The organism is Nitrosomonas sp., assembly GCF_021731985.1.
Taxonomy (GTDB): domain Bacteria; phylum Pseudomonadota; class Gammaproteobacteria; order Burkholderiales; family Nitrosomonadaceae; genus Nitrosomonas.
Genome location: NZ_JAKFWH010000062.1, coordinates 1 through 57,671, shown reverse-complemented (window position 1 = coordinate 57,671; position 57,671 = coordinate 1). Strand labels below are relative to the sequence as shown.

Here is a 57,671-nt window from a genome sequence, read left to right as displayed (position 1 = left end):
AACCGCATGAGAATTCAACTTGACTTTATCCAACTCTGATCACCCTAATACAAGCCAACTCTCCTATCGCGATGCCGGTGTAGACATCGATGCAGGGGATCGGTTGGTTGAAAATATTAAACCGTTTGCCAAACGTACATTACGACCTGAGGTACTCACCGGGATTGGTGGTTTTGGCGCGTTGTTTGAAATTTCCAAAAAATATCAAAATCCCGTTCTGGTTTCCGGTACGGATGGTGTGGGTACTAAGCTTAAATTGGCTTTTCAACTTAATCAGCACGACAGCATTGGCATTGATCTGGTGGCGATGAGTGTTAATGATATATTGGTGCAAGGTGCGGAGCCTTTATTTTTTCTGGATTACTTCGCTTGCGGCAAATTAAATGTGGAAACCGCGACTGCGGTGATCAGTGGCGTTGCTAAAGGATGTGAACTGGCAGGTTGTGCATTGATCGGCGGCGAGACGGCTGAAATGCCGGGCATGTATCCGCACGATGAATATGATCTTGCCGGATTTGCTGTCGGTATTGTTGAGAAAGACCGGATTATCAGCGGCGCTACGATACAAGAAGGCGATATTGTGCTGGGTCTCGCCTCGAGTGGTGCGCATTCCAATGGGTATTCGTTGATTCGCAAGATTGTTGAAAATAACCGCGTCGATTTATCTACTGACTTCCATGGCAAAACGCTCGCTGACACTATTATGATGCCGACGCGCATTTACGTAAAACCGTTGCTTGAGTTAATCAAGCAACTCCCTGTTAAAGGCCTGGCGCACATTACCGGCGGCGGACTAGTCGAAAATGTGCCGCGTATTCTCCCGAATCAGTTCATGGCCGTTTTGCAGAAAGATACCTGGGAAATGCCGCCACTATTCCATTGGCTACAACAACAAGGGAATGTTGCGGATCATGAGATGGCGCGTGTATTTAATTGCGGCATTGGCATGGTGATCGTAGCGGCGCCGGATCATGCGGAAAACGCACTGCGGAGTTTGCGTGCCTCCGGCGAAACCGTCTGGCAAATCGGTGAAATTAAACCGCGCACAAACAATCAGGCAGCGACCGTTTTAGTCTAAATGGCCAGTCTTCCAACGGCATCATGAAATCACTGGTCATTCTTATCTCCGGTCGCGGCAGTAATATGCAGGCGCTGCTGGAAGCCGGATTTCAGGCAGATCGCATCACGGTAATCAGTAACAATCCCAACGCAACAGGGTTGGAAATTGCCAGGAAATATAGCGCTGAAACCATCGTTATTGATCATCGTACTTTTCCAGACCGCCAGACATTCGATACGGCATTGGCAGAAAAAATTGACGCTTGCCAACCCAAATTGATTGCACTGGCCGGCTTCATGCGTATACTAAGCGATCGCTTTGTACAACGTTATCAAGGCCGGTTAATGAATATTCATCCTTCATTATTACCTGCATTTCCAGGTTTGGGAACGCATGCAAGAGCACTACAAGAAGGGATCAAAATACATGGCTGTACCGTACATTTTGTCACTGTGCAGTTAGATCACGGTCCGATCGTAATTCAGGCTGCCATCCCTGTTTTACCTGAAGATACTGAGGAAACGCTGGCAGCCCGGGTTTTACAGCAGGAACATCGTATTTACCCTCAAGCCGTACGCTGGTTTATGGAAGATCAGATCCGGTTGAATGAGAATCGCGTTGAAGTGATAGATTCCAGTGTTCGTGAAATAGCGCTTTATTCGCCAGGATTACCCGAATGAAATTTCTACCATCGATTGTTCTGCTGTGGATGCTCAGCTTCTCAGTATTTGCTACGGATATACCGTCGCGCATTGAAATCAGTTACGCCGTTACAACGGATATCGGTCAGGGAGAAATTAATGAAGTGATGGAAATCAAACATGTCAATGGTACACATAGTTACACGATTAACAGCGAAGCGCAAGCTACTGGTGTTTTTAAAATCATAGAACCCAATAGTATCGTACGCCATAGCGAAGGAACCATTACTAAACAGGGACTACGACCCACTCGCGCTTATGAGAAGCGTGGGAAAAAAGATCCCAGTGTGGCTGTTTTTAATTGGGGAAAACATGTCATAACACTGCAACATAAAGGGCAAGAGGAACAGAAAAGATTACCCGAAGGTACTTTGGATCGCCTCAGCTTATCGTACAACTTTATGTTTGCGTCACTCCCTAAGCAGTATGTGGAGAAGCATGTCACCGATGGGCATAGCCTGCAATTAGCGCACTATGCGGTGTCTAAGGAAGTTCTCCACACGCCCATCGGCGAAATAGACACGATCGTATTAACCCGGCAAGAAAATAAAAATGCCAAAGTGAAAAGAAAACTATGGCTTGCAATAAACAATCACATGTTGCCTGTTCGCATCGTATCCGTAGAAGAAAATGGCCGTGAAATCGATAAAATAGTTACCGGAATTAACATTAGCTATAAAGCTGATCATTAGGGAAACTCTGAATAACCCTCATATGTCATTCCGAACAAAGTGAGGAATCTTTGGCAATCAATACCATAGATTTCTCGCTACGCTCAAAATGACAGTTATTCAGAGTTTCCTTAAGCAGATCGGTTAAAAAAATACGCATCATAGACAAACTTAATCAACGTTTCTTCCAGTTGATCAAACATACATCAGGAAATCAATGCAATTAACGCCCTTTCAGCTAGACGCAGTAGTAGTCGCTCTACGAACTGTACTTCCTTTGGAATATCCCGCCGACGGAATTCTACGGCACTTCTTCCGGGAAAACCCGCTGCTGGGTGGACAAGATCGCGCTTTCATTGCAGAAACAGTCTTTGGCATATTACGCCACCGTTTTTTTCTTGAAAGCCTGACAGAACGCATCACGCCTCGCTCACTGGTTTTAGCCTATCTAGTAAAATTTAATGGCATGAATTTGCGTGAATTGACATCGTTTATCAGCGAATCTGAAACAAAATGGTTAACAGAAATCAAAGCCATCAAATTAGATACGCTACCACTGGCGATTCAAGCAGAGTTTCCCGAATGGCTGGTAGAGAAATTAAAGCAATTCATGTCGGATGCTGACATTCTCAACTTGGGATTTTCCTTACAAAAATCCGCACCGCTTGATCTACGGGTCAATACCATTCTTGCAAAACGTAATCAAGTGTTCGAAACGCTTAGCCAGGAAGGAATTGAAGCACAGGAAACACCTTATTCTCCATGCGGAATCCGGCTTACCGGAAAACCTGCGATCAATCGCCATGAACTCTTTTTATCCGGAAAAATAGAAGTGCAGGATGAAGGTAGTCAATTACTCGGATACTTGCTCGCACCCAAGCGAGGGGAGATGGTTGTCGACTTCTGCGCGGGAGCGGGTGGCAAATCGCTGCTACTGGGCGCCTTGATGAATTCAAAAGGACGTCTTTATGCTTTTGATATCTCTGAAAAAAGATTGAGTAATCTGAAACCACGCTTCAAGCGTTCGGGTTTGTCCAATCTGCATGCACAACGCATCGCGAATGAGAACGACATCAAAGTTAAACGGCTGGCTGGAAAAATAGATCGGGTACTGGTGGATGCGCCGTGCAGTGGTCTCGGAACATTGCGCCGCAATCCGGATTTAAAATGGCGTCAATCCCCGCAAAGTATTGAGGAGCTTAAAACAAAACAAGCCGCTATTCTTTCCGCTGCCGCCAGCTTGCTCAAACCAGGGGGGCGGCTGGTGTATGCAACATGCAGTTTCTTGCCGGAAGAGAATCAACAAGTAGTGCACGATTTTCTAAACACACACCCACAATTCAGCTTGTTAAATTGCGCCGAGCTACTGGCACAACAAAAGATACCGCTGGATACCGGTGAATTCTTGCAGCTCTCCCCGCAGCTGCATCAGACTGACGGTTTCTTTGCTGCGGCCTTAACGCGCATTGAAGTGATAAAACCGGAATAAAGAATTAAGCAACGATTTCTTTATTTTTACTGGTTGAATGCAACAAAACCGGCAGGATTATCAGCACACAAACCAGTGTTAGAAACAAACCAACCGTCAGAAGTAAACCCATACTAGCGGTACCCTGATGCGTCGAAAACACCAGGCTACCAAACCCCACCAGCGTTGTGAGTGCGCTATAAAAAATGGCACGCGCTGTACTGGTATGCAATAAATTTTCATAAACCACGCCGGTGCTACGGCTCCTGTGGACCATATGCAAGCTGCTATCGATACCAATACCCAGTAATAGCGGCAAAGCAATAATATTGGCAAAATTGAACGGCAGCCCTAGCAGAACCGTGCAGGCACCTGTGAATAGAGCCGCTAATAAGAGTGGTATTAATACCAGCACTGTCGCTGAAACACTTCTGAGCATCATCCACAGTGTAATTATGACGCCCAGCAACGCCAGCGAGAAAGCATGTATAAATGCATCCACTACCGCTTCACCCGCTTCAAGACTGATTACCGGCACACCGGTCGCAGTGGGAGCTATCTTTTGCACGGCATGCACAAATCTGCGCAATGCGTCATTGTCATTAATATTTTCAGACGGATACACCGCGATGCGATATACATCATCACTCGTATGCCAGTGTGCGCTCACTGATTCCGGTAATGCTTCTTGCGTAAACGGCTGCGCTGCCAATGCCAATTGCAGCCGCTTAATAGAACCGGGCAGCAAACTGAGTAGATCATAATTAACCGCACGTAATAATTGCTCCCCTCCTTGGTCATTTTGTATCGTACGCTTATCCAGATCAGCCAATAGATTCGACAGTGATGCACGCAACGCGCGGGCAGAAGCTTCAGAAGGATGTCCCGGTTTCTCACTGATAAACCGGTCTAATGCAGTATTCAATTTTTCCAGCGCCATTCGCTCCTCTGGAACAGTATGGTGGTCTGAAATCAAAAATGCTGTGGAGGAAAAAGAAATGGGGCCAAGCGTCATCGCCATCTCTTCAATCAACAGACTTTTTGCTTCCTGTTCTTGAGGCACCAGATCAAGCATACTGATCACTTTTTCTACTTCTGGTAGGGCTCTCAAGCGTTGAACGATTTGTCCTGCTTCCTGGGCATTACTAACTAAAATATTAATATGCCAAGGTGAGTCTTCCGTGTTTTTCAATAATTCCTGGAGGGTCTGAACTGATTCCGCATGCGGGTTATTCAGATTCAACAAATTATAATCGAACTTGATGTGCGGCAAAGCCATGACAGAAGCCAGAATTGCGATGATTGTTACGCTGTATACCAATTTACGCGCGTGTCTGGGTAGATCCAGAACCTTATTGATTGATTGAATCGAAGTTGCTGACTTTTTGACTGGGGTGGGAAAATACCTTTGCAAGGCAGGAATCATCGTCATGGTAACCAGGAAACTGATCAGCATACCTGTTCCTGATATCAGACCCAATTCTGCAACGCCCTCATAAGCCGTTGGCATAAAGGCATAAAACCCAATCGCAGTGGTTATTGCACAAATCAGCAGTGCCTGCCCCATATCGCCACCAGCTTTATATAATGCTTCTGAAACAGACTGCTCGGGCTTCCTGAGTTCTTCGTGTCGCAACAAAAAGTGAATAGCGTAATCAACACCAAGACCAATATATAGAACAGCAAATGCGATAGAAATCAGGTTCAAATGCCCCACGGCAGCGGTGGCAAATGCTGCAGTCAGCAATAAACCGAGAACCAGACTCACAATCACGGTAACTATTGCTCCGGCAGAACGAAATGCAATGAGCAATACCATAGCCACCATCACTAGCGCTAATATCCCAGCATCCTGGGCGCCGTGCATTGCGCTGAGGAGTTCATCGTGAGCAAGTGCGACTTCACCAGTAATTCGCAATTTCTCAACAGCATTCGGAGTAAATCCCATATCCTGTGCAGCAATACGAATTGCGTTGATCGGCTCTTCAGCAGCAAATATTTGAGAATAATCGAGCTTGGGCTGTACTATGATCAATTCCTGATATGTTTCTTTCTGTGCTTCACCACCCAATAATGCTTGCCAGGATAGCGCACGAGATTGACCGGCAAGCCGTGCATCCAGTGTTGCACTGACACCATTAAATACAGGTTCCAGTTCTAATTGACGACCCGCATGCAACTCATCGACAGCTTCCGTGAGAACAGAAGAAAATGTATAGAGCGTGGGACTTTCGGCTATGCGCGCAATCAGCGGTTGTGCTGCGGCCAAATAATCGGTAATGCGGCCTAATTCCGACAGGCTCTTGAAAAAGAGGCCATTCTGCTCAAAAAAAGGTTCCCCGGTTAGATAGTACGTATTGGAAAATTGCGTACTATCTTTTTGCAGATAGTTAGTGAAGCGTTTAGCTGCCTGATGCGCTTGCTCAGGTGTCGGCGCATCCAGTACCAGCAAGAAAGTATCTTCATATTGGGAAAACGATTTTTTATAACGGATATGATTGGCGCGGAACGGAACATCCTCGGAGAGCATATCCGTCGTATCGGTGTGAACGCCAAGATTATTGACTGTATAAACAGTGCTCAGCGTAGTCAATAACAATACGAGTAGAATAATCCAGATAGCATTCTTATAGGAGAACTCGGCCCAACGTGCAAAAATCCGGTAACTACTACTGTGTGAACTTTCCACGTATAAGAAAACCTTCAGAAAAAAATGAAATCATCGAATGATTAATTCTGCTGAGTCAGAACAATTTTTTCCTTAATCATATCAATCAATGCCTGGAAACCATCCCGTTGCAAAATAGCGCGATACTCTCCACGTTTTATTGCGAGATCACTCACACCATCAAACAGGATATTGGCAATACGCCAACGCTCGTCTGTTTGGTGTAATACATAATCAAAATTTACTGTACCGCCATCCGATTTAGTTAACCGGCTACGCACCAATACTTGTTCGCGCGGCAAAGCACGCTGCTCTACAATCTGGAACTGCTCTCCCTCATACTGATTAAACCGCCCAGCATAGGTAGCAATACTGAGCTTGCGAAATGTCTCAGCGATCAAATCTTGTTGTTCTTTGTCCAACTGCGACCAGTATGTTGCACCCAATATTGTTTTGATAATCAGATTAAGATCATGAGACTCATCAATAATCGGTTCCAGGAATTTGAATCGCCCTTCGTAACCCAATTTATCACCCTCGCGCATAACCTGCAGCAAGGAAGATTGTAATTTTTCTATAACCTGCTCTGGGTTCTCAGGTTCTGAATTGGGTGTACTCAACGCAACAGAAATTGGTAACAGCATCACCAATATCAGGCACCACCCAATCAGTTTAATTGTTCGTATTACTTTCATAGCGCCGGTCTTTCCAACAAGCGCGTTCCCCACGCCAGTACCGCAGTGCTGATGTCCAAGTCATGCCAAGGTACAACGTACCAATTACGGGCAGTGCTAGACTCCAAAGTGGAGAACGCTGATAATAAATTAAAGTTGGCATATAGGTAATAAACATAACCATCCATGCTAGCGTACTTACTATATATGCTTCCTGAGCAGGTAACAGCAGAAATGCTAGTGGTGCTGCCAAAAACATGGAAGTCATAATCAATGTGCAGCTGACAAGTAAAATAAATGAGTATCTTAATTGGGTAAAAGCAGTACGAGCCACCATTTCCCAAATCGGCTTTAAGTCTTGATAACCACGATGACTACGAGCCGCACGACTCAGTCCAATAAAAGTACGCAAACCTGAACGTTTGATGTGCGTTGCCAAAGTACAATCGTCAATCAGCGCATTGTGCAAATTGGCAAAAGCGCCAACTGAACGCAATGCTTGTGTTTTTACTAGAATACACCCGCCTGCAGCCGCAGCAACCCGTGATACCGGCTTATTTGCTAGCCCAAAAGGATACAACAACTTAAAGAAGAATATAAAAGCAGGCATCAGTAAACGTTCTATGAAATTTTTCATAGGGGGTTCAGCCATCAATGATACCAGCGCAAGATTTTCATTGCGCGCTTTTTGCCGTAATTCAATAACAATCCCGGGATCCAACTCAATATCGGCATCCAGCAATAATGTATAGGGCGTTCTAACCTCACGCAATCCCTGTTCAAGCGCCCATAATTTTCCGCTCCAACCCGCAGGTGGCGCTGTGCCGGATAGCACCAGCGCACCACAACGCTTAGCTTGTTCAGCAGTGTCATCCATCGATTGATCATCGATCACAATAATATGCACATCCTCGCTCTGTGCTCTCACGCCATCGAGCGTATGCCGGATATACGGACCCTCATTACGGGCTGGAATTAATACGGTAATATCACTCAGTGTTCCATGGGAATCTATAACGCCTTGCGTTTCAATTTTCTCACGGACACTCCAGGGGCGCCACGGTAACAATATTAATGAGCACCAGCATACAGCACCAAATACCGACAAATACAATACCAATTCCACCATTATTCTTACTTGTGGCAGATTTTATAAACCAACATCGATACCTGATATCCGTTTATTTGTTAATCAATGTCACCGGTATATCGGAAAGTTTCTTGGGTATTTTATTTTCTTCGTTTGTCCATTTTGGTGTGGATTCAGCTACCATAGGGCCTGTCGTTCTTGGCCCTCTCAGTGATGCAACCAGTGCTTTCCATGGACGCTGAAGCGTGTCTTCAACAGCTGTAGCTTCATAGCCGCAATGCGCCATACATTGGGCACATTTTGGATTATTTACAGTACCGTATTTTTCCCACGGCGTATCATCAAGCAGTTCCTTGAAAGTCTTTGCATAGCCTTCATCCGACAGCAAGTAACAAGGTTTCTGCCATCCAAACACATTGCGTGTCGGGTTACCCCATGGCGTACATTTATAATTCTGGTTTCCTGCCAGGTAATCCAAATAAAGTGCCGAGTGATTCAGTCTCCATTTTCGCTTCAGCTTTTTGCCTAATTCAAAAATACCACGAAACAATACCTTTGTATCCTGGCTTTTTATAAAAACATCTTGTTGAGGCGCTTTCTCATAGCTGAATCCTGGCGCGATCGTTGCTGCTTCAACACCCAATTCCATCGCATAATCCAGGAATTCAGCCACATCCTGAGGCGTTTCACCTTGAAACAGCGTACAGTTTACTGTGACCCTGAATCCCTTCTCTAATGCCAGCTTTATCGCCTCAACCGCGCGATCAAAAACACCATCCTGACAAACTGAAGCATCATGCCGTTCTTTCATCCCATCCAAATGGATCGAAAATGTTAAATAAGGTGATGGCGTATAGTCATCTATCTTTTTCTTTAACAATAGTGCATTTGTACATAAGTAAACATATTTCTTCCGTTTGATTATGCCTGCAACAATTTGGGGCATTTCTTTGTGTATCAATGGCTCACCACCTGGAATTGAAACCATCGGCGCGCCACATTCATCCACTGCCTGCATACATTCTTCGTAAGAAAGCCGCTGATCAAGAACATCTTCTGGGTGAGCAATTTTTCCACATCCAGCACAAGCCAGATTACAGCGAAACAATGGCTCCAACATCAATACCAGTGGATATTTCTTAACCCCTTTTAATTTTTGCTTGATTAGATAACTGCCAACCGCAATCTGTTGACGCAAAGGAACTCCCATGAAAAAACCTCCAAAAATACTTCAAAAACAAGTTAAGGACGAATATTACTTAGCATAATAAAAAATAAAACAAAGTTCGTTAAAATTAATTAACTAAAATTTAATCTGGGAAACATTACTAAGTACGCAATCAGTCGGTTCTGTTACGCAAGGCTCATCTTATGCTGAGGAATTTAAACGCTATGGTAAAGATTCGCAACAAATGGATACGATACGTTCAGATCTATAAATCTATAATTACCTGAAGAAGCTTTAATTCCAATTCTTATAATTAACTATAGAACAGGACTCTTCCTATGGCAAATATTTTTATATCAGCTAAAGAAATTGAACAATCAACATCAGTATCGCAAATCAAGTAAATACCCTACTCATTAGAGATTTCGTATGTATCAATAAAAATACACCAAGAGCCGAAGACCCCTGGTGCATTAAAAAATAAAGCTGTTCTTTATTCTTTAGAAGTCAACACCTAATGCACGGAGTGTTTTCTTGGTAATTTTACCTGCTGGAATGCCATTTTGTTTCTGGAAGCTTTCGATTGCACTCACTGTTTTAGCGCCACTGACACCATCAACCGGACCAGGATTAAACCCAGCATTTACCAGAGCCTGTTGAACTTTACGCATTATCGCAGGCGTTACTGTTACAACATCGTTCCCATCATCAATTTCTGATGCTGGTGCTGGTGCTGCCGCTGAGCCAGATCCAAGACTCTCAATACTTTTTACTTCCTCAAGGCTAGTTACTGGCTCAGCAGGCGGCGCAGCTGGTGTTGGTGTGGCAGCTGGCGCAACTGGCGCTGGTGTGGCGGCAGCAGGTGCAGCTGGTGCGGCAGCAGGTGCAGCGGCGCCATCCTTAGGAGGAAGTGGTTTTTTCTCAAAAATCGGTTTACACCCGAATAACAGCCCCACCGATAATAACAGAACGGCACAAGCTTTTAATGTTCTGATTCTACTAGATTTCATTGCTACCCTCCTAAATAAAAGATGAATTTGTAAGCAGTCGTCAATATGCACAAAGCACACTTTAACGACAAATTTAATTAACTCCATTGTCCTTACTCAATTAGCCCTCAAAACTATAGAAATACTTTTAATTTTATTTATAGTGTCATGGACTAACTTATAATGTTGCGATGTGAACTATCACATTTTTCCGACCATAACGCAATCTGAATAAGTTAATTAATGATAGGTTTAACGCCACATAAAGAAGATTTACGCTTAATTGGCGGTGGCCACAGCCATATCGCCGTTATCAAAAAATTGGGAATGCACCCGATCCCTGGTCTCAGAGCCACGCTCATCAGCAATAATACACTCACATCTTATTCAGGTATGTTGCCTGGACTAATTGCTGGGCATTATACCTTTGAAGATTGTCACATTGATTTACGGAAACTGTGTCAATGGGCTGGCGTGCAGTTTGTTTGCAGCGAAGTTCAGCGCATTGATCCAATCGCAAGGCAAATATACTGCCATCAATACCCATCCTTGCGATACGATTTATTGTCTATCAATGTTGGTTCCCAACCCGCACTCAATGAAATTAAAAACGCCACGGTACATGGCCACCCCATTAAACCGATCAAACAATTTCTGCAGAATTGGCACCAATGGCTCGAATCAGCTCAAGCATCCCGTCAACCAAAGCGAATCGTCGTAATCGGGGGCGGGGCTGCCGGTGTAGAAATACTGCTGGCTATGCACTATAAGCTCTGCAATACAACTTCTATTCATGCAGGCTTTACTTTGATTTGCGCTGATCAACATATCCTCAGTTCGCACAATAAACGCGTGCAAGCATTTTTTAAACATCACTTGCAAATGCTAGGTATTAGCATTATCTGCGGAAAGCATGTCGTTTCCGTTACCGAACACCAATTGATGTTAAATGATAATACAACGCTGAATTACGATTTTTCTGCATGGGCTATACATGCTGGTGCGCAACCTTGGTTAGCAGAAAGCGGGCTTAAGTGCGACGGCCGGGGCTTCATTCAGATTGATCAGTACCTTCGCAGTATTTCGCATCCGGATATATTTGCTGCTGGCGATAGCGCCGCTTTCATGCCTGCACCATTACCCAAGGCCGGCGTTTATGCTGTCCGCCAAGGCCCGATCCTGGCAAAAAATATCGTCGCTCAGCTCGAAAATCGACAGCTTTTGCCTTTTAAACCGCAACGGCGCTTTTTAAGTTTATTAACGACAGGAGAATGCTACGCTGTCGCTTCTCGGGGTGCATTATTTGCGCGTGGAAAGTGGGTTTGGGTTTGGAAGAATCACATTGATCGCACATTCATGGCACGCTTCAATCCGCAACCGATGGTTAACACCGGTAACTCGAGCGATGCCAACGAGTCTATGCGATGCGGCGGTTGTGGCGCAAAAGTTAGCAGCAATATATTACGGAATGTTTTGTCTCAGCTGGATATTCAACCTCATCCGGATGTCACCAGTGGGCCAGGGGATGATGCCGCGATTATTAACCTGCCAGCTAATACTAAATGGCTACAGTCTGTTGATTTCTTTAGAAGCTTTATCGATGACCCGTATTTGATGGGCCGTATCGCTGCAATTCATAGCTTAGGAGATATTTATGCAATGGGTGGAATACCCCATTCTGCATTGGTGACTGCAGTTATCCCTTATAGCAGCGAACCCATTATGCAGGAAACATTATTGCATTTAATGCGAGGTGTATTAAAAACCTTGAACGATGAAAATACTGCGCTGATTGGCGGACACAGCGGCGAAGGACCCGAAATGGCTATCGGGCTAACTGTTAACGGAATACTCCCATCAAGCAAAGCCCTGACAAAATCTGGACTAACACCCGGTGATAGTTTAATTCTTACCAAGCCTATCGGCAGCGGTATTTTACTCGCAGCTAACATGGCTGCACGCTGCCAAGGGTTATGGCTCGATCAGGCATTGGCCTATATGTTGCAAAGTAATCGAGCCGCGGCAACCATCTTACGTTCATATACAGCGCACAGCTGTACTGATGTAACCGGATTTGGTCTACTCGGACACTTGCAGGAGATGCTACTAGCCTCTCGATGCAGCGCCTCCCTATCAATGAATGCCATTCCAGTCATGGAAGGCGCGCAACAGTGTAGTCTGCAAGGCATTCAAAGCACACTCTATGCCGCGAATAAACAAGCCAGCCAATGCCAATACTATGCTGGACAACACCCAAGCTATACTCTACTTTTCGATCCACAAACTGCGGGGGGATTACTAGCCGGAATACCCGCCGAGCGTATTGATGACTGTCTTCATGCGCTTTCTGCAGCTGGCTATACCTCAGCACATATTGGTAGTGCTACGCCATATAATACCAACTCGCTTATTACATTAACAGACCGGTAATTGGCTTTACACAAAATGTGCGTCGATTAATCCAATAAAAATTCGATATTAGCTATCGGTGTCAAAATTTTTGGTTTGTCTTGCACCTCGTCGTTGAAAGATGGCAAGATTGTTTCAAAAAATGGTGTTATTGAATTCGTCGATCCGCTGGTATTAGTGAACCCCCGGTTGCGGATCACTTTCTTCAAGCTGAATGAAGATGCTCGCGGATTAAACTCAAATATGAGTGTATTAGTGAAAGCAAAGATAATGCTTGTATTAAATGATGAAAATGGATTCCTTCTGGCACTTAAATCCGTATACAAGGAGCTGACAACAATCATCAGCTCCTGCCCGTTAAAATAGGCGGTTGCATTAATGGATTCGAGAGGCTGCGGCAAACCATCTACTGACGGAATTCCTGAATATCCGATCGCAGTCGCATTATCGATGCACACATCACGATTATTATTAATAAAGCGAGGAATACCGCCAGTTAAGCTTAAACGATAGAGACCATCCCCGGCATCTTGTATGACTTCAAATTTGCTCTGTACCGGTGTACCTTTGGGCGTTGGGTCATTGGTATCTATAGCGTTTAGGCATTCAAACCCGTTGTATACAATACTTATTCCAAAAACATTACTTTGTAATAAGAAAGAAAATAATGTTAATACCAATGCCTGCATTATTTTCATTGTGGCACCTCATTTTAGGCAATTAAATCAGATTCGGCTAAATATAAAGTAAAAAACTGAATTTCTTATTAGAAATATTCTTTATTGATGAACTCTCTGTACTCGCAAACAAAAAATACAAATGTAGATACTCATTTTACGTACTATGAATTTACGGATCCGATCATATCGTGTTGTATAGCTTAGAAAAAGTATCGCCAACATATTTGATTTGTTCTGGAGTATGCGCGGCATTTACACTGCATCGCACAAGCGATTTACCTTCCGGTGCAGCGGGCGGTAGAATCAAATTCACATAAATATTATGTTCGAGCAAGCTCTGCCAAAGCTGGAGTGCCTGTTGCGGCGTATCAAGAATAGCGGCAATTACCGGACCTGGATCGGGTCCTAGCAGATAGCCAGTCTCCTTGAGCTGTGAATAAAGTTGAGTACAATTGTTCCACAATTGCATGCGTAAATCACTTCCTTTACTTAGCAGAACCAATGCCGCGCGCGTTGAGGCGATCGTTGCGGGGGACGGCGATGCTGTAAAAATATAGGGATGACTTATATAGCGTAATTGCTCAAGCTGTGGATGATTACTCACACAAAATCCACCGATACTACAAAGACTTTTGCTAAAAGTTCCGGTAATAAAATCGACTTCTTTTAACAAACCTGTTTTTTCTACGAGACCCTGACCAGTCTCACCCAATACGCCCAATGAATGTGCTTCATCAAGGAGCAAAATACAATTATAAGCATTCTTTAATTTAACAATCTCAGCTAACGGTGCTTGATCACCAAGCATGCTATAGATTCCCTCAGCAATAATTAATGTTGTCTCAACACGATCACCCAGTCGCCGCAATCGTTTTTCCATGTCAACCATATCATTATGCTTAAAGCGAATGATATCTGCACCACTGAGGATGCAGCCATCATAGATACTCGCATGGGAATCTCCATCAATCAATACAGTATCTCCAGGACCTACTAGACCTGAAATAGTACCTAAATTAGCTTGATAACCCGTAGTAAAGACAATGCCAAAGCCACATTGATAAAATTCAGCGAATTCTCTTTCCAAGGCACGGTGACCAAAATAACTGCCATTTGCCATCCGAGAACCTGTGGTACCCGTACCTTCTTTGTCAATTGCTTCATGCGCTGCACGAATACATTCCGGCGCAAAGGTTAAGCCTAAATAATTGTTAGTGCCAAGTAGCAGCACACGTCGATCTCCAATTCTAGCTTCCGTCGCCGAATAAATTTCTTCAATCGGAATACCAAAAGCACCCACGCCATTTGGCAAAAGCGATTTTCTTGCAGCTGCTGCTGCATCTAATTTTTCAAGTAAATTCATTATGAAGCAGATTTTATTTTATGTACTAAGTCAGCCAATTCTCGTACGGTGTGAATATCTGTCAGTGCATTAATAGGAATTGAAACATCAAAAGTGTCTTCAATTTCCATAATCAGGTTAAGTAGTTTAATAGAATCAATCGATAGCTGACTAATCATGTTCGTTTCAGGAGTAATCTGAGCATCAGAATTGGTTAAACCACTTAGTCGATCACAGAGTAATTGCATGATCTCATCGTAATTACTTTCAGTCATAGGTTAATTCAGAATAGTTAAATTTTGAAGCTAGATTACTTCAGATAAAACGTCTTGTAAACGGATACTCGGTTGCCACGCTGGAAGTGCGTGGATTAATGGCGCATTATCACATACCCAGTCGCTATGTTGTAACTCATTAACTTTTCCTGGAGTCAGCATGGGGGAATAGTGAAGCAACCGCGCAAGCCATAGATTTGATATTGCGATACCCTGGATAAGCAAATCCGGTATAGGAATGCAATGTACAGGACGCTTCCACACCTGCTGCGCTAGGACTGCCAAACTTTGATAGCTGTACCCGCCTGACGTCCCATCATCAAGCTCAAATACTCCATTAACCGATAGACTGGAAGCTAACCAAATCTGAATAGCTGCAACCAGATCATATACATGTATTAATCCAAATCGATTATGAATTTTTCCGACGACGGGAAGCAAACCGCGGTACATCGCTTGAAAGAGGGGTTTTAGTTCTTTGTCTCCCGGACCATAAACAGCCGTAGGTCTGAGGATAGTCCATTGTAATTGTTCTGAATATTCAATTACCTGAATCTCAGACAAATACTTACTTCGAGTATACCATGATAATCCAGGTTGCCTTGCTGCCAAGGACGATATTAACAAGAAACGAGGAGACTGTTTTTGCCTAGCAATGGCACATAAAATATTTTTTGTACCTTCGACATTCGTATGAGCGAACTCTTGAAAAGAGCTTCCTCTTACTGTTGCAGCACAATGAATAACAAACGCTACATCATTAACCAAATGATGTAGCGCAGTTAAATTATCTAAATCACCTTGAATCCATTGAATAGACTCACTATCGGATGAGCGATGTAACCGTGTGAGCGCACGAACTGTCCATCCATCTTGAACCAGCTTCTGCACCAGCACATTGCCAATGAACCCAGTAGCACCTGTTACGGCTACTATTTTTGGCATGTGCCCTTATCTGTCACCTGATTCGACAAAAGACAATTGGCCTGCCAGATTTGTTCTCTGGATATAACCTTGCCTTGCTGCGAAACGTGAGAGCTTCCCAGATGAAGTCCGCGGTAAGGTATGCGGTGGAACCAATTCCACAACACAATTAACCCCAAATGCCATATAAACAAGCTGCTGCAATCTGGTTGTCAATGACTGGCGTTCTGTCACGGAGGTGAGCCTACATTCAATGACTAGGACAATCGTTGTTGTCCCATCTTCATCATTCACCCCAAATGCAGAAGCCTCACGTGACCTAACTTCCGGTTGCTGTTCAGCTAACTCTTCTATGTCTTGGGCACGGATATTGCGACCGTTAACAATAATGACATCTGTACGTCGTCCGGTTATAAACAAATCACCTTCAAACAGGAATCCAATATCTCCAGTATCCAGCCAATTACCGGATTTAAGCGCTTTGTTAGTCTCTTCTGGAGAGTTATAGTAGCCCTTCATCACGCTATCGCCATGTACTAAAACACTTCCAACCATCATCTCCGACAATTGCTGGCCATCCTCATCGACTATCTTCACAGTATGTCCAGGCAACGGACGCCCACAATTTACAAATTCATTTTGTTTACGGCCATCCGCTTGCAATCGAACAGCCATTCGCTTATCGATCAGCGTCTTACTATCTACTTGTATACTTTTGCAACCTTTACCAATTTTTGAAAAGGTGACGGCAAGTGTTGATTCCGCAAGACCATAGCAAGGCAGAAAAGCATTCTCATCGAAACCTGCCGATGCAAATTTTTCTGCAAAATTTCTCAAAGTTTCTGGCCGGATCATTTCTGCACCAATACCAGCAGCACGCCAGCAACTAAGATCCAGTTCTTTGAGGTCAGATTCCCTTACACGTAACGTACAGAGCTTAAGACCAAAAGGCTGGCTGAATGCAACGGTACAACGGTTACGGCTTATTAACCGCAACCATTGTAAGGGTCGAATTGCAAAATCCCGTGTCGCCAAATAATCAACAGAGATTTGTGTAACCATTGGTGCCAGAACTAACCCAACCAATCCCATATCATGATAAAAGGGTAGCCAAGAAGCGGAACGATCGTCAGGTTTGATTTCCAATCCATTACATACAATACCTTGTAAATTGCACATCAAGGCTCGTTCAGTAATAACCACCCCTCTCGGTGTACGCGTACTACCTGAGGTAAATTGCAGATACGCAGTTTCATCGGGATAATTAGGTTGTAGTTCAACATTTATCGCAGGTAGCTCGCTTAATTTTTCTGGTGTTCCTACCCACTGTATACAGGTTGTTTCTTCTGCGGCCTCTTCCAGAAAATTAATATAGTCAATATTTGCCAGCGCAATACTTGCTTGACTGCTTTCAAGCATACCTCTTAATTGCTGAACATATATTGCATGGCTACCGAGATTAACCGGAATTGGCATTGCAAAAGGCACTAAACCAGCATAGCGACATGCAAAAAACAACTCGACAAACTCTGGAGAGGTATCAGCAATGATTGCTACCCGACTACCACGGGGCAAACCAAAACCAAATAAACGTTGCGCAAAGATACGAGCATTCTGCCTAAGCGCACTATATGGCAGAATCGAACGTAAGTTACCCTTCGCGTCATAAAAGTTATACCCCGTTATCCCCTCCGCTGCATATTCTAAAGCGCTGGTTAGGGTATCAAAACCCGCTAACTGCTGAGTTAGTGTATTGAGTGTCGGTGTCGGTGTTAATTGTAATTCGCTTGAAGGTTGAAAATCAAACGCTTGCGTTAGCGGAGCGTTCAACTTGGTTATTGTCGAACTCAAGATCTTCCCCTCGAAGTAATAGTACTTGTCATCTTGCTCGCATAAGCAAGAAATCCTGGTTGAGCGTGCCAACGCTGATTATTAATCTCTAATAATGCACTTTTTGCTGGCTGGAAAATTTTCATTCAAACGCTTACCGCTGACATTGCTTAATAAATATAAGTGTGTCATATTTGACCACTCCGCAGCTTATATAAGGCGCTTTTTCCTGTCAAGGCAATATTAAATCAGTGTTGCAACAAAACAACAATTGCTCTAATTAATGACTTTTAGCTTACCCTTATAAGCTCCGAATTGTAACGGATAACACCTTTTTAGGGTATTTTTGTTCTAATTTTGCTTATTATAGAATCGTTTAACTTGTGACCGATCATTCGGATTTGCAAAATCGCGGCAAATAACATTTGAGGATTCATGACACCTAATATATTGGCATATGTGTTATCTCAATGAGCAGATAAGTATAGAAAGCAATGTCAGATTACTTAGTCAGCGCCGATCAATTTCATAATTTATTTATGCACGATATTCCATTCCTGGATGTTCGTTCTGAAGATGAATTTGCCAAAGGTAGTTTACCAAATTCATTCAACCTCCCCATTCTGAATAACCATGAGCGTCATTTAGTTGGAATTTGCTATAAACAAAAAGGGCAACAAGCCGCCATTCAATTAGGTCACAAATTGGTGTGTGGTGAACTTAAGCGAAGTCGCATTCAGCATTGGCGTAATGTTGTAGCTAACAATCCCGGTACACATATTTTCTGCTGGCGTGGTGGAATGCGGTCACATCTAGCACGCCAATGGATCAATGAAACGGGCATTGCTGCGCCGTTAATTGTAGGCGGTTATAAGGCGCTCAGGCGATACCTCATGCAGACAATTGATGAGACAGCCATAAATCTTTCCATGATCCGAATAGGTGGAAAAACAGGCGTAGCGAAAACGCTTTTGATTAATGAAATTACATCTAGTATCGATTTAGAAAAGCATGCCATGCATCGCGGCTCGAGTTTTGGAGATACAGTTAATCAACAGCCCACTCAATCGAATTTTGAGCACACATTAGCTATTGATTTGTTGCGTATGACTTATGCTCAGCTCAATAAAAATACACTTTTTGTTGAAGATGAAAGTAGAAACATTGGGACCATCGCGATCCCGGAGACATTCTTTCAAACTATGCGACGCTCACCCTTAGCCCTTGTAGAAATGCCACTAGAATCTCGCATTCAACGGATTTTACAAGAATATATTACGGATATGCTGACAGCTTTTCGGATGAAATATACTGAACTTGGCTTTGAATATTTCAGCGCCTATCTTTACAACAGTCTTTTTCGGATTCAGAAACGCCTGGGGTTGGAACGCTATAAATACACGCACGATCTCATGACAAAAGCTTTGAAAACTCAGTCGAATACAGGAAATATTTATTGTCACGAAGCTTGGATAACCCATTTACTTACTGAATATTATGATCCGATGTATGCGTATCAAATAATGAAAAACAATGAATCGGTAATTTATAGAGGGAATTACCAAGAAGTGCTTGAATGGGCAAGTAATTTCAACGAACCAATGCGCTAAACACTTCAATCGTTGATCTATCAGATGGTAGACCTACCACTTTCGTTTTCTACAACCAATTTCTCTGATTGTTAAGTCTTAGCGCTTGAAGCAACCCTGTTACGAGAATGTTCTGCGGCAGCAATTTCTGCTCGTATCCTCACAGTTGCCGCGGCGGTAGCTTCTTTATCAGCTTGGGAGCGCGCAAATAGTGCTTCCTTAGCCATAACTTCAACAGCCTCCCGGGCTACTGCAGTTTCCAGTGCTTTGGATTCCAACGCTATGCGCTCCTGCATGGCGACAAGTGCAGCCGATTCAGTTCTAGCTTTTTCCAATGCGATTCTGGTAGCAGTTTTTTCTGCTTCAAGTTGCGCTTTGGCTTTATTGGTAGCGATAATTTTTGCTTGTGCTCTAGTAATTGCCAATCCTGTGATTTTTTGTTCAATCTCGAGGCGCTCAACAACCGCTTGTTTTGCATCGGCAATCGCTTTGGCACGAATCTCTGCATCTTCCAGCAAGCGTTGCTCCAAATCCGCTTGAGCATTTGTTTCTAGTACGGCAAGAGTATCTACTTGGGCTTTTGCCTCTGCTGCAGCTCTCAACCTTATTTCAGCCTCCGCCTTGCTCTTCGCTGCTTTCCTTGCGGCTTTCTCAGTTTCTGCACGCACTTCCGCTTCTTTAATAGCTTCTTCATCTGCCTTAATACGTTTCTGGTACTCTTTGCTCGCGTTAACCTCCGCTTTCTTCTTCTCACTTGCAACCGTTTTGGCTTCTTTTTCAGCGCGCAAGGCTGCCTCTGCAGCAACCAACGCTTCAGTTTCTATCCGCATTCGCTGATCGGCTTCTTCCAGCAACTCAGACTCTGCAACGAGACGTGCCTTGATTGCATCAGCGGCTGCACTTTCTTTAGCAAGAATGGATTCCGCCATTTCAGCTGCGACTCTCTCCGCATCTGTTTTATCGCGTGCTGCGATAGCCGCCTGGGTATCTAATTCAGCTCTTTTTCTCGCCTGCTCTGCTGCGACCGCTTCAGCTTCGGCCTTTTCTATCGCTGCTTGCACCGCAGCAGCTTCGGCTTTTAGTCTATCCTCTTCCATTTCTTTTGCCCGTCTCTCTGCATCCAGACGTTCAGTAGTATGGGCCAGAGTTTGCGCTTCTATTTGCGAGCGAACTTGCATTTCCTCAATGATTTGCTTTTCAGCTTCTTCTTGAGCTTTAGCCAATGCTATGGTTTTTTGCGTCTCCTGAATTTTTGCATTGGCGAGCATTGCTGCATGTGTCTCTGCCTCTATCGCGGCCAGTGCACACAAACGCGCTTCATCGGCTACCTTGGCTCGATGCATCGCAGCTTCGGCAGCTTCATTTTCTTTCAATGTGGTCGCATGCGCCTTGTCCAAAGCGGCAGCTTCTTGTTCAACGCGCTTCTGCATTTTCTCAACAATCGAAGCTTCTGCTTTGATTTTGGCTTCCAATAGCGCATTTAAGGATTTCTCAGCTTTAATCTTCTCTTCTGCAAGCTGCCTGGCTTTTATTTCAAATTCCCGCCGGGCATTGGCCTCTCTGATTGCCAAAGCCTCAGTTTTAGCTCGAGTTCTGGCTTGATCAGTAGCAAGCGCTTCAGCCTGGATTCTTGTTTCTGCCGCAATTCTGGCATTAGCCTCGGCCCGGATTCTCGCTTCAGCAGTTACTTTCGCGATGTTTTCTGCTTCAATCCGCTTATGTGCCTCCTTGATTGCCCGGTCTTCCACGCTTAACCGTTCACGATAAGCCGTATCCAAAAGTTGTTTAATTTCATCACTCGATGCAAACTGCTGGGCGGAATTCGATGCATTGTTTAATTGTGACTCGTCGGCAGGCATAACAGTTTCTTCGTCATGCTGCACCTCCGGCGATGAAGAAAATTTGCGTAGTGAACTGAGTAAACGTGACTTAAATGTCATAAGTTATTAACCAAACCAGCAATTATTTGAACTGCCCATGTTAATAAATAGTTTCTGATAAATGGACGATCACTTTAACAGCTCCAGACAGAAATCTTCTGTTGAAAAAGAAGGGCAATATTGTCTGTTTATGTATTGTGAATGAGGAAGTCTGTCTACTTATGCATCGAGGGGGAATTTGCTCTTGCTATAACCGATAAATCAGCTACGGCATATCGATTTGATTGATATTAAGAATTCCCATCATTAGATTTAAAGCATCATGCACTAGATATCCCAGAATCGGTGCATAAAAAGGCATGCTGAACGCCAGAACGAAGAGGCCAATAGAGAGTGTCAGCGGAAAGCCGACCGCGAAAATATTTAATTGCGGCGCAACACGTGTCAGAATACCCAGAGCGAGGTTAGTAATCAGCAACGCCGTGAGAACGGGAAGTGACAATTGAAGACCCGATTTAAAAATCTCTCCGCCCCAATTTGCAAGTGTAGTAAATGTTACGTTTGTAATTCCATCTAAACCAACAGGTAGTGTGCTAAAGCTCTTTGAAATCAAAGCAATCATCATCAAATGACCGTCCATTGCAAGAAATGCCAAACTGGCAATCACACCCAAAAATCTGCCTATGATATCTATCTGGCCAGAGTTCTGCGGATCAAAGAAAATTGCAAAGCCAAGACCCATTTGCAGACCAATCAGCTCACCCGCCGTTTCCACCGCAACAAATACAATGCGCATTACAAATCCAATAGCGACGCCAATCAAAACCTGTTGTAGCAAGATGATTAAACCAATACCGGAAGCCGGATCCACCTGCGGTAATGATTTCTCGACTACCGGCATTACCAAGATAGTAATCATGACTGCAAACCCCAGCTTCACTCTGACAGGAATACTTGGGTTTCCTAATATAGGCGCGGTTGCCACCATCGCGAGGATTCTGCTGAGCGGCCAAAGGAATGTCGCCAGTAATATATTTAATTCTGCAGTGGTTATACTGATCATTATGCTAAATCATCCGTTTGACGATGAACCCCAGTACTGACCAAATCACCGATCGAAATTCACGTATACAGCACCACAAACCATTCGCTTGCCGGCATTAACCGACCGCGAGCCAAGGAATGCTGGTAAAGAGCCGTTGCATATAGTCAGTCATGATCGCGATCATCCAAGGTCCGGCTAGCACCATCACCAGAAACATCACCAATAATTTAGGAATAAATGACAGAGTCATCTCATTGATTTGTGTCGCTGCTTGGAAGATACTCACTAATAAACCAGTTGCCAAAGCAGAAAGCAACAAGGGTGCAGAGAGCATAAATGTCATTTCAAGCGCTTGCCTGCCGATAGTCATTGCACTCTCAGGAGTCATAATTTGTTTCCTTTCAGGTATAGAAGCTTTGCGTCAATGAACCGATGATGAGATGCCAGCCATCGACCAATACAAAAAGCATTAATTTAAATGGAAGCGAAATAATCATCGGCGACAGCATCATCATACCCATGGCCATTAGTACGCTTGATACAACCAGGTCAATGATCAAGAATGGAATGAATACGACAAAGCCAATTTGGAAAGCAGTTTTTAGTTCGCTCGTGATATAAGCTGGAACAAGTATTTTCAGCGGTACTTTATCGCGGCTTTCGAGTTCTTCACTGTTCGAGATCTGTACAAAAAGTGCTAGGTCTGTTTCCCGTGTCTGGTGCAGCATAAACGATTTCAGCGGCACACTTGCTTTCTCAGCCGCCTCCACAATACTTATTTTATCTTCAGAAAAAGGCAAATACGCTTCCGCATAGACCCGATCGATGACCGGTGACATGATAAAAAAGGTTAGGAATAACGCCAACCCGAGCAATACCTGGTTAGGCGGAGAAGATTGCGTGCCCAATGCCAACCTCAGCAACGACAAGACAATGATGATACGTGTGAAACTTGACATCATTAATACCAGCGCAGGTAAAAATGTCAGTGAAGTCAATAATAAAAGTGTCTGTAAGCTCAGCGTATACGTTGCGCTTCCATCGGCATTAGGGGAACTGGTAAAGGCCGGAAAACCAGATTTTTGCGCAAATGCAGGCACCGCGATAAAACCTACAAAAATAAACGCCATCTGAAACAGATTACGTTTTGTAATTCTGCTCAGGCAGCAACAAAAATTTACCCTGAGCCGATGACAAATCAATATGCATTGAAAACATGAATGAATGAATGATACAAAGCTGTTATACATTTTCTTTTTTTATGCTCTGATTAAGCTGCGTAGCGAATGTTTCAACAGGCGGATTATCCGGTGTCGTACTGGCTGTGTCTGTTAAAGGCTTATTCATGGTATGTAGCTTATTGACACGACCGGGCGCCACGCCAAGCACCAGCCACGTGTTATCAATCTCGACAACAATCACCCGTTCTCTCTGACCAACTCCAGTCGCAGCGACGACCTTAACGACACCCGCAGCAGCAGTTGATATCAGCGAGAAACGTTTGAGTAACCAAGTAATACTTCCTATGATCGCCAGCACTAGTAATAATCCACCCATCATCTGCAACGTATTTTCAGTTGATATCACGGAAGGAGGTGGCACATAGTTTGACTTCCCTGTTTCAGCCCAAACAGTAAACGGAAATATCAGTATCAAAAGTATCAGATATCGGCTTGGCATATCAGCTCTAACGATTAAGTTTACGAATACGTTCACTGGGTGTAATGATGTCGGTCAACCTGATACCAAACTTATCATTTACGACCACCACTTCCCCTTGCGCAATCAGGCAGCCATTGACCAGAACATCCATGGGTTCCCCGGCCATGCCATCAAGCTCGACGACGGAACCCTGGGCGAGCTGCAGCAAGTTCTTGATAGCAATCTTGGTGCGACCCATCTCAACCGTCATCTGCACGGGGATGTCGAGAATCATGTCGATATCATGGCGGGTATTATTCGCTGCGCCATTTTTTCCGAGTTCCTGGAAAACCGATGTTGTTGCAGCCTGCGAACCAATTATCGTATTGTTATTTTTCTCTGCCGCATGTGATGTAGCGCTATCTGATTGACTTGAGACGGATGCTTCTTGCTCTGCCATCGCAGCAGCCCAGTCATCAACTTCCGTTTCTTTTTCTGCAGAGTCATTTTGAGAAACCGCCGCCTGTTCCGCCATAGCTGCGGCCCAGTCATCCGTCTCAGTTTGATCGTTTTCTGTAGGCTCTGACATTTTAAATCTCCAATAAATTATTCAGATTCCGATGGGGAAATCATTGCATTCACTCTGAGTGCATACTGTCCATTCATAATGCCATAGTTACAATCCATAACGGGTATACCGTCAACATTTACGGTAATGGTTTTAGGAATTTCCAGAGGAATGATATCTCCCGCTTGCATACTCAGAATCTGTTCAAATGTCACTTTCGTATGCCCTATATTAGCAACCAGTTCCACTTCAGCAATTTGCACTTGTTGTGACATTAATTTGATCCAACGTTTGTCAACTTCCAGGTGATCCCCTTGCAATGCGCTATATAAAGTATCTCGAATGGGCTCAATCATTGAATAGGGAATGCAGACATGTAACTCGCCGCCTTGGTTACCCATATCAATATCAAAAGTAACCGTAACGACCACTTCATTGGGTGTAGCAATCGTGGCAAATTGAGGATTCATTTCAGATCTGACATACTCAAATTTAACCGGGTATACTGACTTCCAGGATTTTTCATATTCTTCAAATACCACATCAAGCAAACGCCGAATAATACGTTGCTCAGTCTGGGTAAAATCCCTTCCCTCAACTCTCGTATGGTATCTGCCGTCGCCGCCAAACAAATTATCCACAATCAGGAAAATCAGATTGGGATCAAAAACGAGCAATGCTGTCCCTCGCAGGGGTCTCATTTGAACCAAGTTGAGATTGGTCGGCACCACCAGATTACGGACGAACTCACTAAACTTAATAACTTTGACAGGGCCAACTGCAATATCCACCGTACGGCGCATGAAATTAAATAAACCGATACGCAGTAAACGTGCAAATCGTTCATTGATGATCTCATACGTGGGCATCCGTCCACGGACAATGCGCTCCTGCGTAGCAATGTTATAGGGTCGAACGCCCCCTTTCTCTTCTTCCTTCTGCACTTCATCACTTTCGCCAGTGGCGCCTTTGAGAAGTGCATCAACTTCATCTTGCGAGAGAAAATCTTCAGCCATCTGTCGTTTACTGGATCACAAATGATGTGAATAATACTTCCAGTACATCCTCTTGCAGTTCTGATGCATCCAATGATTGCTTGATTTCATCCACAATCTGTTGACTTAACTGTTGTTTCCCCACAATGCCTGTGATATCTGCCGATTTCTTACTGGAAAGTAACATGAGGATACGATTGCGAATAGCCGGCATTTGCTTTTTAATCTCCGCTACGACAGGGGTTTCTTTGGTTTTCACGGTTAACCCAACCTGCAAATATTGACTATTTTCTTCCGGTTGAAGATTGACTGTAAAAATATCAAGATCCACAAATGTGGTTGGTTTTTCCTTAGGTTTTACAGGCTCGGAATCTTCGTCACCTGACATTTTCATAAAATACCAAGTGCCACCGCCACCTGCACCGATAGCGATGACTGCTATCAAGATGATAATGATCAGCCCTTTCTTGCCTTTTTTGCCTTCTGTAGCTGCCGGCGCTTCAATAGATTTTGACATTTTGATCAACTCCTTATTTGATGGAATCAATTATCTTCGACGAGGCAATAATCTGATATCACAAATAACAATGAAATAATGTCACTATTTCAAGATACGGAGATTAATCAAGAATCCGGCAGGTATGTTTGCTGATTTCGGATTGAAAGAATATTCGTATGATCTAGCCGGTCTGTTTAATTTCAGCTCAAATCAAAAATAAAGAAAAAACAAAACCCTAATGGTTTATACGGCTCTCTAGAGAAGCTATTATCTGCCACACGACCAGATCGGGTAGCGTGACAGATTATGCATAGGCGATTGGTTCACAAAAAATCGAACAGGCCTGATTTTATGAATCATTAGGCATAGGTATTGACCATGCCGAGATGCCGGCTTGGCACGACAGTTGTTTCAATTTGACCCACAGTCTCTGGTCTTGCATCTGCCATATTGTTGGTATCTTTTGCGGAATGATAGGCTTGCTGTTGTCTATTGTCTTGCTGAAATGAATCAGAACCGACCATTACATTACCCAATGTGATACCGTTCTCAGCCATCATCTCTCTTAATCTGGGCAATGCTTGTTCAATCGCTTCACGTACCGCCAAATGAGGAGACGAAAACTGCGCTGTCGCCTGATCCTGCGTAATACTCAGCGTTACTTCAACAGGACCAAGATGCGCCGGGTTCAAACGAATTTCAGCCACTTGGTGTTGCTGAGAAGACAACCAGACAACTTTTTGCGCAAATTCCCCACCCCACTTTGGCTGACCTAATGGAAGATCAACATGGGTGTCGTGTAGTGTCGTATTCAGGGGAACACCGGAAGCGGAGTTGCTTAGGCTGAATGGCTGTGAGGAAATTGATTCGCCATGTGTTGAAAATATCGATTCCCCTGTATTAACCTGGATGGCTTCATTCATCTCCGAAGAAAATGGAAGAAATTTGCCGTAGGCGGCAGAATCTGCCGCATCCAATGCTTGCCATACATTATTGGATAAAAAAGTAGAACTGCTTGCAACCAAATTGGGCTGTGCAAGTTTCTGTTGCAACAATTGATTGCTAGTTGGAATCGTTGAACCCGCAGTCTGTTCACCGTCTAGGGGGACCAATGCATTCTGGGTCGATGTGAGCAACGCCTGCGCTACGGTCGGTGTTGTAGTCATCGTATCTGGATTTAATACGGAATCCATTGCGCTTAATGATTGATCGGTTTTGTATGTACTGCCCGCATTGCTAAGCAGATTTTGAATGAAACTGTTTGCGCCATTCGTTGCCGTTGCTACAGTCAAAGCTGTAGCTGTAGCTGTAGCTGCATCCGTGTCTTTAACTGTATCTTCTGAAGATGCTGCTGCACTATCAGAATGTTCTTTTTTGTTAGAAGTATTGTTCGTCTCCTGTTTGTCCGTTGCTTCAGATACTTCACGCTCCAGGACTTTACCAAACTCTTCTGCAACAGATTCTTTTGTGCCGGTTGAACCGGAATTGATCATTGCTACAGGATTTTCAGCTGAAGATTTGATTTGAGGTGCAACTGATATGTTTAACATAAGCTTTGGGTCTCATACAATTAATAATGCCACCAGCTAATAAGCAATTTCTATACCAATCTGACTATCACTGGAAATGTTGCTAACCACCTTTGCGCAGAAATGCATCCCGATGGAGAGAATTCGATGCAAACTCATCTTGCACTTTCTGCTCTAGCTTTAATTGTTTCTGATTCTCTTCACTATGTTGACGTTGCGATAGCGTTTCGTAGGATTTTAATTTGCGCTGGCAAGACAAAAATTCATTTCCTCCTTCCAGCCTTTTGTTTTGCGCATATAAAACTGTTTGTTGTTGCTCAGTGATAGCGGCGTCAAGTTTATTGATAAAAGCAATAAAATTTAGCCATTCAATGTGATCAATTCCTTTCTCTGTAGAATTCTGAAAGTGTGATTGATAACTATGACGATACTGCAAAAGTAAATTTAATTTTTTTTCTGCTTCTTGCTGTTGCAAATTCAACTTTCCAAGTTTCTTCGCTGAAGAATCAGCCCGTTGTTGCGCCAGGTCCAAAAGCAATTTTAGCGATGATGTGGTTGGCATAATAATTTTCGTCTTCGATTACCGTATTTCTTCGCTTTCAAACAATTTTGTTAGTTTTTCAAGGCTACCGGCAAAATCCTCATGTTGCGACATATTCTGCTGTAAAAATTTTTCAAATGCAGGGTACAACCTGATAGCTCGATCCAGCTCCGGATCTGTCCCGGCAACATAGGCACCGACACTGATCAAATCATGGCTACGTTGATACCGCGAACATAGACTTTTAAATTGCCGCGCCAGATCCACCTGTTTCTGTGGAACCACACTGGTCATGACGCGGCTAATTGATGCTTCGATATCGATTGCAGGGTAATGTCCTGATTCGGCTAATCTTCGTGATAAAACGATATGGCCATCAAGGATGGCGCGCGCGCTATCAGCGATAGGATCATTCTGATCATCGCCTTCTGTCAATACAGTATAAAAGGCCGTAATTGAACCACTATTATGATTACCATTACCGGCACGCTCCACCAGTTGCGGTAATTTAGCAAATACTGACGGAGGATAGCCTTTGGTAGCAGGCGGTTCGCCGATAGCCAGCGCTATTTCCCTTTGCGCCATAGCATAGCGGGTTAATGAGTCCATTATGAGCAAAACATGCTTGCCGGTATCTCGAAAATATTCAGCAATGGCTGTCGCATAGGCTGCGCCTTGCAAACGTAACAGCGGTGAAGTGTCAGCAGGTGCCGCAACAACAACTGAGCGTGCCAGCCCTTCCTTACCAAGAATATTTTCTATAAATTCCTTAACTTCACGTCCCCGCTCCCCAATTAAACCGACAACAATCACATCAGCGGTGGTATAGCGTGCCATCATGCCAAGCAAAACGCTTTTACCCACACCGCTCCCCGCAAACAATCCCATGCGTTGACCGCGCCCAACAGTTAGTAGCATGTTAATCGCACGCACCCCAACGTCGAGCGGTTCACTGACAGGAATTCGTTCTAACGGGTTGTAAGGACGGCTGTATAACGGTACGCTCTGCTCTGCATGAGTGGGGCCAAGACGGTCGAGCGGTTCCCCGACACCATTTAAAACACGGCCAAGCAGCTCAGGCCCGACAGAAACATGCTTAGCACGATCTGCTGCACGTCTTCGCGGATGTTGAAAATTACCAATTCTGGGAGATTCGCCAGCAAGTTCTGTAGGAACGACTTTCGCACCCGGCGACAATCCATAAACATCACTGGATGGCATTAGAAATAAGCGCTCTCCAGAAAATCCGACAACTTCAGCCGAGACGTGATGACCATTCGACAGAAAAATGGTACAGCTGCTGCCAACAGCCAATCTGAGCCCTATTGCTTCTATAACCAGCCCAGCTACCCGTGTAATTGTTCCGCTTAATAAGAAAGGATTTGCCGGAGTAATCAGCTGAGTGCAATTTTTTAAGAAGCCGTCCCATTGCTCAGAATAAGCCATAATCAGTCTTTCTTCTCAAGCCATCCATCATTCTGACCAATGGCTGATAATACTCGCTGCCAGCGCACTTCCAAGCTTCCGTTAATTTCACTACCACTGGCCTCAATACGGCATCCTCCTCTGGAGATCTGCTCATCTTCACGAACACACAAGTGATCCTGCTCCAACTGATCATTCAGATGCACAAGTACCAATTTTGCATCCTCTGGATGTAAAAAAAGACGAGGATGTTGCATCGCATTGGGTAAATTACGGATAGCTTCTTGCACGATAGGTATGATCAGCTCAGGTTTGAGTTTTAATGCCTGTGCGACCACTTTTTGGGCAAGTGCAATTGCCAGTTCTAATAGGCTGTCAGCCACCTGCTGATCCATTTCATGCAGATCTTTGTCAAGTTTGGATAGCAGTTCTTGAACGCGCGCCACTTCGGCTTTAACTTCAATTTCAGCAATTTGTCTGCCTGCTGCGTTACCTTCTTGCAGTCCTACTGCATACCCATCTTCTTTGGCGCGCTGAAAAATTGCAGCAACTTCCTCTTCAGTCGGCAAAGAAACCTGGGGCTGTTCATCGGCCTGTATACTGGCCTCAGCCTCAGCCTCAGCCTCCGCTTCCTGCGTTTCTTTAGCTAAATCTGGTGTCTCAAAAGAATTCATCTCCCATCGCTGATAAGTATTGGGTTTTTCTTTTGAGAAAGAATTACTTGCGATCATTTACCAACCTTCATTTCAGTAATAAATAGGCACGCTATTTACAATTGATTAAGTGCAACTGATAAAAAATCTATCAATTAAATGAAACCGTCATCACCTTTTCCACCCAATACAATCTGCCCATCGTCAGCCAGCTGACGCACAACCTTAAGAATTTCTTTTTGTTCCGCTTCCACCTCGGACAATCTTACCGGACCTTTACTTTCAAGATCTTCCCGCAGAGCCTCAGCAGCACGTTGTGACATATTCTTGAAAATTTTCTTACGCAATTCTTCTTGCGCACCTTTCAAGGCAATAATCAGAGATTCCGACTGTACTTCCCTGAGGAGCAGTTGGATACCATGATCATCAATATCAATCAGATTATCAAATACAAACATTTCATCCATGATTTTTTGTGCCAAATCTTCATCATACTGTTTGATATTATCAATCACACTAGTTTCTTGAGCGGTTGGAACAAAATTAAGAATCTCGGCAGCTGCGCGCACCCCGCCCATGGCAGATTTACGAATAGTATTACTGCCCGCTAACAATTTGGTTAGAACATCGTTTAATTCGCGCAAGGCATCAGGTTGGATACTATCCAGTGTAGCAATACGTAATAACGTATCGTTACGTAACCGTTCGGTAAACAAACTTAAAACTTCACTAGCTTGATCACGCTCCAGATGAACCAGAATAGTGGCGATAATCTGCGGATGCTCATTCTTGATCATTTCAGCCACTGACGGCGCATCCATCCACTTCAATCCTTCGATACCGCTGGTATCACCGCCGTGCAAAATACGATCAATAAGATTAGCGGCTTTTTCATCGCCCAAAGCACTGGTCAAAACTTTCCGGATATAATCAGCCGAATCCTGACCCAAAGTGGTTTTTCCTTCAGCCTGATTACAAAATTCTGACACGATGTTTTCAATCTCATTACGCGTTATATTCTGCAGCGTAGACATCGTTTCGCCCAATCTTTGCACTTCCTTTGGCCCCAACAGTTTGATCACTGATGCCGCTTCTTGCTCACCCAAAGTCATCAGCAAAATTGCGCTTTTCTTGATTCCTTCATCATCCATTTTTAGATATCCACTCTTTCACCACGTTGGCGACGATAGCAGGCTCATCCACAGCCAATTGCTTAGCTTTCTTAAGATTCTCATCAAATATTGATTTCTGAATGGCTTGCAGCGCCGCTCCATCCCCGTGCTCTGACAATTGACCCAGCGCAGCCTCACCAGATAACTTTTCCGGCTCTACCGGAGGTGGGGGTGGGGGTTGGGTTAAGCTTTTTAGAAATGGGCGTAGAATTTTTAATAAGAAAAATAAAACAACGGCTGCAATTAATAGCTGCTTCCCAATTTCCTTTGCCAGCATGATGACATCGGGATCCTTCCAAAGCGGGATATCCAATACTGTTGCAGTATCCGCAGTAAATAAACCATTAGTTACGGTCAGCGAATCGCCTCGTTTCTCGCTATAGCCCATGGCTTCTCGGACAAGACTGTTGATTTCCTTAATCTCTTCAGCAGTTAACGGTTCATACGTCACTTCTCCGTTCTCATCTACTTTTTTACGATAATTCACCACAACAGCGGCAGATAATCGTTTGATATTGCCCGTTGATTGCTGAGTGTGCTGTACGGTTTTATCGACTTCATAATTAATCGTAGATTCTTTTTTCTGATCTGTCGGTACAGACGGTGTTTTATCATCGGCTTCTTTGTTTTCTCCTCCCGCTTCAATAGGCGCTGCAGCAGGTTCAGGCGGACGATTTGTCAGTGCTCCTGGGATTCCCCCATCAATTTTAGAGCCGGTGGAGGTCGCTTCGAGCGTTTTTTGACTACGAATAGCGGCAGCTTCTGATTCGGTATTATTGGGTCGATAAATTTCCTCGGCACGTTCAATACGAGAAAAATCCATATCAGCAGTTACCTGGGCACGCACATTAGCTGCACCAGTAATAGGCGTCAGAATAGCTTCGATACGACGAATATAATTTTCTTCAAGTTCCTGTATATACTCTAACTGTTTGGCATCAAACCTTGAATCCTGCTTACCATCATTCTGGATACTGAGCAGATTACCATTCTGATCCACGACAGTTACATTCTTCACCGGCAAATTGGGCACGCTGCTCGACATCAAGTGCACGATCGCGCTGACCTGCTCAACACTCAAAACTCTGCCCGGATGTAAATTGAGCAGTACCGAAACACTCGGTTGCTGCTTTTCTCTTGAAAAAACTGATGGCTTTGCAATTGCCAAATGCACTCGCGCACTTTGCACCGCTGATAATGACTGAACCGAACGGGCCAATTCACCTTCTAGCGCGCGCTGATAATTAACTTGCTCGAGGAATTGACTGGAACCAAATTTTTGATTCTCCATTAATTCAAATCCTGGCAAGCCGCCTTTAGGCAGACCCTGTCCCGCCAGCCGCAAGCGTATTTCATGCACTTGTTTCTCAGGAATCAGGATGGCACCGCCACCGCTTTCAGAGAACTTATACGGCACATTCATTTGTTGCAGTACAGTTATAATGGCCGCGCCATCCTGGTCTGATACATTATTGTAAAGGACACGATACTCCGGTGTCTGACTCCACATCATGGCACCTATCAGCAAAGCAATGACAGCGGCTGCAGCGAGAATTAACCCCAGTTTCTTTTGGTTAGACAATTGATTGAATTGCGCCAACCGGATCGTTGTCGGTGGTGCTGCTGCATTGGATTCACTGGGTACTGTTGCCACGCACTATTCTCCTGCCTAGATTCTGGACCACTTATTAAAAAAACAAATAGTAATTTCCATCACTCAGATTAACTAACTAATTGTTATATTATAAAGATCACAAGAGATATCCCCTGTAATAGCTAAGCCAAGTCATTGTTCAATTTATCAATATACATGCCGTAAGAAAAAACATCTTTCATGTTAAATCCACGAAAAGAGTTTTATTGAAGTGATGATTATCGATAGTTTTGTCGAGTCTGAATGCTCAAATAGAATAGGTTTGCCCACCCTATTCGTATCATTGTTGATGCTGGTATAAATGCTAAGCTACTGACATTCCTAATAACTGCCATCTAATCCAGTGCAAACTAATAAAGTCATTGAAATTAAACCAGTATCGGTTGATCAGGAACAGCTGCAACTAGCTTTTGCAGCTTTTAATGAAGCCTCCGAACAGCTATCCGGCGTATACCAGGAATTACAACACCAGGTAGCGCAATTAACCGGAGAACTGGCAGTTGCAAATGGCGAGCTGCACAGACAATTAATTGCAAAGGAAAATTTGTCGCAGCAGTTAAGTCTCTTACTGAATGCGTTGCCTGGTGGCGTAATAGCGCTGAATGGACAGGAATGTATCGAGCAAGTAAATCCAGCTGCAATTTCGATCCTTGGAGAACCATTACTTGGGTTGGCATGGCATCAGATTATTCAAGAACGTTTATCACCAACTGCAATCATCAACGAGTGGCATACAAAACAACAGGGAACGGCAGAACAACGCCGCATCCGTATTGAAAGCAGCGCAACGGATTCAACCGGCAGACGGATTCTGCTGGTAAACGATATTACTGAAGCCTATGCCCTGCAGGATCAAATAAGACGTAATCAGCGACTCACTTCAATGGGTGAAATGGCAGCGAATCTTGCCCATCAGTTGCGTACCCCGCTTTCAACCGCACTACTCTACGCCAATCATCTAGGAAGTGATGCATTAACTCCAGTTGAAAGACAAAAGTTTGCAACCAAAACCATTGAACGCATGCATCACCTGGAGCACCTAGTTAACGATATGCTACGTTTTGTTAAAGGTGAAATAACGCAACTCGAAAATGTCAGAATCAGTCATTTGTTAGCGGAATTACGACAAGTCATAGAGCCTCAGATGACCCAACATGATTTGCAATTAATTGTGCATGATCTGAGTGAAACTGAAAGTCTGATGACTGACCGCCAAGCACTATGCGGAGCGATGGTCAATCTTCTTGAGAATGCCATGCAAGCGTCATCCCCGGGAGATAAAATTATTCTGACAAGTGGCGTGGAAGAAGAAAACATCGTTTTAAGTGTCCATGATGATGGACCAGGCATTGATGCGGCACTGCAAGAAAGATTATTCGAACCCTTTTTTACAACACGCTCAGAAGGCACCGGCTTAGGTTTGGCCATTGTTCGAGGTGTTATACAGTCCATGGGAGGTAGTGTGCAGATTAATTCATCGCCGGATACAGGGACTGAATTTGTGATACGGCTACCAAGAAACAAAGGAGATTGATACGATGAATATACTACCCATCTTGGTAGTAGAGGATGACAAGGATTTACTGGAGGCGATTTGTGCCACCATGAAGCTAGCGGGTTATCAAACATTAGCGACATCCAATGGCAATGACGCAATGACTGTACTACAGGAATCTCAGGTAGGAATGGTTGTAAGTGACGTGCAGATGCGGCCTATGGATGGATTCACTCTGTTAAAAAAAATTAAGGCGTTCAATCCAGATTTGCCGGTGTTATTGATGACAGCTTACGGAGATGTCGAAAAAGCAGTTGCCGCAATGCAGACAGGTGCTTGCGATTATCTGCTGAAACCGTTTGATCCAGACAGTTTGCTGGCACATATCAAACGCTACGTACTATCAGAACTTGAGCAAGATGACAAAATTGTTGCGAAAGATCCGCGTACGCGAGCACTACTTTCCCTCGCCAAGCGGGTTGCGCAATCTCCGGCAACAGTCATGCTGACGGGTGAAAGCGGCTGTGGCAAAGAAGTAATCGCACGTTTTATTCATCAGTACTCATTACGTGCATCTAAACCATTCATCGCCATCAATTGTGCAGCTATTCCAGAAAATTTACTGGAAGCAACCTTATTTGGTTACGAGAAAGGCGCTTTTACCGGTGCGTCCCAATCTCAGCCTGGAAAATTCGAACAAGCTGAAAGCGGCACATTACTGCTCGATGAAATTTCAGAGATGCCTCTGGAACTACAAGCAAAATTGTTACGTGTATTGCAAGAAAGAGAAGTTGAAAGAGTGGGCGGGCATAAGCTGATCAAACTGGACATCCGTGTTCTGGCGACTTCTAACCGTGACATGATGGCCATGGTTAAAAGTGGTCAATTCCGTGAAGATCTGTATTACCGGCTCAATGTGTTCCCAATCGAAATTCCTGCACTTCGTGAACGGCCATTGGATATTGAACCGCTGGCGCAGCGAGTCCTGGAAACAGCAGTAGCCGGCACAGGACAATCACCCTGCAGAATGACCAAAGCTGCAATAGAAAAGTTGACTCAGCACACTTGGCCGGGCAATGTCAGAGAACTAGAAAATGTGATGCAGCGCGCCATGATCCTGGCCACAAATACTATCGATGCTGAACATATCAATATGCCAGAAAATGATGCTGATCATGAAACAGACACAAAAAACGCCGATTCGTCCTCACAAGACATCAAGACACTCGAACGTAATCATATTTTGGAAACGCTGGCAGCAGTTAATGGTTCCCGGAAACTAGCCGTAAAAAAGCTAGGAATCTCTGAACGGACGCTGCGTTATAAGTTACAGCAATATCGTTTGATGAGTTAACAAGTATCGATTCTGTCGTTAGGAATCTGATTTAATAAAATTATTTGAAGTTTTTTAAGTTTTGCGAGATACTTGAAACCAATTATGTTGGAGTAAATCATGGATAAACCCGGAATTGATAATATTTTGCAGCAATTGCAAGCGGCTTCGGCATTTGCTTCCGGTACAAAAAAGCAATCCGAGGCGGATGGTATAGCGAGTGTTGATTTTAGCGAAAAGCTTAAATCGGCTGTAGATCAAGTCAATAACTCCCAGATAACTGCCGATAAACTAAGCGCACAATTTGTCAGTGATCAATCCAATGTTGATTTGCATGAAGTAATGATTTCACTGCAAAAAGCCAATGTATCTTTTCAGTCGATGATACAGGTCCGTAACAAGCTGGTGACAGCCTATCAAGAAATCATGAACATGCAGGTTTAAGTTTGTATTCGTTCTGATCTAATCAAACAGTGATCAGATTCGTTTATTCTACTCTTCCAGCGCCATTTCCAGTTCCAGCCAGCTTGCCTCCAATTCTGAAATTTTACTTTCGAGTGTCGCGTGAACTGCACTGAGTTGATTAATTTCATCCCGAGAACGGTTCGCATAAATAGCCGGATCAGCTAACTGACGGCTTGCTTCATCCAATTCCTTCTGTACAACCGCTAAAGCAGTTTCAAGTTTTGATTGCTTGGAAAGCAGTATTTTTTTGTTCGGCTTTGCAGATGTTTTGGATTGCACTTTTTTTGAAGATGATCGTGGTTCTACAATCTCACTAGAACGACGCGCTTCTATCCAGTTTTTATAATCATCCAGATCACCATCCAGAAATTGTGCTTTACCGTCAGCCACTAACCACAACTCATCAGCCACTGCACGTACCAGACTACGATCATGCGACACCAGAATCACCGCACCGGTATAGGCTTCCAGTGCCAAAGTTAACGCATCGCGCATCTCCAAATCCAAGTGATTGGTTGGTTCATCGAGCAATAGTAAGTGTGGCTTCTGCCATGCTAGTAGGGCAAGTGCCAGGCGACTTTTTTCTCCTCCGGAGAAACTGGCTACCGGACGATCCTCACTATCCCCCCCCAAGCCAAATCGCCCCAGGAATTTTCGCAAATCCAATTCAGTCTGCTTTGGTGCCAATTGCCGCATATGCTGCAAAGGGGTCGCATCACCATCGAGATTCTCCAGCTGATGTTGTGCAAAGTAGCCCATACGGATATTGGGCGTCCATTCCAATGTACCAGAGGTAGGAGTAATTTCCCCGACCAAAAGCTTTATTAATGTGGATTTCCCTGCGCCATTCGGACCCAGCAAGGCAATTCGGGCACCCGCCTGTAAAATAAGATGAACATGTTGAAACAACAAGTGATCGTCATAACCAAAGCTCATGTCTTTTACGCGCAGTAGAACATCAGGACTACGCTCAGGCGCTTCAATCTGCAATTCAAAATACCCATCTTCAATATGCGCCGGCGCAATGCGCGTCAAACGTTCCAGCGCTTTGATACGACTTTGCGCTTGTTTGGCTTTGGTCGCCTTGGCACGAAAACGCCGCACAAAATCTTCCATGTGCGCGATCTTTCTCTGCTGTTGCTGAAAAGCCTGAGCATGCTGAGTTAGGCGTTCAGCGCGAGCACGCTCGAAATCATCATAATCACCGCTGTATACTTCAATTTTCCGTTCATTGATATGCGCAATACGATTAACACAGGCATTGAGAAACTCACGGTCGTGTGACACCACCATCAGACTACCCGGATAACGCGACAGATATTGTTCCAGCCAGAGAATAGCTTCCAGATCCAGGTGATTAGTTGGTTCATCCAGCAATAATAAATCAGCGCGATGCATCAAGGCACGGGCCAGGTTCAGGCGCATACGCCAGCCCCCGGAGAAATGGCTGACCGGGTGTTCCAGTGTATGATTGGCGAAACCTAATCCATTCAATAGTTGCGACGCCCGCGCCCGCGCTGTATAACCATCCAGCGCTTCATAACGGTGCTGCGCCTCAAACCAGGCCGCATCATGTTCGGATTGGGCCAGAATCTTCTCCAATTGACGCAATTCAACATCACCATCAAGCACGAACTCAATCGCAGACTGATTTGAATTGATGATCTCTTGCTCAACAAAAGCAACCGTTTTCCCCGGTTGCAAACTGACTTCACCGCTATCCGGTTTGATCACTCCGCGAACCAACTGAAACAAAGTGGATTTACCACAGCCATTTTTACCGACTAGGCCGACACGTTGATCAGCAAAAATCTGCAAATCACTATTTTCGAATAGCGGAATCCCGCCCTGCAAATAAGTCAACCGCTGAATATTGAGCATAAAATCTTAATAACTAGAACATTCAAAATAAATCTTATTCTTCAAACACAAAAATAAACCCTTGTCACACAACCCAGTTATTCATATAAAAAATGTAATAACACAAAATCTATTTTCCCAGTCTCACACTATACACATCAAAGTTTTTCTCAAAAAAATTAAGATTCTTAACCAGATGAATAGCTATAGGATATTGTTTATCCACAATATCAACAAACCATATAAAATCCATTCCTTAACTTCACACGGAAACAGAAAATATATTTAACAACATGATAAATAATACATAATTAAAGTGTAAAATTATTAATCAGGGGTAGAATTAAGCGTTACTATTTCAATAGTTAATCGTTGAATATAGATCTTTTCCACAAAGTTATCCACAGAAATTGTGGATAATAAGAAATACGCTATGCTAAATAAGACAATAGCTCAAAAATAATAATGTGCGACACACAAGAGTTTTACAAAAAAATTGATTGAGAACATCCAAATCAATTCGACGACCAATAATATCAACGAATCTGGGAAGTCAGTGGAATTTTAATACATAATCTGGAAAATGAATATTTGACTCCACTCACAGCCAGTTAGATTACTTGCCACTCAAAATTATGGCGCTGCATGAAACCAATTACGCTCTTTCCGGATGAACCAGAATGCGCATCAATGCAATATTCGTCGAATCCATCAATTATATGCCAGGCATCACGATGTTTATGTCTGATGAGTTTAATCTACTTGACCTTCCAAGCCGCAGCGCTTTTCTGAACTAGATTATTAATCTAGCGCAAGCCCATAAAGTTGAGAATGTGCTAGTGTTCGATATGCTAAAAGCACTGCTTGCTGGGTAACAACAGATAATCTAAGCTCATTAGATTGCGGATGGAGTAATCCAGAATCAATAAGTTAGGGCTGCTTGAGGCGAGAATTTCTATTGTCTCTAATTAATTACCAAAAAGGATGTTCTGATATGAAAAAATTTAGCATGATTGGATCTCTAGTATTTTCCTTGATCCTCTCCATATATTTTGTGGTAACTGACGATGAGACAGTATTAGCGCTGGTATTATTAGGTCTTCTAGTTTCTTTCATCTCAGCAATGATGCTTCTGACAAAAAAATAGCTTAGAACAATGAAAAAATCATTTTCACCACAAACGCCTTGGCTATGGCAGCACGGTCTTGAAGCGGACGACCTGGAAAACCACGGCTGGAACAGATGAATTCTTCGATGCGCACCAATTCTAATGTGATCGCCAATTACTGTTGCCCCCTGTTAGTGGCCCCGATTCTTCCGGCAATCATGGAAATAATGATCCTTGTATGTTAAACCATGTTCGTGATAAAGTGTCTCATATCTTGATTATCTCATTGATAATGTTGATTTTATAATTTTCTATTTTAGCATCCAAGGCAAGTTATTTTTCTTTTTTGGCCGTTCCGGCTACTAATTCAACTCGCTTTATTGGGTTTTGCAAGTTGCTCAGTTGTTTAATCTTTATCTTAGGGAATTTTGTTTTATGAGAAAAAATATATTATCAATATTATGCGCAGTAGCTCTGGTTACCTCGGGAGTGCAATCGGCACTGGCTGAGAGTGTAGCAGTGAAAGGTGATTCCATTTTCATTCTTGATAACAGCGTGGAGGGGTCTAAGATAATCGTAAAAAATCTTACCAATAATTCTACGAACTCATGTCTTACTAACGCAGGCTTGAGTAATCTTGGTTTAAGTGCAAGTACATCAGCAACAGATATCGTAATCAAGAATGGTACTGCGGTTATTACAACCTATAATAATACTACCAGCCCTGCAACTGATGTTACGCTAGTAGATGTTACCAGTTGTCCAATCACTGACACAGTAGATCTCAGTGATTGTTATGCCACTATTGATGGTGACAAATTGACCATACCATGCCTCCAATATGGTAGTGATTTACTTTCTGTTGTACTTAAAGAACGTGGCAGCTCATCGAACTTTGAACTTGAATCTTACAAACCAGGCAAAGGCCATGGGCACGGTTCTGATGATTAAGTTAAAGGGATTAAAGGGCCTCATACTCAATAGCTATAATTTTCAACAATAGATTACCTGTAATACAGGTAATCGCATGAGATAGCGAGGACCCTATTAATCAGATGCCCCCCCCTGTCTCCCCGCGGCCCAACCATCGCTGAGATACAGCACAAGCGCTTTCAGGGCAGATCTTTGGAAAAAAGTACATTCTAATTTATCTTGACATCCTAAATAATCCACAGTTTGAAATGGTTATGAAAATCACTGTAAATAATTTCATACAAAATGATAAATGACTTATAACTATATGATAAATGTCACATAATGAAATTGTTAAATAATTAATCAATCTAAGGGAAACACTTAGAAATTCATCGGTTAATTGCTTAGTCCAAGCAATTACTCACAAAGTTATCCACAGAAATTGTGGATAACAAGTAGAGCCTCATAACAAATAAGCAATAACTCTTTAAATGATAGTTAATTTTTGAAGACTAACTGATCACCTCAATATCCTTTTCTAGCTTTATCAATTGGAGTCTTTGCTCTCGTTGAATACTTGAGCGGAACGAGCACATTGAACCTATACTTCCAAGCCAGCCTGCAACAGCGACCCTATATGACGATCAATCGCTTTTGCTGTGTCAGATTCAGGAAATCTTGTAATCTACGAACCATTAGGAAACAATGAATTCTGATTGTAATAATCTATCGCGGGCAAATTGACTGCAACCAGGCTTGAAAATCCGGGTGATTTCTTACCTCATCAAGATCAGAATCTGATTGTAAATATTCGCAGGATACGAGTTTGTTATGCAATTGCGCGGTCTGTAACCAATACAGACAACTCGACACATCACCCCGTTGTCCGTAAACACAAGCCAGGTTATAAGCCACCACTTCTGGTACAGCTTTGGCATGGTGCAGTAAAATTTGCTCAGCACGACTACGTAATTCGTTAGCTTGATCACTATCCGTGGCTGCAATAGCACGGGCTTCCTCTAGCAATACAAATCCCCAATCGACCGCTGCTTTATGATAATCTGAATTCATACTTAATACCCGTTTGTATTTCTCGCCAGCCTCATGCCATAAAGTACGAGCCGCAGGTAAATCACTCTTCGCCAATTCTCTGGCTTGATTAACCAATGCAACTCCATAGTAATATGTTGCTTCAGAATCATCTGGCCTGAGCCTTAGTACCCGCTGGTATTTCTCACCGGCTTTATGCCACAAATCACGAGCTTCCCCATGTAAGCTGATTTTTTCCAATTCCTTCGCTTCATCAATCAGTACATTTCCCCAATTAAATTCTGCTTTAAGATAATCCTGATTGATGCTTAAAGCCTGCTGGTATTTCTTAGCGGCTTCATGCCATAAAGTACGCGCTGCAGGTAAATCACTCTTTGCCAATTCTCTGGCTTGATTAGCCAATGCTATTCCCCAATTATTCACTGCTTCATAAAAATCTGGTCGAATATTTACTAACTTTTGATATTTGTCGCTAGCTCGTATAAGCCATTCCGAGGATTCGCTACCCTCCAGTTTATCTGCTAAATATAGCGCCCAAGAACCTGCATTGAATAATGCATTAACATCAGATGGATCTAATTCAGTTAAAGCTTCCCAAAGCTTATAAGCTTTCTCAGGTTGATTCTTAAAGCTTGCATCAATTGCAGCAGCACGTAATCCTGGCTTGGGATCAAATTGTGGATCATGTTGAATCTTTTCTGCCGCTTTTGTAATTTCCTGATTTTCAATTTCATTTGTCAATTGATCACTACGATATGAGCTTATTTTTTCTTTTGATATCTCAGCATCTTTCTCATGCTGCTGTGCATTAAGCGCAGATTGTTTCGCACTTTCCTCATGCAATCGAATTTTCTCAGCAACTTCTTTGACTTCATCCAGCATTCCCTGCATTTGCTTCCTATTACTTCGAAACGTCATTAATGGCGCTACTACACCAATCAGCGCAACAAATGCGGTTACAAGCGCTAAAGCTGAAAATAGCCAATCGATGCTCTTACGTTGTCCTTCCAGCTCGCGCTCATAATTCTGCCGCTCCTTGTCTTCCAAACGCTGCAGGCTTTTTTTAACTTCATCGATGGCAGTTTCTGAATATGCAATCTTCTGTTGCGCTGTTTCCGGTTCAGCAGTTTGTGAATAAACCGGGGTTATAGATCCGCATAACAATATGGCCAAGAAACAGAAAATGATGCTATGCGGTATACGAGAAATAATCGCCATTTTGACCCCGGCTATTTGATGAACAACAAGCTACGGTTGTTCGATGACCTGGAATTCCCCGAGTTAAAGTACAAGAATTCTGCAAGAGTGAATGGGAGGGGTAACCGCATAACACGCCACAATCCAATATTCATGCATGTTATGAATTAATGTTTATTTAAAGTACCGTCATAGATACCGTCAAATTTCTGCACTAGCAGGAATTACTCTATCAATTTATCCATCATTTAATCAGCATAAAAATGTGTGCAATCTCAGATTGAATGTGGCGGTTAATTGATGGTTATGTGACAACTATCGAAGCACGTTATACCCGCGCCCTTGCATACACCTTGCAATCATTTGATTATGTGTCAATGCTTCATTGCCTAATCCGCTTACTCCACCTACCGTCGCTCCAACTGCCGCCATTGTTCCGACATCAACACCAGCGATTGCACCGATTAAAGCCGAAACGCCTGCACCGGCAGCAGCACCTCCAATGGCGTTGCTTGAATAATTGGTATTATCTCTAGCGATGGTCTGGCACTGTATCAAATCACCTTCATAATTGCAGTTCTTGCATGAGGCTGGATCGATTACAGGCCGGTAAGACACATAACCTGGCTTCGATGCCACGCTCCTACGAATTAAATCAACTTTTTGCTCATAGGTTAATGACGGATCTGCCAAAGCTCGATCAAGTTTTTGTCTTTCAATTTCTCTTCTTTGCTGAGGCAACTCACAAGCTGTGACCAGTAAGGAAACAACGATAACAAAATAGATTTTTATCATGATCGATTACTTTTATTATGGATGTTTATGAAAGAAAAAGAGCTGATCGGTACTATAGATCGAAGGTTGCAAAGAATGAAGGTGCACCAGGGAGTATAGCTACCATTTGCACCTTAAAAAACTGTTTTTTTAATTTTGCACGCGCATTTCTTTTGTCATGTGTCGGTACTTTGTCTTTAAGGTTGTAGAGAATTGAGGGGCGTACCCGGTGCCGTCTAAATAATAGCCACTGACTCAGTCAAAGTGTTAACCGACCTGTTAACTTTCTGAAGTTTAGTTGTTTAGGTGTTTAGTTAATGTTTTCTTACTGTTGAGCCAATATATGCAATAAAAAAAGTTTACGACTTTAATTTTTCGCTATACTAGAATTTTTACGGGGTTTTCATTACCCCCATCAATAAAAGCTCGGGAAGTACCTTCCTTTTCTCATAAATTCCTACGATCAATTTCATATTCTTTTGCTTGACTTCTAAAATAATCCACAGTTTGAACAAGATAAATGAATTACTTTATGTGACTTCATCTCAACATGAGAACTTAATTATAACTTTATGATAAATATAACATAATGGAGGAGTTAAATAATTAAGCATTCTAAGGAAACACCTTACAAATATGTGAGTTAGGCGCTCAAGCCAGACGGTTATCCACAAAGTTACCCACAGTAATTGTGGATAACAGAAAAAAACTTATGTTAAATAAGGTGATAGATGTACTATTCGTTAACTGATAGTTTTTTTAAGAAAATTAACCAATAATCCCGATAGCCTTTTTATGCTCCCTAAGTAACCGGCTCATTTCTTTTTGCAGTTTGCCTTAATCCATGCTTATAAGCATTCTGACTTGATCTAGCCTTACCTTCGGGTGTTTTAGCGCCCGTTGACCGTTTCCACGGCTGCCAATTCCTGATTAATTCCGCTTGTTTCAATCGCTCCTCGGGTGTCCAATGGCGCATATCTGCCTCGCTTAATAGTTCGTTTGAAGAATTAATTGTTTTTCCCGCGTGCGTAGCTGGCTGAATACCGTTATTTACTTGCTGGTGGCCATGTGCAATGTTGGCTTGTTTGGCAAAAACTATCGGCGGGTTTTTCATTGCTGCCAATACTTCAACGGTGTGGGCACATTGCGTTTGTGCTTTCAAAGCCAGCCGTAGATTGGTTTCCATTTGGTTCAAATACTCACAATTCATCGACCGTCTTGCTAATGACGTAAAGATTGCATTCAGTGAAACCACTTGCGCAGCCAGTGTCGATTCCAATTCACTTAAATCACCGGCGATAATCTTTTCTGTTTTCTCCTTCATTACTACAACGGCTTCAGTGAAATCAATTTCACCTAGTAATGATTTAGTAAATGCTTCTGTTGTCAGTGTATTTAGAACACTGGATGATAACTTTATTTCGGCCAGCTTGCGGTGTTCACTCTTGCCCTTTTCATTTTCCACTATGAGTGCTTGTGGATTGTGCTTTTTAGGTTTCTTGCTGATTGCCATAAATTCCTTTGTTAAGTATGTCTAAATGAAACGCTATACACAGGATAGTGTTTGATGTTTTTGAAGGCTGAAACGCTATATAGCGTTTATCTTTTTTCCCTTGCCTTTGGAAGTCATGATCTGAACGAATGATCTTCCGGTATAGCTTGCGGGCTGGTGTTTTTGTTCAATCCCCAATAATTGCGCATAGGGTAACGGGTCATTGTGGATAGCATCACGCACACATGGCCAGATCATAGATTGCATTACCGGATCAATTGCCAATCTGGCCAAAACCTGTCTTTCCAGTGATTCCTTGGCTTTGCTGGTGAGTCGTTTAGTCTCGTTTCTGCTTAGACCGTAATGCCGGGCAACTTCTGCATGAAACAGATTAATTAAACGCTTTAGATTACCTTTGCCGCCCATGATCTTGTTGCCCTGCATTTTGTTAACCATTAATGGCAGAATTAAGGCGTGAGCATGAGGCGCGCTTTCATCCAGATGCACATCAAACGATAACAACACACCCGGAATATGCTGCTTAACCCATTCGAAGCAATCCTGAAAGAATGGCCGGGTATCTTGCTGGTGTCGATCAATGGGCAGGCTGAAGATAATCTCCACGGCCATCACTTGATTAACACGCGGCTGATCTATGCCAGCCTGCACCATCAATACTTTTGCATGACGATCAATCGTTTCAGCACTATCCGGTTCATTCAGTGAATAATTCAATGGCGTTCTGGATGGATCAATATTCGCACTCGCGCCACGTTCAGCCTGTAGCGTGCGCTTATTGTGTTTCAAAGCATTCAGAACGCCATTCTTACCCTTCACCGTACCTAGCCGCAGCAAATGGCTTGCTGCCATCTCTAGCCATTCCCAAGCCGGGACAAATAGCAGTAAAGCGCCCACAGCTCAATCAAACTGAGCGAAGCTACATCAGCGCCTATGCCAAGATGAGAAAATCGCATCAGCAACATTTCCAGGCGTTCCAGCCATGACTCGCTATTCATGATTTTTACCAGGGCGCAATACATAGCAACCGACACGATGCTTGACACCGTTTTCAGCTTCTACCGTCTCCCAGATAGTGTCGATTGCGTAGCCTTGTTGCCGCAATTGCAGTATGCGTGCCGGTGGGTGATAAACATTCAAACCCCGGCTTGCTTCAAACGTATTTAATTTGAACAGCCGCAGCGCTTGCAACATGCGGGCACATTGTTGTTTTGAATGGTTACCTGTAAACTTTTGATTGATCTCTTCAAAAGCCGCTTCTTTATGGGGCGGTATTTTTTTGTCCATGTTATGCCCCCTGATTTCCGATGATTGCCAAAGCTGCGCGCAATTCTCCGACATTCCAGCAAGTGGTACGCGGCGACAGTTTCCTTGGTTTGGGTATGCGCCCGGCATTGACACCCCGCCATACGCTTGCTGATGAGCAAGCATACAAAGCTTGAACGACTGGCTGTCTTACATTGGCGGTGTTAGGGAGTTGATCGAAGTTTTTTAAAGCTTCGGGGATTGGATTAGTAGTAATTTGTTGAGACATGTTAAGCACCTTTCTGTGATTGGGTGCTTCACACAATATTGCATCAGGGTACCGTTAGGGCAAGGGCTGAAAGCTTAATGGCAGGCTTAGGGTAGCATGAGGCTTTGTCTTTATTTTCCTCTGGCAATATCCGGTCTTGTTATCATGTCAATTGCTTTAGACTCACGATCACTAAGGCCAAACTCTTTTATTAACCAATCAACTACTACGTTTTGATTTGTCCACGTTTCACGATCATTCATGTCGAACAGATCGCCATAAAAGCGTTCAATAACTTTTTTTTGTATTCTCATTAACTTGGTGTCATGGTGACCAAAAACACTATTTAATGCAGATTTATTTGTTTCATAAGCACAAATAAAAACATCTTTCACACCGATAGCTTTTCGAAAAGCTGTACGCCTAAGTTGTATGGTTTGTTCATCATCAAGAACATATTCTGAAAAAAATTCACTGAAAACAACTAACTGACTATTATTAAGATAGTATTTCATTACCCAGGTTGGGACAGGATATCTAGGTAAAAAACGTATCTTATACTTACCGCCAGAATTTCTTTCCATAGCAGGGCTAGTTGTATAAAACCCATTCATAAATAAATAAACGTAATCATGATTAGTGTCATGAACTATCGAAAAGCCATCATGTGCATTTTTCTCGTAGAAAGGCAATCCCCGATAAACCATCCAGCTAAAATAAAACAATATGTTTTTTAGCCTACCTTCAATTCTATTAAACAAGTATTCAATAAATTTATGGAATTCTCCAGATCTCAACTCATCTAATTCGCATTCTCGTTTTGCATTGAAAATATCATCCACATTTAAATCAAGTTCTCTTCCTATAAATTGAGCTAAAGAAATATATTCATTTCCATAATCTTCATTATGAGCATTAATTCCATTTAAAATAATTTCAGCTAAATCATACCTCTTCCAAAACCACGGTGCATTATCAAATACTTCCTTGAATGGATGTTCAGCAATATCCCCAGCTTGACAAATCCCCTCACAAAGTAAAAAAGTCATTTCGAGTGGATATTCTTCAATGATTTTTGATAGCAAAGGAGAAATTTTACTAGATCGGTACCGATAATCACTTAATTCATCAGCATCAATTTTTGCTAATTCACTTTGAAATTCCAGAAGTCTTAATCCACTTATCTTTTTCATACGCCCCTTATGAACCACACCCTTTAATCAGAAACCACGCCAGCCGGGTAAGAGTTCCGGTGTTCGCCCGGTCGGGCTAGGTGCACAGTTAAACTCAATCATGTCTTTTGAAAATTAACTACTTTGGCACCGGCTGCCAATTCATCCAGATAATCCGCCCACCAGCGCATCATTTCTTTGCGTTTAGGTAAGTGTTCAGCGTAGTTATAGGCTGCCACAACTTTATTGCGTTCTGCATGGGCTAGTTGCCGTTCTATCGCTTCATGCGGCCAGCCGTGTTCATGTAGCAGCGTGCTGGCCATGCTGCGGAAACCGTGCCCGGTCATTTCATCTTTTTCATAACCCATGCGCCGCAAGGCTGCATTGATGGTATTTTCAGACATGGGCCGGGTTGCGCTGCGTATGCTGGGAAAAATATATTGACCATCGCCGGTTAACGGATGAATGGATTGGAGTATTTCAACGGCTTGGGCTGAGAGCGGGATAATATGCGGCTCTTTCATTTTCATCTTATGGCCGGGTATACGCCATTCTGGCTTGTCAAAGTCAATTTCCGCCCATTCGGCATGGCGTAATTCACCAGGGCGCACAAATACCAACGGCGCAAGCTGCAATGCACACCTGGTAATGTATGAACCGCTAAATCCGCTGATTGAACGCAGTAATGCGCCAATGGCTTTTGGGTCGGTAATGCTCGCATGGTGTTTTACCTTGACCGGTGTCAATGCGCCTCTCAAATCGCCGCTTGGGTCACGTTCAGCGCGCCCGGTGGCGATGGCATAGCGAAATACCCGCCCGGCATATTCGCGGCAACGCTGCGCTTTTTCGTGCGCGCCACGGCTTTCAATTTTGCGCAGCACCGCCAGCAATTCCGGTGCGGAAATATCTTTTTCCAGATAACGCTTGATATTGGTCGCTGTTGTTTCTGCCCAAGTCTTGCTGGTTTTTGCGTGCCATTCCAGCGCTACCGCCTTGAAAGTATTTTCTGCCGCAGTGCGCACAATCTGCTTATTGATGGCTTTGGTCAACGATGGATCAATATCTTTTGCTAGCAATTCCCGCGCTTCATCGCGCTTCTTTCTGGCAGCAACAAGGGAAACAGCGGGATAGACACCGATTGCCAAAGTTTTGCGCTTGCCCACAAATCGATAATCCATGCGCCAATATTTGCCAGTTGATTTCACCAGCAAATACAGCCCGCCACTGTCGCTTACTTTGTAAAATTTATCTCTTGGTTTAGCGTTTCTTATCGCGGTATCGGTGAGCATTTGACGGTATCTCGCATGACGGTATCAAAAAGTACCGTCAAAAATACCGTTAAATTGACGGTATTTCAAAAGATGCTATGCTATCTCTTGATACAATCAATTCTTTAAATTCTTAATAATTACAATGGATTTGATACGATACGAGACTTACTGAAATTCTCTATTGGTGCCGGGAGGGGGAATCGAACCCCCATGAAGTCGCCTTCGCGGGATTTTGAGTCCCGTGCGTCTACCAATTCCGCCATCCCGGCTAGACTGTCTGTTTGTATTTGAATCAACAGAAGGCGCAATTATCACTGAAAACCTGCAGTACAGCAAGCTGCATGGGCGGAAATCATGTTGCACCAGTATAATAGGCGACATGAAAACTCAGGATTTTGATTATTACCTGCCCGCTGAGCTAATCGCACAGTTCCCCGCCGAGCAGCGTACCAGCAGCCGTTTACTCTATCTGGATAGCATCAATAATCAACGACAGGACACGTTATTTTCTAACTTGCCCAATTACCTTCGCGCCGGGGATGTCATGGTGTTTAACGATACCCAGGTGATCAAAGCGCGCTTATTTGGGAAAAAAGACAGTGGCGGCAAAGTCGAGGTAATGGTGGAGCGTGTGTTGGATGATCGTCATGTTTTGGCTGCTATCCGTGCCAGCCACGCACCTAAGACGGACTCTAAACTGTTATTGGCTAATGCTATTCCTGTCACTGTAATCGCGCGTGAAAGCGAATTTTATACGTTACGTTTTGAGCATGAGTGGTCAATCGCGGAATTATTGGAATGTTACGGTCAACTGCCGCTGCCGCCTTACATTGCGCGACCAGCTACTGCCGCAGATGAGTCGCGTTATCAAACTGTTTATGCCAGAAACTCCGGAGCCGTTGCCGCACCGACCGCCGGTCTGCATTTCGATACCGGCATGATGAATCAATTGCATGCAATGGGCGTTATCATTGCATACGTCACTTTACATGTCGGCGCAGGGACATTTCAACCAGTGCGCGTTGAAAATATCGCCGATCACATCATGCATAGCGAAACATTCCATATCCCCCAAGCCACCGTGGATGCTATCGAGCAAGCTAAAACGACAGGGGGCCGCATTCTCTCGGTGGGCACTACATCGCTACGCGCATTGGAGGCTTGTGCATCGCTTCATCGGGGCCGGTTGGTTGCAGGTTATGGCGATACGCAGATTTTTATTACGCCAGGCTATCGCTTTCATGTGGTCGAACGGTTATTAACCAACTTTCACTTGCCTTGTTCGACATTGTTGATGCTGGTTTCAGCTTTTTCCGGCATGGATAATATTCAACACGCTTATCAACATGCTGTGACAGCACGTTATCGTTTTTTTAGTTATGGCGATGCCATGCTTATCGAGAAGAATTTATGAAATTTCAATTACATTCCACCGATCATGCCGCCCGCCGCGGCACGTTAACTTTGGCACATGGTACGATCGAAACACCGGTTTTCATGCCGGTGGGAACTTATGGTGCGGTCAAGAGCATGTCCCCTGCCGCACTGCAATCCGTGAACGCACAGATCATTCTGGGAAATACGTTTCATTTGTGGCTGCGTCCCGGACTAGAAGTCATTCAAGCATTTGGCGGCTTACACGATTTCATGGACTGGCATGGCCCAATATTAACCGACTCAGGTGGATTCCAGGTATATAGCTTGGGGAAGTTGCGCAAAATCACTGAGCAAGGCGTTCAGTTTAAATCGCCGGTCAATGGTGACAACTGTTTCCTATCGCCGGAAGAGTCGATGCGGATTCAGCGCACACTTAATTCCGATATTGTGATGATCTTTGATGAATGCACACCTTATCCGGCAGATGAAGCAATCACTCAGCTCTCCATGGAGCTCAGTCTTCGTTGGGCAGAACGCTCCAAACAAGCACATGCCGATAATCCCAATGCGTTGTTCGGTATCGTGCAAGGCGGCATGTATGAGCATTTGCGCGATCATTCTTTTGCTGGCTTGCAAAACATCGGCTTTGATGGATACGCCATCGGCGGGCTTTCCGTCGGAGAGCCCAAGACAGACATGCAGCGCATTCTGAAACATACCGCACCGCTACTGCCTGCTGATAAACCGCGCTATTTGATGGGCGTAGGAACACCAGCAGATATTGTCAACGCAGTGGCACAAGGAATTGATATGTTCGATTGCGTGCTGCCTACGCGAAATGCCCGGAATGGGTGGCTGTATACACGGCATGGCATTATCAAATTACGTAATAGCCGCTATCGCTTAGATACTTCGCCTCCTGATGAACACTGTGGCTGCTATACCTGCCAACATTTCAGTCGCGCTTATCTGCATCACTTACAGCGCATCAATGAAATGTTGGGCGCACACTTAAATACCGTCCACAATTTATTCTATTATCAACAACTAATGGCAGAGATTCGAGCGGCAATTGAAAACAAACAATTTGAAGAATATGCACAAGAATTTCTGGCATAAGCGGTCATCATGCTAATATGTACCCTTTTAATAAAAGGGAGAATTTTATGCTGATAAATGACGCATTTGCCCAAGCTGCTTCGTCAACGCAAGCTGGCGCAGACTGGCTAAGCCTATTACCGATGCTCGGTATACTTGTCATTTTTTATTTACTGCTGATCCGCCCTCAGGCCAAACGTGCAAAAGAACAAAAACAGATGGTGGAAGCATTGCAAAGAGGTGATGAGGTCATCACTAACGGCGGTATATTAGGCCTGATCATTAATGTCAGTGAAAACTATGTGGTTATCGAAGTTGCTCCTACCGTAGAGATTACGGCACTTAAATCTTCGGTGCAAACCTTACTACCCAAGGGAACACTGAAAAGTATTGAACCCAAAGGCAAAACACAAAAATCCAAAACAGCAAAAACAACTGCTGCTCCGGAATCCAAAAAAGCTGAAGATACCGAAGAGGCTTCGGATAACAAAGATAATGAAGCCGGAAGTATTACAGAAAAGAAATAATCGCGCACAGTAACGTAGGGAATTATTATTTAATGCCTGCCCTTGCATATCTTTTTACCTTTTATCATTTGATACTTAACTGACACCCATGAACCGCTACGCACTTTGGAAGTATCTGATTATTGCGGTTTCGCTTTTACTCGGACTGCTTTACACATTACCTAATTTTTACGGTGAATCACCAGCAGTACAGATTTCATCGCTACGGGTTGCAGCAAACGTTGATACAACCTTGCTGCAACGAGTCGAAGACGCATTAAAAAAAGCCAATATTGAAGCCGTTGGGATTTTTCTTGAAGAAGGCAGTATCAGGGCACGTTTTGCTGATACTGATATACAGATCAAAGCGAAAGATCTTTTGGAATCAACACTCGGCAAAGAATACATAGTTGCACTGAATCTACTACCCAATTCCCCCGAATGGTTAACCAATCTTGGCGCGCTGCCAATGTACCTGGGGCTTGATTTGCGTGGCGGTGTGCATTTTATGCTTGAAGTTGATATGGCAGGCGCACTCGAGAAATCACTGGATCGTTACAGTGCTGATATTCGCAGCACATTACGTGAAAATAAAATTCCATATACCGGACTTGAGAAACAAGATAAAAAACTCATCTTGAAGTTTCGTGATACTGAAGCACGCGCAAAGGCAGAGGCTGAAATAAAGTCGAATTATCCTGATCTCGGTTTAAGTGAGAAAGAAGCCGATAACCGGTATCACCTCATTGCTGCGATCAAACCCGAAGCCCAGATTCGCATGCAAGATTCAGCCGTAATGCAGAATATTACTACACTGCGTAATCGTGTTAATGAACTGGGCGTCGCTGAACCAATCATTCAGAAAGCCGGAGCGGATCGTGTCATTGTTCAATTGCCAGGAGTCCAAGATACAGCCAAGGCGAAAGATATCCTAGGGCGAACGGCCACGCTGGAAATTCGCATGGTCGATGATGAACATGATCTCGACGCTGCCATACGTGGGAAAATTCCATTTGGGACAGAGCTTTATGAGGAACGGGGCGGCGGTCCAATACTCGTCAAAAAACAGGTTTTACTCACAGGTGAGCGTATTACCGATGCGCAGCCTGGCTTTGATAAAGACAATCAACCGGCAGTACATATTAATCTGGACAGTAATGGCTCACGCATTTTCAAGCAATTGACTCGTGAAAATGTTGGCAAAAGAATGGCGATTCTTTTAATCGAGAAGAACCAAACTGAAGTTGTCACGGCACCAGTTATACGGGAAGAAATCGGCGGTGGGCGTGTTCAAATCAGCGGGCGTATGACCAGCATGGAAGCTCGAGATGTCGCATTATTACTACGTGCAGGTGCGCTAGCGGCACCGATGGACATTATTGAAGAACGTACAGTAGGTCCAAGCTTGGGTGCTGATAATATTGCTCGAGGGTTTAATTCGACACTTTATGGATTCTTGGCCGTTGCCATCTTCATCATAATCTATTACACGGCGTTTGGTGTTATCTCAGTCATCGCGCTCGCTCTCAATATATTGCTGTTGGTGGGTTTATTATCGATCATGCAAGCAACATTAACTCTACCTGGGATGGCTGCTTTGGCGCTGACTGTAGGTATGGCTATCGATGCGAATGTGTTGATTAATGAACGTATCCGGGATGAGTTGCGCTCTGGCGCTTCTCCGCAACTCGCAATTCACGCTGGCTTTGAACGTGCATTTGATACGATTGTGGATTCCAACATTACAACTTTGATTGCAGGCATTGCGTTATTTGCCTTTGGTTCAGGGCCGATCAAAGGGTTTGCGGTAGTACTGTGTTTGGGTATTTTAACTTCTGTATTTACTGCAACTTTTGTATCAAGAGGTATGGTAAATCTGATGTACGGAAGCCGACGTCGACTGGATCATGTTCCTATCGGGAAAATCTGGATACCCAAGCATAGTCTGACCAACGGCGAAGCCATTTCTCACGAAGAAGATGGAACTAATGAAGCTAGTGTCAGTGCCAGGATAAAAACTCGCGAGCAGAAGAAAACAAGTATCCAATCTGAAACAAACAGTCCAGTAGAAACGATAGTCGATACTAATAACAACACTGCTGACGATTCCAAGACCAAATCGGATGAAAAAACTATTACTAAAACAAAAAGTAAGCGCAAAACATCTGACACAAAACTACCTAAGTAATAATCGATTCATAAGGAAGTAAAAGCTATGGAATTTTTTAGATTTAATCGTGACATACCCTTCATGAGCTGGAGACGGACAGGAGCTGCCATTTCGATAATAACATTTATTCTTTCGGTCTTCTTTATTGCCACAAAAGGATTAAATCTTGGCGTCGATTTCACGGGCGGAACGGTTCTAGAAGTTGGCTATAGCCAGACGGCTGATCTCGGAAAAATTAGAAGTGTGCTAGCCGACCTAGAAATGTCTGATGCCAGTGTACAAAACTTTGGGTCTTCCCGTGAAGTTCTTATACGCTTACCCATTAAACCTGAAGTATCTAGCGCACAGCTATCTGAGATCGTATTAAATGCACTGAAACAAGCTGATTCGTCAGTGGTAATGAGACGTGTAGAATTTGTCGGTCCGCAAGTTGGTGAAGAATTACTTGAAAATGGTGCTTTGGCCTTATTGTTTGTTTCTCTTGGCATAGTTGCATATCTGGCCATGCGATTCGAATGGAAGTTTGGTGTAGCAGGCATTATTGCTAACCTACATGATGTCGTAATTATCGTCGGTTGTTTTGCGTTTTTTCAATGGGAATTCTCCCTAACTGTATTAGCTGCTGTATTGGCCATATTAGGTTACTCTGTCAATGAATCCGTTGTCATTTTTGATCGCATACGCGAAAATTTTAGAAAACACCGCAGAGCATCTATCACACAAGTAATCGATAATGCCATTACACAAACTATGTCACGCACAATCATTACGCATGGCAGTACTCAGATGGTAGTTATCGCCATGCTTTTGTTCGGTGGTGAAGTGCTCTACTATTTTTCATTGGCATTAACAATCGGCATTCTGTTTGGAATCTACTCTTCAATAATGGTAGGCAGTTCTATTATTATGCTGCTAGGCGTTAAGCGAGAAGATCTCGTTAAATTAGAGAAGAAACCGCTAGAAAATGATGGTGCGGTGGTATAGAAGCTTCTGACAACCAACTAAATATTTATTATCAAGTCAAGTAAAGAAGACTCTTGTTAACAAATATTATCGATTGGATTGTCAACACACAGTCGGCAGCTTGGGATACCCGGGTATTTTCCTGCTTATGCTGATTGAATCAAGCTTTATACCTTTTCCCATTGAAGTCATTATGATTCCCGCTGGTTACTTGGCTTCAAAAGGTGAAATGAACATGATAGTCGCGATACTATGCGGTATTTTAGGAAGCTTACTGAGTACGGGCTAGCCAACTACTATTTAGAGCTTACTCAGAAATTCAGCGATCAGATACGCGCTGCCAAGTAAGAATCCCGGTTTGAGATGAATTGGCAGACACGCGCAAACGGAATTTCTCTGGGCATGCACTTTTTTGTCACCCAAAATGCTATTTTGGCAGCAAGATTCCTCAGGCAAATAAAAACCCGCACCAAGATGAGCAGGTTCATAACCAGGAAGATGCTATTAATCCATGCGGCAGACGTATCAGCGCGCTTGGCTCTAATATTGTTGAGCCGATAACCATACTTTCCTTGGCCAAACTTTCCTTCAATTGGAATGCGCTCTCGATATTCCTTCCGGCGCTGTGCTTTCAGGCGTTTGATCTCATCTTTGTTTTCAGGTGTACTCTTTGGTGGACGTCTCAGTGGTTTTCCTGAGAAGCGGATGTGCTTGCGTTCAAGATAGCTGCGATTATCACGTGAGCCATATAGCGTGTCGGCAATGACGACTCCTGGATAATAGCCGTAACGCTTTTTGTAGGCTTCAACTTGCGCTTGAAGATCATGGCCTTCATGTCGCGCATCCCAGTGCAGCTTGTCGACATGTGCCAATCCTTTGCCTGTCAGGCTCACACTTATTTTGGCGCCAAATTCCACTGCCTTGCCTTGTTTTCCCCTGATAATGGGCCGAAGATACGGCTGACTGATACTGACAATGCGATCATCACAGCGTCTGGTGTTGGTTTTGTACATTGCATAGTGTTGTTGGTACAGATGGGGTAATACCCAGTAGCGGCGCAACAACTAATTGGGTAATGTATGGGCGTGCCAAGCGGATATTCCGTCAGCATCGCTTCAATATGATTTAAATTCCGCTGCAGGAACTGCAATTGCTGCCTGATACCGGCACGGCGTTTTCTGTTGGATGGCTGTCTCAGCTTGACTAGGTTGAGATAGGCTTTTCTGGCAATCTCGCGATAAGTGCGCGGCTTCTTTTTCTGTGGACGATTACTTTTGGCATGCAGTTCATCAATGATACGCTCACTCAATTCACGTGCTTCGTTCAGCAGTCCAAGATCTGTCGGATAGCGTATGGCCTGTTCTGCAACAGGTGGCATCCAGTATTAATTTGCCGTGATTGCGCGGCAGCTCATCTGCCGAAGATTGCTCCGCCTCCATTGCGGTGGCCGCGTCGCTGCTACCTCCCTCACCGCTATTTGATACACCATTGCCGTCTTTGTCATCATCAATTGCTTTGACTGACTTCTTTGTCCGCCGAGGTTCAACCGTTTCGATGATCGCCTCATAAAATTCATCAAATACCGTCTGACCCATGCGCTTGCGTATCTCAACCAGTAATGATGACGCAAACGGCGCCTTCGCTTGAAAACCTTTCAGACCAATAAAATATTGCAGGTACGGATTTTCTCGAATCTGTTCAACAGTCTCTTCATCCGAAATCGATAATTTATGTTTAATTATCACCGCTCCAGTCACAATTCTGGCATCTTTGGCTGGGCGGCCCACTCTTGAACATAACGTCTTATAGTAACTCTCGGACAACTCATCCCACGGTAGGCAATCCCTCAGTTTTACCCAGCGATTATTGGGATCAAGAATTATGCTTGGCGGTGTATCAAATCCTTCGAGTGGCAATTGCTTTTGGCTGATATAACGAATCATAGTGCACGGTTTTTGGTGTTAATTCACATATTTATGTGCACTATTTTACCAAAATATGAAATACTATTCAATTAAAACAGTTAGTTATGCTTTTTGAGTAAGCTCTATTTAGCGATTTAATGGGCCATCCACTGCTGATACGTTACGGTAAATAGGTTATACATAACCTACAGAGAAAATGGAAAATTTCTTTGCACGCTATGGTCATATTCCCACATTTACTGGCCGACTAATCCCTATATTCAGCAATATATCTCTATCCCTGCTGGTCTGGCAAGAATGAATCTACCTATTTTTTGCTTTTATATAGTCTTGGTGCAAGAATTTAGATAATTATTTTGATACTGCTAGGTTACTTTCATTGGTGAAAATGAATTGCTGATTAAAGAGTATTTACGTGATCTCGTCATTGCTCTGATTATCAGTTGCGTGGTAGGCATTGCACTCTATTGGAATTATCAACGACGCTCGTGTCGCTAAACTCCTAATACAGAGTATCATCTACTGAATCAATTTATTTACAAAATGGACACAGCAGATTCACTTTGTTGTGTCCATTTAGAATATGCTTGTTAAGCCGCAGCTTGGTTATCTGATTTGCGTTTGCTTCGCATATAGAAGAAAGCGCCAATTGCAAGCACCAGCACAATAGGTGCAATTATTGCCGATTTAGGTGTCGGACGACCTTCTCCTACTGAGAACGGAAAGCGTGACACATAATCCTGTGCACCGCCTGTTACTGTCACCAATCCTACAAATTTACCTTTTTCCGGAAAAGTATGGTCTACAGTAATTGATGCTGTCGGGTATA

Annotated in this window: 53 protein-coding genes, 1 tRNA gene and 1 pseudogene; 15 read left to right on the top strand and 40 right to left on the bottom strand. The window is 43.6% G+C overall.

All coding sequences use genetic code 11. The annotated features are described in order from the left end of the window. Positions 1 to 19: 19 nt before the first annotated feature. From purM to QZ942_RS08780, 4 genes are all read left to right on the top strand, one after another. Positions 20 to 1,078 (top strand): phosphoribosylformylglycinamidine cyclo-ligase, encoded by a 1,059-nt coding sequence (gene purM, locus QZ942_RS08795; RefSeq protein ID WP_292994737.1) that lies wholly within the window; start codon positions 20 to 22, stop codon positions 1,076 to 1,078. Positions 1,079 to 1,101: 23 nt separating this feature from the next. Beyond that, positions 1,102 to 1,740, top strand: coding sequence for a phosphoribosylglycinamide formyltransferase (gene purN / locus QZ942_RS08790; protein WP_292994735.1), 639 nt, complete (start codon positions 1,102 to 1,104; stop codon positions 1,738 to 1,740). Next, on the top strand, positions 1,737 to 2,453 hold the full coding sequence (locus QZ942_RS08785; protein WP_292994733.1) for a DUF3108 domain-containing protein: 717 nt from the start codon (positions 1,737 to 1,739) through the stop codon (positions 2,451 to 2,453). Before purN ends, QZ942_RS08785 begins: the two co-directional genes overlap by 4 nt. Before the next feature lie 196 nt (positions 2,454 to 2,649). Continuing rightward, positions 2,650 to 3,921, top strand: coding sequence for an RsmB/NOP family class I SAM-dependent RNA methyltransferase (locus QZ942_RS08780; RefSeq protein WP_292994731.1), 1,272 nt, complete (start codon positions 2,650 to 2,652; stop codon positions 3,919 to 3,921). Between the two features lie 4 nt (positions 3,922 to 3,925). Here QZ942_RS08780 and QZ942_RS08775 read toward each other — a convergent pair whose 3' ends face one another. The 5 genes from QZ942_RS08775 to QZ942_RS08755 form a co-directional block, all read right to left on the bottom strand. Continuing rightward, positions 3,926 to 6,589 (bottom strand): MMPL family transporter, encoded by a 2,664-nt coding sequence (locus QZ942_RS08775; protein ID WP_292994729.1) that lies wholly within the window; start codon positions 6,587 to 6,589, stop codon positions 3,926 to 3,928. A 41-nt stretch (positions 6,590 to 6,630) separates the two neighbouring features. After that, positions 6,631 to 7,263 carry an HpnM family protein gene (locus QZ942_RS08770; protein WP_366836307.1) on the bottom strand — a complete coding sequence of 211 codons (633 nt, stop codon included), beginning with the start codon at positions 7,261 to 7,263 and terminating at the stop codon, positions 6,631 to 6,633. After that, the gene (locus QZ942_RS08765; protein ID WP_292994727.1) at positions 7,241 to 8,371 is read right to left on the bottom strand and encodes a glycosyltransferase; all 1,131 of its coding nucleotides are present in this window, start codon (positions 8,369 to 8,371) and stop codon (positions 7,241 to 7,243) included. Before QZ942_RS08765 ends, QZ942_RS08770 begins: the two co-directional genes overlap by 23 nt. Positions 8,372 to 8,423: 52 nt before the next feature. Further along, entirely contained in the window at positions 8,424 to 9,542 is a 1,119-nt protein-coding gene (gene hpnH / locus QZ942_RS08760) for an adenosyl-hopene transferase HpnH (RefSeq protein WP_292994725.1), read from the bottom strand. A gap of 458 nt (positions 9,543 to 10,000) precedes the next feature. Next, positions 10,001 to 10,510: a peptidoglycan-binding domain-containing protein gene (locus QZ942_RS08755; protein WP_292994723.1), complete on the bottom strand. Its 510-nt coding sequence runs from the start codon at positions 10,508 to 10,510 to the stop codon at positions 10,001 to 10,003. Positions 10,511 to 10,732: 222 nt separating this feature from the next. Here QZ942_RS08755 and selD point away from each other — a divergent pair, with 222 nt between their 5' ends. Continuing rightward, a complete protein-coding gene (selD, locus tag QZ942_RS08750; protein ID WP_292994721.1) occupies positions 10,733 to 12,919 on the top strand; it encodes a selenide, water dikinase SelD in 2,187 nt (728 codons plus the stop codon). 26 nt (positions 12,920 to 12,945) lie between these two features. Here the strand turns inward: selD and QZ942_RS08745 are convergent, their stop codons facing one another. From QZ942_RS08745 to QZ942_RS08725, 5 genes are all read right to left on the bottom strand, one after another. Further along, positions 12,946 to 13,596: a hypothetical protein gene (locus tag QZ942_RS08745; protein ID WP_292994719.1), complete on the bottom strand. Its 651-nt coding sequence runs from the start codon at positions 13,594 to 13,596 to the stop codon at positions 12,946 to 12,948. Between the two features lie 163 nt (positions 13,597 to 13,759). Beyond that, entirely contained in the window at positions 13,760 to 14,941 is a 1,182-nt protein-coding gene (locus QZ942_RS08740) for an aminotransferase class I/II-fold pyridoxal phosphate-dependent enzyme (protein WP_292994717.1), read from the bottom strand. Then, complete coding sequence (locus tag QZ942_RS08735; RefSeq protein WP_292994715.1) at positions 14,941 to 15,195, bottom strand: acyl carrier protein; 255 nt, start codon at positions 15,193 to 15,195, stop codon at positions 14,941 to 14,943. Before QZ942_RS08735 ends, QZ942_RS08740 begins: the two co-directional genes overlap by 1 nt. A gap of 30 nt (positions 15,196 to 15,225) precedes the next feature. Then, a complete protein-coding gene (locus QZ942_RS08730) occupies positions 15,226 to 16,140 on the bottom strand; it encodes an NAD(P)-dependent oxidoreductase (RefSeq protein WP_292994713.1) in 915 nt (304 codons plus the stop codon). Between the two features lie 6 nt (positions 16,141 to 16,146). After that, positions 16,147 to 17,970 (bottom strand): fatty acyl-AMP ligase, encoded by a 1,824-nt coding sequence (locus QZ942_RS08725; RefSeq protein ID WP_292994711.1) that lies wholly within the window; start codon positions 17,968 to 17,970, stop codon positions 16,147 to 16,149. Positions 17,971 to 18,443: 473 nt separating this feature from the next. Between QZ942_RS08725 and mnmH the strand changes: the two genes are divergently transcribed. After that, positions 18,444 to 19,559, top strand: a complete 1,116-nt coding sequence (gene mnmH, locus QZ942_RS08720) for a tRNA 2-selenouridine(34) synthase MnmH (protein WP_292994709.1) — start codon at positions 18,444 to 18,446, stop codon at positions 19,557 to 19,559. Between the two features lie 71 nt (positions 19,560 to 19,630). Here mnmH and QZ942_RS08715 read toward each other — a convergent pair whose 3' ends face one another. The 14 genes from QZ942_RS08715 to fliF form a co-directional block, all read right to left on the bottom strand. Further along, positions 19,631 to 21,478, bottom strand: a complete 1,848-nt coding sequence (locus QZ942_RS08715) for a hypothetical protein (RefSeq protein ID WP_292994707.1) — start codon at positions 21,476 to 21,478, stop codon at positions 19,631 to 19,633. 205 nt (positions 21,479 to 21,683) lie between these two features. Further along, positions 21,684 to 22,481, bottom strand: a complete 798-nt coding sequence (fliR, locus tag QZ942_RS08710; RefSeq protein WP_292994705.1) for a flagellar biosynthetic protein FliR — start codon at positions 22,479 to 22,481, stop codon at positions 21,684 to 21,686. 97 nt (positions 22,482 to 22,578) lie between these two features. Continuing rightward, a complete protein-coding gene (gene fliQ, locus QZ942_RS08705) occupies positions 22,579 to 22,851 on the bottom strand; it encodes a flagellar biosynthesis protein FliQ (protein WP_292929144.1) in 273 nt (90 codons plus the stop codon). Positions 22,852 to 22,864: 13 nt separating this feature from the next. Next, on the bottom strand, positions 22,865 to 23,593 hold the full coding sequence (fliP, locus tag QZ942_RS08700) for a flagellar type III secretion system pore protein FliP (RefSeq protein ID WP_292994703.1): 729 nt from the start codon (positions 23,591 to 23,593) through the stop codon (positions 22,865 to 22,867). A gap of 112 nt (positions 23,594 to 23,705) precedes the next feature. Further along, positions 23,706 to 24,143 (bottom strand): flagellar biosynthetic protein FliO, encoded by a 438-nt coding sequence (fliO, locus tag QZ942_RS08695; protein WP_292994701.1) that lies wholly within the window; start codon positions 24,141 to 24,143, stop codon positions 23,706 to 23,708. Positions 24,144 to 24,150: 7 nt separating this feature from the next. Further along, positions 24,151 to 24,693 (bottom strand): flagellar motor switch protein FliN, encoded by a 543-nt coding sequence (gene fliN, locus QZ942_RS08690; protein WP_292994699.1) that lies wholly within the window; start codon positions 24,691 to 24,693, stop codon positions 24,151 to 24,153. Positions 24,694 to 24,710: 17 nt separating this feature from the next. After that, positions 24,711 to 25,688, bottom strand: a complete 978-nt coding sequence (gene fliM, locus QZ942_RS08685) for a flagellar motor switch protein FliM (protein WP_292994697.1) — start codon at positions 25,686 to 25,688, stop codon at positions 24,711 to 24,713. A 7-nt stretch (positions 25,689 to 25,695) separates the two neighbouring features. Beyond that, positions 25,696 to 26,184, bottom strand: coding sequence for a flagellar basal body-associated protein FliL (gene fliL, locus QZ942_RS08680; protein WP_292994695.1), 489 nt, complete (start codon positions 26,182 to 26,184; stop codon positions 25,696 to 25,698). Positions 26,185 to 26,525: 341 nt separating this feature from the next. Then, complete coding sequence (locus tag QZ942_RS08675) at positions 26,526 to 27,716, bottom strand: flagellar hook-length control protein FliK (RefSeq protein WP_292994693.1); 1,191 nt, start codon at positions 27,714 to 27,716, stop codon at positions 26,526 to 26,528. A gap of 82 nt (positions 27,717 to 27,798) precedes the next feature. After that, on the bottom strand, positions 27,799 to 28,257 hold the full coding sequence (gene fliJ / locus QZ942_RS08670; RefSeq protein WP_292994691.1) for a flagellar export protein FliJ: 459 nt from the start codon (positions 28,255 to 28,257) through the stop codon (positions 27,799 to 27,801). 18 nt (positions 28,258 to 28,275) lie between these two features. Beyond that, complete coding sequence (fliI, locus tag QZ942_RS08665; RefSeq protein ID WP_292994689.1) at positions 28,276 to 29,682, bottom strand: flagellar protein export ATPase FliI; 1,407 nt, start codon at positions 29,680 to 29,682, stop codon at positions 28,276 to 28,278. Between the two features lie 2 nt (positions 29,683 to 29,684). Next, entirely contained in the window at positions 29,685 to 30,392 is a 708-nt protein-coding gene (locus tag QZ942_RS08660; protein ID WP_292994687.1) for a flagellar assembly protein FliH, read from the bottom strand. A gap of 77 nt (positions 30,393 to 30,469) precedes the next feature. Beyond that, on the bottom strand, positions 30,470 to 31,465 hold the full coding sequence (fliG, locus tag QZ942_RS08655) for a flagellar motor switch protein FliG (RefSeq protein ID WP_292994685.1): 996 nt from the start codon (positions 31,463 to 31,465) through the stop codon (positions 30,470 to 30,472). Next, positions 31,458 to 33,140, bottom strand: coding sequence for a flagellar basal-body MS-ring/collar protein FliF (fliF, locus tag QZ942_RS08650; protein WP_292994683.1), 1,683 nt, complete (start codon positions 33,138 to 33,140; stop codon positions 31,458 to 31,460). Before fliF ends, fliG begins: the two co-directional genes overlap by 8 nt. Before the next feature lie 343 nt (positions 33,141 to 33,483). Between fliF and QZ942_RS08645 the strand changes: the two genes are divergently transcribed. From QZ942_RS08645 to fliE, 3 genes are all read left to right on the top strand, one after another. Next, positions 33,484 to 34,674: an ATP-binding protein gene (locus tag QZ942_RS08645; RefSeq protein ID WP_292994681.1), complete on the top strand. Its 1,191-nt coding sequence runs from the start codon at positions 33,484 to 33,486 to the stop codon at positions 34,672 to 34,674. Between the two features lie 4 nt (positions 34,675 to 34,678). Continuing rightward, positions 34,679 to 35,989: a sigma-54 dependent transcriptional regulator gene (locus QZ942_RS08640; protein ID WP_292994679.1), complete on the top strand. Its 1,311-nt coding sequence runs from the start codon at positions 34,679 to 34,681 to the stop codon at positions 35,987 to 35,989. Positions 35,990 to 36,088: 99 nt separating this feature from the next. After that, a complete protein-coding gene (gene fliE / locus QZ942_RS08635) occupies positions 36,089 to 36,412 on the top strand; it encodes a flagellar hook-basal body complex protein FliE (protein WP_292994677.1) in 324 nt (107 codons plus the stop codon). Between the two features lie 48 nt (positions 36,413 to 36,460). Here the strand turns inward: fliE and QZ942_RS08630 are convergent, their stop codons facing one another. Both QZ942_RS08630 and QZ942_RS08625 read right to left on the bottom strand, forming a co-directional pair. Beyond that, positions 36,461 to 38,314: an ATP-binding cassette domain-containing protein gene (locus QZ942_RS08630; protein WP_292994675.1), complete on the bottom strand. Its 1,854-nt coding sequence runs from the start codon at positions 38,312 to 38,314 to the stop codon at positions 36,461 to 36,463. Between the two features lie 1,127 nt (positions 38,315 to 39,441). Further along, a complete protein-coding gene (locus QZ942_RS08625; RefSeq protein WP_292994673.1) occupies positions 39,442 to 39,576 on the bottom strand; it encodes a hypothetical protein in 135 nt (44 codons plus the stop codon). Positions 39,577 to 39,836: 260 nt separating this feature from the next. On the opposite strand from QZ942_RS08625, the gene QZ942_RS08620 reads away from it, so the two are divergent. After that, positions 39,837 to 40,352 (top strand): hypothetical protein, encoded by a 516-nt coding sequence (locus tag QZ942_RS08620; RefSeq protein WP_292994671.1) that lies wholly within the window; start codon positions 39,837 to 39,839, stop codon positions 40,350 to 40,352. A 690-nt stretch (positions 40,353 to 41,042) separates the two neighbouring features. On the opposite strand, the gene QZ942_RS08615 is transcribed toward QZ942_RS08620, so the two are convergent. From QZ942_RS08615 to QZ942_RS08570, 10 genes are all read right to left on the bottom strand, one after another. Beyond that, complete coding sequence (locus tag QZ942_RS08615; protein WP_292994669.1) at positions 41,043 to 42,584, bottom strand: hypothetical protein; 1,542 nt, start codon at positions 42,582 to 42,584, stop codon at positions 41,043 to 41,045. Positions 42,585 to 42,878: 294 nt separating this feature from the next. After that, positions 42,879 to 43,358: a hypothetical protein gene (locus QZ942_RS08610; RefSeq protein ID WP_292994667.1), complete on the bottom strand. Its 480-nt coding sequence runs from the start codon at positions 43,356 to 43,358 to the stop codon at positions 42,879 to 42,881. Positions 43,359 to 44,139: 781 nt separating this feature from the next. After that, positions 44,140 to 44,850, bottom strand: a complete 711-nt coding sequence (locus QZ942_RS08605) for a hypothetical protein (RefSeq protein WP_292994665.1) — start codon at positions 44,848 to 44,850, stop codon at positions 44,140 to 44,142. A gap of 75 nt (positions 44,851 to 44,925) precedes the next feature. Further along, entirely contained in the window at positions 44,926 to 45,699 is a 774-nt protein-coding gene (locus QZ942_RS08600; RefSeq protein WP_292994663.1) for a plasmid recombination protein, read from the bottom strand. A 2-nt stretch (positions 45,700 to 45,701) separates the two neighbouring features. Next, complete coding sequence (locus QZ942_RS08595; RefSeq protein WP_292994661.1) at positions 45,702 to 45,845, bottom strand: hypothetical protein; 144 nt, start codon at positions 45,843 to 45,845, stop codon at positions 45,702 to 45,704. Then, positions 45,838 to 46,134, bottom strand: a complete 297-nt coding sequence (locus tag QZ942_RS08590; protein WP_292994659.1) for a helix-turn-helix domain-containing protein — start codon at positions 46,132 to 46,134, stop codon at positions 45,838 to 45,840. The genes QZ942_RS08595 and QZ942_RS08590 overlap by 8 nt, the downstream gene beginning before the upstream one ends. Position 46,135: 1 nt before the next feature. Next, complete coding sequence (locus QZ942_RS08585; RefSeq protein ID WP_292994657.1) at positions 46,136 to 46,381, bottom strand: AlpA family phage regulatory protein; 246 nt, start codon at positions 46,379 to 46,381, stop codon at positions 46,136 to 46,138. A gap of 110 nt (positions 46,382 to 46,491) precedes the next feature. Beyond that, the gene (locus QZ942_RS08580; RefSeq protein WP_292994655.1) at positions 46,492 to 47,553 is read right to left on the bottom strand and encodes a hypothetical protein; all 1,062 of its coding nucleotides are present in this window, start codon (positions 47,551 to 47,553) and stop codon (positions 46,492 to 46,494) included. A gap of 98 nt (positions 47,554 to 47,651) precedes the next feature. Further along, positions 47,652 to 48,821 carry an integrase arm-type DNA-binding domain-containing protein gene (locus tag QZ942_RS08575; protein WP_292994653.1) on the bottom strand — a complete coding sequence of 390 codons (1,170 nt, stop codon included), beginning with the start codon at positions 48,819 to 48,821 and terminating at the stop codon, positions 47,652 to 47,654. Positions 48,822 to 48,985: 164 nt separating this feature from the next. Beyond that, positions 48,986 to 49,072: transfer RNA gene (locus QZ942_RS08570), tRNA-Leu, on the bottom strand. Positions 49,073 to 49,182: 110 nt separating this feature from the next. On the opposite strand from QZ942_RS08570, the gene queA reads away from it, so the two are divergent. The 5 genes from queA (at position 49,183) to secF (ending at position 54,938) form a co-directional block, all read left to right on the top strand. Next, positions 49,183 to 50,217: a tRNA preQ1(34) S-adenosylmethionine ribosyltransferase-isomerase QueA gene (gene queA / locus QZ942_RS08565; RefSeq protein ID WP_292994651.1), complete on the top strand. Its 1,035-nt coding sequence runs from the start codon at positions 49,183 to 49,185 to the stop codon at positions 50,215 to 50,217. Beyond that, positions 50,214 to 51,299, top strand: coding sequence for a tRNA guanosine(34) transglycosylase Tgt (tgt, locus tag QZ942_RS08560; protein ID WP_292994649.1), 1,086 nt, complete (start codon positions 50,214 to 50,216; stop codon positions 51,297 to 51,299). The genes queA and tgt overlap by 4 nt, the downstream gene beginning before the upstream one ends. A gap of 47 nt (positions 51,300 to 51,346) precedes the next feature. Continuing rightward, positions 51,347 to 51,805: a preprotein translocase subunit YajC gene (gene yajC / locus QZ942_RS08555; RefSeq protein WP_292994647.1), complete on the top strand. Its 459-nt coding sequence runs from the start codon at positions 51,347 to 51,349 to the stop codon at positions 51,803 to 51,805. An 88-nt stretch (positions 51,806 to 51,893) separates the two neighbouring features. Next, the gene (gene secD / locus QZ942_RS08550; RefSeq protein ID WP_292994645.1) at positions 51,894 to 53,972 is read left to right on the top strand and encodes a protein translocase subunit SecD; all 2,079 of its coding nucleotides are present in this window, start codon (positions 51,894 to 51,896) and stop codon (positions 53,970 to 53,972) included. Between the two features lie 27 nt (positions 53,973 to 53,999). After that, complete coding sequence (secF, locus tag QZ942_RS08545) at positions 54,000 to 54,938, top strand: protein translocase subunit SecF (protein WP_292994643.1); 939 nt, start codon at positions 54,000 to 54,002, stop codon at positions 54,936 to 54,938. 305 nt (positions 54,939 to 55,243) lie between these two features. Here the strand turns inward: secF and QZ942_RS08540 are convergent, their stop codons facing one another. The 4 genes and pseudogenes from QZ942_RS08540 to QZ942_RS08525 all read right to left on the bottom strand — a co-directional run. Continuing rightward, a complete protein-coding gene (locus QZ942_RS08540) occupies positions 55,244 to 55,834 on the bottom strand; it encodes a transposase (RefSeq protein ID WP_292994641.1) in 591 nt (196 codons plus the stop codon). Further along, complete coding sequence (locus QZ942_RS08535) at positions 55,813 to 56,226, bottom strand: hypothetical protein (RefSeq protein ID WP_292994639.1); 414 nt, start codon at positions 56,224 to 56,226, stop codon at positions 55,813 to 55,815. The genes QZ942_RS08540 and QZ942_RS08535 overlap by 22 nt, the downstream gene beginning before the upstream one ends. Before the next feature lies 1 nt (position 56,227). Continuing rightward, positions 56,228 to 56,860, bottom strand: coding sequence for a transposase (locus QZ942_RS08530; protein ID WP_292994637.1), 633 nt, complete (start codon positions 56,858 to 56,860; stop codon positions 56,228 to 56,230). A 572-nt stretch (positions 56,861 to 57,432) separates the two neighbouring features. Next, positions 57,433 to 57,671 (bottom strand): annotated as a pseudogene (locus QZ942_RS08525) (hypothetical protein); the annotation flags it as partial.

What these genes read in the sequence shown, in the direction of transcription:
- purN (WP_292994735.1), top strand. Translation starts at nt 1,102, where the DNA reads ATGAAATCACTGGTCATTCTTATCTCCGGTCGCGGCAGTAATATGCAG.
- QZ942_RS08785 (WP_292994733.1), top strand. Translation starts at nt 1,737, where the DNA reads ATGAAATTTCTACCATCGATTGTTCTGCTGTGGATGCTCAGCTTCTCA.
- QZ942_RS08780 (WP_292994731.1), top strand. Translation starts at nt 2,650, where the DNA reads ATGCAATTAACGCCCTTTCAGCTAGACGCAGTAGTAGTCGCTCTACGA.
- QZ942_RS08770 (WP_366836307.1), bottom strand. Translation starts at nt 7,263, where the DNA reads ATGAAAGTAATACGAACAATTAAACTGATTGGGTGGTGCCTGATATTG.
- QZ942_RS08765 (WP_292994727.1), bottom strand. Translation starts at nt 8,371, where the DNA reads ATGGTGGAATTGGTATTGTATTTGTCGGTATTTGGTGCTGTATGCTGG.
- hpnH (WP_292994725.1), bottom strand. Translation starts at nt 9,542, where the DNA reads ATGGGAGTTCCTTTGCGTCAACAGATTGCGGTTGGCAGTTATCTAATC.
- QZ942_RS08755 (WP_292994723.1), bottom strand. Translation starts at nt 10,510, where the DNA reads ATGAAATCTAGTAGAATCAGAACATTAAAAGCTTGTGCCGTTCTGTTA.
- selD (WP_292994721.1), top strand. Translation starts at nt 10,733, where the DNA reads ATGATAGGTTTAACGCCACATAAAGAAGATTTACGCTTAATTGGCGGT.
- QZ942_RS08745 (WP_292994719.1), bottom strand. Translation starts at nt 13,596, where the DNA reads ATGAAAATAATGCAGGCATTGGTATTAACATTATTTTCTTTCTTATTA.
- QZ942_RS08740 (WP_292994717.1), bottom strand. Translation starts at nt 14,941, where the DNA reads ATGAATTTACTTGAAAAATTAGATGCAGCAGCAGCTGCAAGAAAATCG.
- QZ942_RS08735 (WP_292994715.1), bottom strand. Translation starts at nt 15,195, where the DNA reads ATGACTGAAAGTAATTACGATGAGATCATGCAATTACTCTGTGATCGA.
- QZ942_RS08730 (WP_292994713.1), bottom strand. Translation starts at nt 16,140, where the DNA reads ATGCCAAAAATAGTAGCCGTAACAGGTGCTACTGGGTTCATTGGCAAT.
- mnmH (WP_292994709.1), top strand. Translation starts at nt 18,444, where the DNA reads ATGTCAGATTACTTAGTCAGCGCCGATCAATTTCATAATTTATTTATG.
- QZ942_RS08715 (WP_292994707.1), bottom strand. Translation starts at nt 21,478, where the DNA reads ATGACATTTAAGTCACGTTTACTCAGTTCACTACGCAAATTTTCTTCA.
- fliR (WP_292994705.1), bottom strand. Translation starts at nt 22,481, where the DNA reads ATGATCAGTATAACCACTGCAGAATTAAATATATTACTGGCGACATTC.
- fliQ (WP_292929144.1), bottom strand. Translation starts at nt 22,851, where the DNA reads ATGACTCCTGAGAGTGCAATGACTATCGGCAGGCAAGCGCTTGAAATG.
- fliP (WP_292994703.1), bottom strand. Translation starts at nt 23,593, where the DNA reads ATGGCGTTTATTTTTGTAGGTTTTATCGCGGTGCCTGCATTTGCGCAA.
- fliO (WP_292994701.1), bottom strand. Translation starts at nt 24,143, where the DNA reads ATGCCAAGCCGATATCTGATACTTTTGATACTGATATTTCCGTTTACT.
- fliN (WP_292994699.1), bottom strand. Translation starts at nt 24,693, where the DNA reads ATGTCAGAGCCTACAGAAAACGATCAAACTGAGACGGATGACTGGGCC.
- fliM (WP_292994697.1), bottom strand. Translation starts at nt 25,688, where the DNA reads ATGGCTGAAGATTTTCTCTCGCAAGATGAAGTTGATGCACTTCTCAAA.
- fliL (WP_292994695.1), bottom strand. Translation starts at nt 26,184, where the DNA reads ATGTCAAAATCTATTGAAGCGCCGGCAGCTACAGAAGGCAAAAAAGGC.
- QZ942_RS08675 (WP_292994693.1), bottom strand. Translation starts at nt 27,716, where the DNA reads ATGTTAAACATATCAGTTGCACCTCAAATCAAATCTTCAGCTGAAAAT.
- fliJ (WP_292994691.1), bottom strand. Translation starts at nt 28,257, where the DNA reads ATGCCAACCACATCATCGCTAAAATTGCTTTTGGACCTGGCGCAACAA.
- fliI (WP_292994689.1), bottom strand. Translation starts at nt 29,682, where the DNA reads ATGGCTTATTCTGAGCAATGGGACGGCTTCTTAAAAAATTGCACTCAG.
- QZ942_RS08660 (WP_292994687.1), bottom strand. Translation starts at nt 30,392, where the DNA reads ATGATCGCAAGTAATTCTTTCTCAAAAGAAAAACCCAATACTTATCAG.
- fliG (WP_292994685.1), bottom strand. Translation starts at nt 31,465, where the DNA reads ATGGATGATGAAGGAATCAAGAAAAGCGCAATTTTGCTGATGACTTTG.
- QZ942_RS08640 (WP_292994679.1), top strand. Translation starts at nt 34,679, where the DNA reads ATGAATATACTACCCATCTTGGTAGTAGAGGATGACAAGGATTTACTG.
- fliE (WP_292994677.1), top strand. Translation starts at nt 36,089, where the DNA reads ATGGATAAACCCGGAATTGATAATATTTTGCAGCAATTGCAAGCGGCT.
- QZ942_RS08630 (WP_292994675.1), bottom strand. Translation starts at nt 38,314, where the DNA reads ATGCTCAATATTCAGCGGTTGACTTATTTGCAGGGCGGGATTCCGCTA.
- QZ942_RS08620 (WP_292994671.1), top strand. Translation starts at nt 39,837, where the DNA reads ATGAGAAAAAATATATTATCAATATTATGCGCAGTAGCTCTGGTTACC.
- QZ942_RS08615 (WP_292994669.1), bottom strand. Translation starts at nt 42,584, where the DNA reads ATGGCGATTATTTCTCGTATACCGCATAGCATCATTTTCTGTTTCTTG.
- QZ942_RS08610 (WP_292994667.1), bottom strand. Translation starts at nt 43,358, where the DNA reads ATGATAAAAATCTATTTTGTTATCGTTGTTTCCTTACTGGTCACAGCT.
- QZ942_RS08605 (WP_292994665.1), bottom strand. Translation starts at nt 44,850, where the DNA reads ATGGCAATCAGCAAGAAACCTAAAAAGCACAATCCACAAGCACTCATA.
- QZ942_RS08600 (WP_292994663.1), bottom strand. Translation starts at nt 45,699, where the DNA reads ATGGCAGCAAGCCATTTGCTGCGGCTAGGTACGGTGAAGGGTAAGAAT.
- QZ942_RS08595 (WP_292994661.1), bottom strand. Translation starts at nt 45,845, where the DNA reads ATGAATAGCGAGTCATGGCTGGAACGCCTGGAAATGTTGCTGATGCGA.
- QZ942_RS08590 (WP_292994659.1), bottom strand. Translation starts at nt 46,134, where the DNA reads ATGGACAAAAAAATACCGCCCCATAAAGAAGCGGCTTTTGAAGAGATC.
- QZ942_RS08585 (WP_292994657.1), bottom strand. Translation starts at nt 46,381, where the DNA reads ATGTCTCAACAAATTACTACTAATCCAATCCCCGAAGCTTTAAAAAAC.
- QZ942_RS08580 (WP_292994655.1), bottom strand. Translation starts at nt 47,553, where the DNA reads ATGAAAAAGATAAGTGGATTAAGACTTCTGGAATTTCAAAGTGAATTA.
- QZ942_RS08575 (WP_292994653.1), bottom strand. Translation starts at nt 48,821, where the DNA reads ATGCTCACCGATACCGCGATAAGAAACGCTAAACCAAGAGATAAATTT.
- queA (WP_292994651.1), top strand. Translation starts at nt 49,183, where the DNA reads ATGAAAACTCAGGATTTTGATTATTACCTGCCCGCTGAGCTAATCGCA.
- tgt (WP_292994649.1), top strand. Translation starts at nt 50,214, where the DNA reads ATGAAATTTCAATTACATTCCACCGATCATGCCGCCCGCCGCGGCACG.
- yajC (WP_292994647.1), top strand. Translation starts at nt 51,347, where the DNA reads ATGCTGATAAATGACGCATTTGCCCAAGCTGCTTCGTCAACGCAAGCT.
- secD (WP_292994645.1), top strand. Translation starts at nt 51,894, where the DNA reads ATGAACCGCTACGCACTTTGGAAGTATCTGATTATTGCGGTTTCGCTT.
- secF (WP_292994643.1), top strand. Translation starts at nt 54,000, where the DNA reads ATGGAATTTTTTAGATTTAATCGTGACATACCCTTCATGAGCTGGAGA.
- QZ942_RS08530 (WP_292994637.1), bottom strand. Translation starts at nt 56,860, where the DNA reads ATGATTCGTTATATCAGCCAAAAGCAATTGCCACTCGAAGGATTTGAT.